Origin of the sequence: Streptomyces sp. NPDC056128 (genome assembly GCF_042263835.1) — a bacterium.
Classification (GTDB): domain Bacteria; phylum Actinomycetota; class Actinomycetes; order Streptomycetales; family Streptomycetaceae; genus Streptomyces.
The window spans coordinates 1-43467 of the sequence record NZ_JBHJVQ010000002.1; the positions used below are offsets into that span (position 1 = coordinate 1).

Sequence of the window (43467 nt, forward strand, 5' to 3'; positions counted from 1 at the left end):
ACCGAAGCCGACCGGCACCCGTCAGCCAAACCCGCCAACTTGGTACCGAAGGCAACTCATGTGGTGCCCGACCGACTCACAACCAGATCACTAGGCGGAGGCGGCAGCCACGAAGAACGGGATGGCGACGAGAAAGCGGCCGGTCTCGGCCCGGTGGCGCTGTTCGGCGAGCCACTCGTCCGCTTGGTCGCGCCCGATGGCGCCGCTCTCGCAGACCGGCTCGGCCAGCCTCACGAGCAGGGACAGCATCGCCGGGTCGGTGAACACGCTGGTGTGCACCTCGACCGTGACATCGTCGAAGCCGCCGTCCAGGAGCAGGCCGCGGTACTGGCGGCCGGCGCGGGGCGTGCTCATCAGGTCGGCGCGGGCCTGGACGATCGTGCGGGTGAGCGCCGCGTCGGCCGAGTCGATCATGATGGCGTCCCAGTCCTGGCCGACCAGAACGATCCTGCCGCCCGGGCAGAGGACCCGCCGGGCCTCGGCCACGGCGTGTCCCGGCTCCGGAAGTACGTGGAAGACCTTGTCGGCGCGGTAGCCGCGCACGCTTCCGTCGGCGAACGGCAGCGCCTCCGCCCCCGCTTCCCGGAACTCGCCCTCCGGCCACCGCTCCCGGGCCGCCGCGAGCATCCACGGGCTGGGGTCCACGCCCACCGCGCGCACGCCGCGTTCGGCCAGCTCGGCCACGGCTCGTCCGGCGCCGCAGCCGACGTCCACGACGGTCGAGTCCGGGACGAGGGACAGCAGTTCGTAGGAGCGGTCCCGCAGCCGCGTGCTGTCGGGCAACCGGTCCGCGGCGTCGAGGACGGCCAGCAGGGCCTCGATGTCCCGGCGCTCACCGTGCTCTTCCATCGCTTCCTGATTCTTGGACATGGACGTAATGCTGCGACTTAATGTCGGCATGAAGTCAAGGGAAGAGGGCCGTGTCGGCACATTGGGCATCGGTGCCCTCGCGGCACGGTTCGGCCTGGCGCCCCACGTGCTGAGGCATTGGGAGGCGATGGGCCTGCTGTACCCCGGACGGGACGCCGGCGGGCGTCGGCGCTACGGCCCGGACGACCTCACCCGCGTGGCGACGATCCTCATCCTGAAGGAGGCCGGCCTCGGCCTGAGCACCATCAGGAGCCTGTCCGCCGCCGTCGACCGCACCGCCCGGCACGAGATCCTCCGCCCCGCGGCCGAGGAACTCCGGGCGAGAATCGCGGCGGCCCAGGCCTCACTGGAGCTCATCGAGGGCGGCCTGGGCTGTGAGTACGAGGACGTCACCCGGTGCCCGAGCTACCGACGGCTCATCGCCGAGGCCGTGGCACCGATCTCGTGAGACGGCGCAGCCGGGCCGTGTCAGTGCCCCCTGTTCACTGTCCTAAAGGTGATATTTGTCGGCAATGGAACGAGCAGAAACGGTCGCCGGCGATTCCGGGCACGTGCGACGGCGAGGCGCGCTGGCTGTGCTGCTCGCCGCCACGTTCATGGGAATCCTCGACGTACTGATCGTCAATGTCGCCGCCCCCTCCATTCAGCGCGATCTGAAGGCGGGGTTCTCCGATCTCCAGCTTGTCATCAGCGGGTATGTGCTGGCGTATGCCGTCGCCTTGACCACCGGAGGGCGACTGGGCGGCACGTACGGGCACAAGCGGGTGTTCGTCACCGGCCTGGTGGCGTTCGTGGTGATGTCGACGGCCTGCGCGGCGGCGCCGACGGTCGAGTCGCTCATCGTGCTGCGCATCGGCCAGGGGCTGGCGGCCGCTCTGATGCTTCCTCAGGTGCTGGCGCTGATCCAGACCGTCTTCTCGCCGCAGGAACGGCCCCGCGCCCTGGCGCTGTACGGCGCGACGTTGGGGATGGGGGCGATCGCCGGGCAGATTCTCGGCGGGCTGCTGCTCAATCTCGACGTCCTCGACCTGGGCTGGCGTTCGGTGTTCCTGGTCAATGTGCCGATCGGCCTGGCCGCTGCGGCGTGTGCCGCCGCCCTGCTCCCCGAGTCGCGGCCCGGGGCCCGCCACGAACTCGACATTCCCGGGCTGCTGTTGACTGCGATTGCCATGACCTTGCTCATCTACCCACTCATCCGGGGCCAGACGGGCGGGTGGCCGCTCTGGATCTGGGCGATGTTCGCCGGGTCGGTGCTGGCGCTGGCCGCGCTGTGGCGCGTGGAGCGGAGAAGCGAGCGGTCCGGCGGATCGCCGCTCGTGCGGCCCTCCCTCCTGCGCAAGCGCGGATTCAGCCTGGGACTGGCCGTCGTCGTCTTCTTCTACAGCGGCAACTACGGGCTGTTCCTGCTGCTCGCCTACGTGTTCCAGGACGGCTTGCGCTTGTCGCCGCTCGGTTCGGGCATCGCGTTCCTGCCGCTCGGCGTCGGGTTCGCCGCCGCGTCGATGATGGGCCGGAAGGCGGTCTCGCGGTACGGGAAGGCCGTGCTCGTCGCCGGTGCCGGGGCCATGGCGGTCGGGTACCTCGTACTCATCGTCACTCTGCTGCCCGGCCCCGCGTCGGACGCGCCCCTCGCCGCGCTCACCATGGCTCCGGCCCTGCTCATCGCCGGCGCGGGCGGGGGACTGGTGGCGGCTCCACTGGTCGGCAGCATCCTCGCCACCGTTCCCGCCGAGGACGCCGGTGCGGGCTCCGCCATCCTGCTCACCGTCAACCAGGCGGCCATCTCGCTGGGCGTGGCCGTCTTCGGCACGCTCTTCGTCGCCCTGCTCGGCGCCGACCCGCAGGACACGGCGGCGTCCCTGTCGGCCACCGACTTCACGCGGGCGCTGATCGACTGCTCGTGGCTCCTGCTGGCCCTGGCGGCGGTCACCGGCCTGCTGATCCGGCGCCTGCCGCGGCGCTAGCCGGAGACGCCCGCGTGCCCCCCCGCTCGCTAGTCCACGGGTGAGACCCGGATCAGGTTGCCGTCCGGGTCCGCGACCACGAAGGTGCGGCCGAAGACCTCGTCGTGGGGTTCCTCGACCACCGTGACGCCCTTGGCCACCCACGCGGCGTGGATCTCGTCGATGGCCGCCGAGGGCCCCGGGACCATCAGGCCGACCTCCGAGGTGCGCGGCGTCCCCGGCGCGACCTGGTCCGCGCGGCCGCTCCAGAGCGCGAACAGCACGCCCGGGGCGACCTCGAACGGAACGTAGCGCGGTGTGGTGATCACCGGCTTGATGTCGAACAGGTCGGAGTAGAACGCGGTCGCGCGCTCGACGTCGTTGACGTAGACGAGGAAGAGATTCGGTGCGGACATGGCTGTCGGGCTCCTTCCGGGCGGGCCGGTTCCGGCCTCGGTGTACAGCCTCGCGTGAGAACATGACAGGGATTGTCGTGTTCCGGAGAGGAAAATCCGGCGGGGTGAGTCCGACGAGGAAGCTGTCGCCATGAGCCGACCCCAGCGCCTGATCGAGCTGCTCGCCGCCTTGCAGGCGCATCCGCGGACCACCGCCGAGGGGCTCGCCGAGGAGCTGGGAGTCTCGACGAGGACGGTGCTGCGCGACGTGCGGGCGCTGGTCGACGCGGGAATCCCCGTCTTCACCGAGCGGGGCAAGTACGGCGGTATCAGCCTGCTCCCCGGCGACCAGGTGGACCTGGCGAAGCTGACCACCGGCGAGGCGGACCTGCTGCGGGCGGTCGGGCTCGATCTCGACCGGGCCCGCCAGCTCGGCGGCGAGGCGGCCGCCCGGTCGGCGCTGCGCAAGCTCACCTCGCGCCGGTCACCGCCGCCCGCCCGGGACGACCTGCCGCTGGCCCTGACGGACGTGATCGCGATCGACAACCGGCCCTGGTTCGAGGACGCCACGCCCCTGCCCGACGTGGCGGGCCTGGTCCGGGACGTGCGTACGGCCAGACGGCTGCGGATCGTCTACCGGCGCAGCGGCGCCACGACCGCGCGGGACCTCGTGGTCGACCCGTACGGGCTCGTGCAGCGGGGCGGGCGCTGGTACCTGGTCGCCGACCGCGACGGGCGGCCCCGCATGTTCGCGCTCTCCCGTCTCCAGCGCTGGACCGTACTCGACAGCGCCCGCCGGCTGCGGCCCGGTGCCGACCTCGTGGGCACGGCGCGGGAGCTGGGCGAGGCCCTGGAGAGCGAGGGACGCGTCGTGGTCACGGCGCGCGTCGACGCCGGCAGCCTCGACCTCGCCCGCCGGATCCTGGGCGCCAGGCTCAGGACGGCGGGTGATCGGGGCGACCGGGACGACCAACGGGGTCAGGGCGACCAGGGCGACCAGGGTGGCGACGGCCGGGTCGAGATCACCGTGGCGTACGACCGGCTCGACGGAGTGCGGCAGCTGCTCCAGTTCAGCGACCACATCGAGGTCGTCGCCCCGGAGGCGGCCCGGGAGCTGATGCGCCGGCTCGCGGTGGGGATCGCGCGCACGCACGCCGGGTGAGCGCCGGTCACGGCGCCATGTCCTCCAGCGTGCGGCCGCTGGTCTCCTCCGCCCAGGCCGCCGCCACCAGCGAGCCCGCGACGGCGACGACCGCCAGGGTCACGAACACCGTGCCCATCGCGCCGCCCGCGTAGATGGCACCCACGACGATCGGGCCGAGGATGACGCCCAGGCGGTTCGCCGCGCCGCCCACGCTGGAGCCCAGCGCCCTGATCCGGGTGGGGAACAGCTCCGGGGTGTACAGGTAGAGGCAGATGTTGGAGCCGAAGAGGAAGACCGCCGCCAGGGACGTCCAGACCAGGACGCTCGACGCCGAGTCGCCGGCCGTCAGGCCCAGGAGCAGCAGGCAGAGGGCCGCGGCCGCCATGCACCAGATCACCGTGTTGCGGCGGCCGACCCGGTCGACCGTGAGGGCGACGACCAGACAGCCGGCCAGGCCCGCGCAGCTCGTCACCGTCGAGTAGAGCAGCGCCGTGGACAGACCGAGGTCGAAGTGGTCCTTGTAGATGGTCGGCAGCCAGGACGTGATGCCGTAGTTCGCGAAGTAGCCCGTGAACCAGAGGGCTCCGATCACGAGGGTGCGCCTGCCGTACCTGCCGCTCAGCAGTTCGCGCAGGCCGCCCTTGCCCGCGGCGGCCGGCCGGACGGGCGACGCGGGTGCGGGGGCGGGCAGCGGGGCGCCGGTGATCTTCTCGACCTTCCGCTCGATCGACGCCATCGTCGCCAGTGCCTCCTCGTGCCGGCCGTGGTCGGCGAGCCAGCGCGGTGACTCCGGAACGCAGCGGGCGAGGACGAGGCACAGCAGGCCGGGTACGGCGGCCAGGCCGAACACCCAGCGCCAGCCGAGCACCGGCACCAGCCAGGCGGCCAGGAGCGCGCCCGCGGTCAGACCGGCCGGGAACACCAGCTCGTACAGGAGGACGAAGCGGCCGCGGTGGTGGGCGCGGGTGATCTCCGCGATGAAGGTGGCCGCGATCGGCACCTCGCCACCGATGGCCATGCCCTGGACGAATCGGAGCGCCATGAACGGCTCGGGCGAGGTGCAGAGCGTGAGCGCCAGGTTGCACAGGCCGGACAGCGCGATGCAGCCGGCGATGACCTTCACCCGGCCGATCCGGTCCGCGAGCCTGCCCGACACCAGGGCGCCGACCAGCATGCCGACCGATCCGACGGTCATCAGAGCGGTGACCTGGGTGGTGCCGAGGTGCCACTCGGCGCGCAGTTCCGGCAGGGCGTAGGCGATCAGAAGCTGGTCGAACGCCTCGAAGAAGGTGACGGCGCCGACGACGAGCCGGACCATCACCTGCCAGCGGCACAGGGGCAGGCGTTCGAAGCGGGCGCCGATGGCGGCCGCGAGCTCGGCCGGGTCGCCATGTCGGCCTGGGGTGTCGCGAGCTGCGTCGATCGTCATGGTGAGGTCTCCGGATCCCGTACGGAGGGGAGGGTACAGGCCCGCACGGAACGGTTCGGGCGGTACGGCACGGCGGAGCGACCGCGTGCCGGCGGCGGTGAGGGCTGGAGAGGTGCGCGCCCTACTTATGTAGGCGCTGAATGTCTCAGCGCTTAAGTTCTACCGGTAGCCAGCCGAGGTTAGGCAAGGCTTACTCCTGACGTCGTCGAAAATTCCCGACGGCGGCCCCTTGCGGGGAAATTATTTAAGCCCTTAGATTTCTAGCACTTAGACACGTCCCACCCGGAGGCCCTTCATGCCGCGTATCCCAGCCGACGAGATACTCATCGCGGGACAGTGGCGACGCGGCGGCGGACGTCCGATCCACACCGTCGACCCGGCCGACGGCCGCGTCCTCACCACCGTCCACGCCGCCTCGGCGGACGACGTGGACGAGGCCGCGGACGCGGCCGCCGCGGCCGCCGCCGCACCCGAGTGGCGCGACCTCCCGCCCCACCGCAGGGCCCGCGTCCTGTACCGGATCGGCGACCTGATCGAGGAACACGCCGACGACCTGTCCGCGCTCCAGACCGCCGACACCGGCAAGACCCTCGGCGAGACCCGCGCCCTCGCGCTGAGCGCCGCCGGCACCTTCCGGTACACGGCCGCCGCCCTGGAGACGGGCGAGGACGCGCTCACCCCCTCGCGTGGCCCCTACCTCACGATGAGCACCTACGAACCGATCGGCGTCGTCGGCGCGATCAACCCGTGGAACTCGCCGATCGCCTCCGACGCGCAGAAGACGGCACCCGCCCTGGCCGGCGGCAACGCCGTCCTGCTCAAGCCCGCCGAGTGGACCCCGCTGGTCTCCCTCGCCTTCGGGCGCCTCGTCCACCGGGTCCTCGCCGAGGCCGGACTGCCGACCGCGCTGCTCGCCGTCCTGCCGGGCAGGGGCAGTGTCGTGGGCGACGCGATCGCCAGGCACCCGCTGGTCGGCAGGATCGGCTTCACCGGCGGCACCACCACCGGACGCGCCATCGCCCACGTGGCCGCCGACAAGCTCGTGCCCGCCTCGCTCGAACTGGGCGGGAAGTCACCGACGATCGTGCGCGAGGACGCCGACGTCGAACAGGCCCTCGCGGGCGTCATGTACGGGATCTTCTCCTCCAGCGGCCAGTCCTGCATCGCCGGTTCACGGCTCTTCGTGCACGCCTCGCGGTACGACTCCTTCGTCACGGAACTCGTCCGGCGGGTGCGCGCGCTGCGCGTCGGACCCGGTACCTCCCCCGACACCCAGGTCGCGCCGCTCGTGCACCACGCGCACCGCGACAGCGTCGCCGCGGCCGTCGAACTCGCCCGCGAGGAGGGCGGCCGGGTGCTGTGCGGCGGCGCCGTACCCGAGGGCGAGCGGTACGCGAAGGGCGCCTACTACCTGCCGACCGTGATCGACTCCCTGCCGAACTCGGCCCGCGTCTGCCAGGAGGAGATCTTCGGCCCGGTGCTCGTCGCCCTGCCCTACGAGGACGAGGACGAGCTGGTCGCGCAGGCCAACGACTCGGTCTTCGGGCTCGCCTGCGGCATCTGGACCCGGGACGCGCGGGCCGCCTGGCGGCTCGGGCGGCGGATCGAGGCCGGGACCGTCTGGATCAACACCTACAAGCAGTTCTCCGTCTCCACCCCCTTCGGCGGGGTGAAGGACTCCGGGCTCGGCATCGAGAAGGGCCGCGACCTGATCCGTGCCTACCAGCGGCAGAAGTCCCTGTACTGGGGCACCGACTCCACGCCCCTGCCCTGGGCCAACTGACCCACACCATGGGAGATCCCGCCATGAACCACCCCCCGATCGGCCGCCTGCGCGCCCTGCGCTCGGTCGAACTGCTCACCCCGAACTTCGCCGAGGCCGTCGACTTCTACGAGGAGGTGTGGGGCCTCCAGGTCGTCGAGGCCGAGCACAGCGCGAGCTGGCTGCGCGGCACCGGCGAGGAGCACCACGCCCTGCGCCTGACCCGCTCCGAGACCATCGGCCTGGGCCGTCTCGTCTTCGCGCTCGGCACCCCGGCCGAGATCGACGAGGCGGCGCACCGGCTCCGGGCCCGCGGCATCGCGCTCGTCACCGAACCCGGCCCGCTCGACCAGGTGGGCGGCGGCTACGGGCTGCGCTTCCACGACCTCGACGGACGGCTGGTCGAACTCTCCGCCGACACCTGGGCGGTCACCGCGCGCGGCCGGGACGTGTCCCTGCCGGTGGGCGTCACCCACGCCGTCCTCAACACCCCCGACATCGACGCCTCCGTCGCCTTCTACCGCGACGTGCTCGGCATGCGCGTGTCGGACTGGTCCGAGCACCAGATGGCGTTCCTGCGCTGCGGCACCGACCACCACTGCGTCGCCTTCAACCAGGCACCGTGGGTCTCCCTCAACCACGTGGCCTACGAGATGACCTCGCTGGACCACTTCATGCGCGGCCTCGGCCGGCTCAGGCACCACGGCATCACCCCCGAGTGGGGCCCCGGCCGGCACGGCCCCGGCAACAACACGTTCTCGTACTTCACCGACCCCACGGGCCTGGTCTGCGAGTACACCACCGAGGTCGCCCAGATCGTCGAGGACACCTGGATCTGCAAGGTGTGGCGGCGCACCCCCGAACTGTCCGACCTGTGGGGGACCGCGGGCCCGCCCTCGCAGCGGATCCGGGCGCACATGGCGGGCACCCCCGACGGCAGCCCCGTCGCCGCACCACCGGTGGACGCCCGTACCGACACCCGTGGCGACACCCATAGCGACGCCCGTACCGACGCCCCCGCCGACGCCGAAGGAGCAGCGGCATGAACAACGCCCCACGCAAGGTCGGCCTCATCGGATGGGGCGCCATCGGACGCGTCGTCGGCGGCGCGCTCGCCGCGGGAGAGGTACCGGGCGCCGAACTGACGGGCATCGTCGACAACCGCCCGCTCGGCGACGCCGTCCCCGCACCCCAGCTGACCGTGGAGCAGGCCCTCGCCTCCTGCGACCTGATCGTCGAGGCGGCCGGACAGGGCGTCGTACGGGAATGGGGCGAGGCGGTCCTCGCGTCCGGCACCGACCTGCTCGTGGCGTCCACCGGAGCCCTCACCGACGAGGAGCTGTGGAAGCGGCTCCTCGCCACCGGGCCCGGCCGGGTCTACTTCACCGGCGGCGCGGTCGGCGGGCTCGACCTGCTGCAGGCCGTACGGGCGATGGGGCCGCTCGGCGAGGTCACCCTGACCACCACCAAGCTGCCCGCCACCCTCGAACAGCCCTGGATGGACGAGGAGTCGCTCGCCCGGCTGCGGTCCGCGACCGGCCCCGTGGAGGTCATGGCCGGCACCGCGCGCGACGTGCCCGCCAAGTTCCCCAAGTCGACCAACGTCGCCGCCTCCGTGGCGCTCGCGGTCGGGGACCTCGACGCGGTACGGGTCAGGGTTGTCGCCGACCCCGCCGTCACGCACACCTCCCATGTGATCGAGGCGAGCGGGGCGCGTGGCTCGTACCGCTTCGAGGTCCGCCACCTCCCCGACGCAGCCAACCCGGCCACCAGCCAGGTCGTCCCGTACGCCGTGCTGCGCTCGCTCGCCGCGCTGGCCGGACGCCGGGGGCAGATCCTGTGACCGCCCCTGACCTCGCCGGGCTGCACCTGGCGGAGACCGGGGACCACGGGCCGCTGGTGCTGTGCCTGCACGGCATCGGCTCCTCGTCCGCCGCCTTCGCGCCGCAGCTGGACGCGCTGGCCGCCGGTCACCGGGTGGTCGCCTGGGACGCGCCCGGATACGGCAGGTCGGCCGACCCGGAGCACGACCTCACCCTCGACGACTTCGCCGACACCGCCGCCGCCGTCATCCGCGCGCGGGACACCGAGGCACACGTCGTCGGTGTCTCCTGGGGCGGCGTGATCGGGCTGCGGCTCGCCACCCGCCACCCGGACCTCGTCGCCTCCCTCACCGTCGCCGACTCCACCCCCGGCTCCGGCACGAGCCCCGAGAAGGCCGCCGCCATGCGCGCCCGGGTCCCGGAGCTGGAGAGCCTCGGCCCGCGCGCCTTCGCCGAGCAGCGCGGCCCCCGCCTCGTCTCCGAGGACGCGCCGCCCGAACTGGTGCGGCGGGTCGTCGACACCATGGCCGACTCGATCCGGCCGCCCGGCTACCGACAGGCGGCCGAGTCGATGGCCCGCACCGACCTGCGCGGCGAACTCGCCCGGGTCGCCGCGCCCACGCTCGTCCTGTGCGGGGAGAAGGACCGGATCACCGGCCCCGACGCCTCACAGGTCCTGGCCGGCGGTCTGCACCGGACCGCCTACGTGATCGTCAAGGACGCCGGTCACCTGGCCAACCAGGAACAGCCCGAGCACTTCAACGCCTGGCTGCTCTCCCACCTGCACATCGTCACCGACTCCCGCACCCGCAACCGCACCCGGAAGGGCTGATCACCATGCCGCTGACCACCGACGACTACGACAACGGCTCGGACCTCGCCAAGTACACCGACTCCCTGATCGCCTCCCGGGCCTCCCGCGAGCCGGACTGGGGCACCCTGTCCTTCCAGGAGAAGGCGGGACCGCAGTACAAGCGGGCGCAGATCCGCTACGTCGGCTCCGGCGCCACCGGCAACCACGACGACGACGGCCGGATCCTCCCCTCCGGCGGCTTCACCTTCTCCAACATGCTGCTGCCGCCCGGCGCCGAGGGCCCGGCCCACACCCACCACGACGTCGAGGAGGCGTTCTTCGTCCTGGAGGGCGAGGTCCGCGTCGGCATCCACCGCGGCCCCGACGAGACCGAGTACCGCACGCTGGGCTACCGCGACATGATCGTGGTGCCGGCCGGGGTGACCCGTTCGCTGAAGAACGAGGGCGACACGGACGCGCTGTTCTGCGTGATCATCGGCACCCGGAAGCCGCAGGTGCCGACGTACCCGGAGTACTCCCCGCTGTACGGCGTCACCCGTGACTGACCCCGCGGCCGGGCGCCGTACGGTCGTCGTGACCGGAGCGGGCCGTGGCCTCGGGGAGGCCATGGCCCGCCGGGCGGCGGCCGACGGGTTCCGGGTCGTCGTCGCCGAGCTGAACGAGGAGTGGGGCGCCCGCACGGCGGCGGCGATCCGGGACGCGGGCGGCACGGCCGAGTCCGTCGCCCTGGACGTCGCCGACCCCGCCTCGGTCGAGGCCCTGGCCGCCCGCGTCGCGGCCGGTGGGCCCGTGTACGGCCTGGTCAACAACGCGGCGCTGGCCAACGGCGTCGGCGGCCGGGAGTTCCAGGACCTCGACGTCGAGACCTGGGACCGGCTGATGACCGTCAACGCGCGCGGCCCGTGGCTCGTCGCCAAGCACCTGCTGCCGCTGATGTCCCGCCCGGGGAGGATCGTCAACATCGCCTCGGACGCGGCCCTCTACGGCTCCCCGCGCCTCGCCCACTACATCGCCTCCAAAGGCGCGGTCCTCGCCCTGACCCGGGCGATGGCCCGGGAACTGGGCGAGCGGGACATCACCGTCAACGCCGTGGCGCCGGGACTGACCGAGGTCGAGGCGACCGAGACCGTACCGGCCGAGCGCCACGCCCTGTACGCGGCGAACCGCGCGATACCCCGGCCGCAGCGGCCGGACGACCTGGTCGGGCTCGTCTCCTTCCTGCTCGGGGAGGAGTCCGGCTACCTCACCGGGCAGGTGGTCGCCGTCAACGGCGGCTTCACCATGCACTGAAACCCACCCCCCCCACGCATCCGTACATCCGTCTGCAAGGAGTACCCATGGACCTCGGCCTCGCCGACCGCACCGTCCTGGTCACCGGCGGCAGCTCCGGCGTCGGCCTGGCCACGGTCCGGGCCCTGCTCGCGGAGGGCGCCCGCGTCGCGACCTGCGGACGCGACGCCGACCGGCTCGCCAAGGCCGTGGCCGGCCTCGGCGCCGGCCCGGACCGGCTCCACACCGGCGTCTGCGACGTCCGGGACGCCGACGCCGTACGGGACTTCACCGAGCGCGCCGCCGCGCACCTCGGCGGGCGCCTCGACGGGCTCGTCAACAACGCGGGCCAGTCCCGGATGAAGGCCCTCGACGAGACGACCGCGGACGACTGGCGCGACGAACTGGAGCTGAAGTTCGCGGGCGTCCTCAACCCCCTCGGCGCCGCCCGCGGCCACCTCCGGGCCTCCGACGCCGCCGCGATCGTCAACGTCAACGCCGTCCTCGCCAAACAGCCCGAGACCCGGCTGATCACGACCAGCGCGGCCCGCGCCGGCATCCTCAACCTCTCCGCCTCCCTGGCCCGCGAACTCGCCCCCGAGGGCATCCGCGTCAACTCCGTCTGCCTCGGCCTGGTCGACACCGGGCAGTGGGCCCGCCGCCACGCGGCGGCCGACAGCGGCCTCACCTACGAGGAGTGGCAGGCGGAGATCGCCGCCGACCGGGGCATCGCGCTGGGACGGCTCGGCCGCGCCGAGGAGGTCGCGTACGCGATCGTCTCGCTGCTCTCGCCGCGCGCCTCCTACATCACCGGAACCAGCATCGACGTCTGCGGCGGAGTCGGCCGCGGCATCCTCTGAGGAGTTCGTATGCGTTACGACCACGGTGGCGGACTCCTGGCCGCCCATCTCAAGTCCCTCGGCGTCGACACCGTGTTCGGCATCGTGTCCGTGCACAACCTGCCGCTCGTGGAGGCCGTCGAGGCCGACCCGGAGCTGCGGTTCGTACCGGTGCGGCACGAGGCGAGCGCCGTCAACGCCGCCGACGCCTACGGCCGGGCCCGCGGCTCCATCGGCTGCGCCCTCACCTCGACCGGCACCGGAGCCGGCAACGCGGCGGGCTCCCTGATCGAGGCCCTGTCCGCCGGGACGTCGGTCCTGCACGTCACCGGGCAGGTCGAGTCGGCGTACCTCGGCAGCGGGCGCGGCTTCATCCACGAGACCAAGGACCAGCTCGGCATGCTCGTCGCGGTCTCCAAGTACGCCGCGACCATCACCTCCGCGCGGGACGCCGGCCGCGTCCTGCGCGAGGCGTCCGCCGCGGCCCGCACCGCGCCGGGCGGGCCCGCGAGCGTGGAGTGGCCGATCGACCTCCAGTACGCGGCCCAGGAGGACGACGGCGAAACCGCGCCCGCTCCCGAGGTGCCGGTGCCGGACGCGTCCCGGCTGGCCGCGGCACGCGACCTGCTGGCCTCCGCCCGACGCCCGCTGATCTGGGCCGGGGGCGGCGCGAACACCGCACGCGCGGAGCTGCTCGCCCTGCTGGAGGCGACCGGCGCCGGACTGCTCACCTCCAACTCCGGGCGCGGCGCCGTGCCCGAGGACCACGACCAGGTCGTCGGCAACTTCGCCACCACCCCCGCCGGACGCGCGCTCCTGTCCGACGCGGACGTGGTCGTCACCGTCGGCACCCACTTCCGCTCCAACGAGACCGCCGACTACGGGCTCCGCATCCCCGAGGCGCACATCCAGATCGACGTCGACGCCGCCGCCCTCGGCCGGGTGTACCCCGCCCGGCACGGTCTCCACGGCGACGCCGCGGCCGTCCTGCCGCGGCTCACCGAGGCCGCCGTACGGGCCGACGCGGACTGGACCGACCGGGTCCGCCGGGTAGGCGACGAGGTGCGGGCCGCCCTGCACGACGGCATCGGCCCCCAGGCCGCGATCTGCGACGCCCTCGCCGCCGCCCTGCCGCGCGGCAGCGTCGTCGCCCGGGACGTCACCATCCCGTCCTCGTCCTGGGGCAACCGCCTGCTGCCCCTGCACGACCCGCGCGCCAACGTCTTCCCGCGCGGCGGCGGCATCGGACAGGGCCTCGGCATGGGCATCGGCGCCGCCCTCGCCCGCCCCGACGAGCCCACCGTGGTGATCGCCGGGGACGGCGGACTCGCCGTCCACCTGGGCGAGCTGCTCACCCTCGCCCAGGAGCGGCCCCGCCTGACCCTGATCGTCTTCAACGACGGCGGGTACGGCGTCCTGCGCAACATGCAGGCCACCTACACCGAACGCCGCTCCGGCGTCGACCTGTTCACGCCCGACTTCGGCGGGCTCGCCGCCGCCTGCGGACTGCCCTACGCGCGGATCGGCGACGCGAGCGAGGCCGCGAAGGTGATCGACGCGGCCGTCGCCTCCGACGGCCCGACCCTCGTCGAGGTCGACCTGGCCGCGCTCGGCCCGATGAAGAACCCGTTCACCCCGCCCGTCAAGATCCCCACCCGGTAGGGAGGCCCGCCGACATGAGCGCCACCGAAGCCGCCGAAGAGCAGGAACTGGACCTCCTCGTCCACCGCACGACCTGGGAGGCGGAGGGAGTCCTCTCCGTCGAGCTGGTCCACCCCGACGGCAAGCCGCTGCCCTCCTGGGCGCCCGGCGCACACCTGGACCTGCACGTGGGCGGCCACGTCCGCCAGTACAGCCTGTGCGGCGACCCGGAGGACAGCGGGGTCTACCGCCTCGGCATCCTCGACGAACCGGCCTCGCGCGGCGGTTCGCGCCACGTGCACACCAAGCTGCGGCCCGGCCAGACTGTGCGGGTGGCCGGGCCGCGCAACCACTTCGCGCTGGAACCCGCCGCCTCCTACGTCTTCGTCGCCGGCGGCATCGGCATCACCCCGATCCTGGCGATGGCGCGCCGGGCACAGCGCGACGGCGTTCCGTACCGGCTCGTCCACGGCGGCCGTTCGCGCGCCTCGATGGCGTTCGGTGGCGAACTCGCGGCGCTCGGCGGCGGCCGGGTGACCCTCGTGCCGCAGGACGAACTCGGACACATCGACGTCGCCGGAACGCTCGCGGACCTGCCCGCCGACGCGCTGGTGTACTGCTGCGGCCCGGAGCCGCTGCTGCGGGCGGTCGAGGAGGCGGCGCCGGAAGGGCAGGTGCGCACCGAGCGCTTCGCCGCACCGGCCGCGGCAGCGCGGGAGGGCGACGACAGCGCCTTCGACGTCGAGTGCCGGGCGTCGGGCGTGACCCTGCGCGTGGAAGGCGGCACCTCGATCCTGGAGGCCGCCGAGAACGCCGGACTGGCCGTCGCCTCGTCCTGCCGCGACGGCATCTGCGGCTCCTGCGAGACCCGCGTCCTGGCCGGCACCCCCGACCACCGCGACTTCCTCCTCAGCGACACCGAGCGCGCCACCGGCGAGACGATGATGATCTGCGTCTCGCGCTGCGCCTCGGACCGCCTCGTCCTGAACCTCTGAACCCCCTGAAACAGCTGACTTCCCTACGGAGAACGACGTGCCCGAGACCTGGCCCTTCCTGGACCCCCATCAGACCCGTGACCACGAGCCCACCCCGTACGAGCTGAAGCTCGCCCGCACGCTCGAGGACATCTTCACCAAGGACGGTCACGAACTGACCGACGTCATCGACGGCCTCAACTCCCGCCAGCTGCGCACCCCCACGGGTGAGCCCTGGACCGAGGACGCCTTCCGCGCCGAGATGCACCGCCTGGGAGCCTGACATGACCCTCTCGACCCACGACACCGCCGACCACATCTACGCCCACGGCCTGCGCAACCAGTGGCACCCCGTCGTGCCCTCCAGCTTCGTCTCGCCCGGAGGCATGCGCAGGGTGACCGCCCTCGGCGAGGACTGGCTGCTCTTCCGCAAGTCCGACGGCGGCCTCTCCATGCTCGCCGACCGCTGCCCCCACCGCGGCGCGCCCCTCTCCCTCGGCAAGCACCTGGGCGACCGCGTCGCCTGCTGGTACCACGGCGTCGAGGTCGACGGCACCGGCACGGTCACCTCGGTGCCCGGCCTGCCCGGCTGCAACCTGGAGGGCAAGACCCTCGTCACCTCGCTGCCCGTCCGGGAGGTCGGCGGCGCGATCCTCGCCTACTTCGGCGACGAGGAGCACCCCGAGCCGGTGGAACTCACCCTGCCCGAACCCCTCGCCGACGAGGAGATCTCCGCGTTCCTCTGCTACGCCGAGTGGAACGTGCCGTGGCGGTTCGCCATGGAGAACCTGCTGGACCCGATGCACGGCGCGTTTCTGCACTCGGAGTCCCACACCATGTTCGCCGGTGACACCACCGCCAAGTTCCGTATCCGGGAGACCGAGCGGGGCTACTTCTTCGAGAAGACCGACCAGCGGGGCGTCAACTTCGACTGGGTCGAGCTGTGCCACACCGGCGTCGACTGGGTGGACCTGTCCATCCCCTACCCGCCGTCGGCGGGCCCCGGGGGGCCCTTCGGCATCGTCGGCATGGCCTGCCCGGTGGACGCCGGACGCACCGGTGTCTTCTTCTGGCGGTACCGCAAGGTGAGCGACTGGCAGCGGGACACCTGGCGGTTCCTCTACAAGTCCCTCATCGAGGAGCGCCACTGGGAGGTCCTGGAGCAGGACCGCGTCATCCTGGAGAGCATGCCCGCGGACGCCGACCAGCGGGAGAACCTCTACCAGCACGACCTGGGCGTGGTCCGGCTGCGCCGCCTCTACCAGGCGCAGGCCGGGCGGCAGTCGAAGGCTCAGCCCGTCTCGGCGCGCTGAGCCGGGGCGTCGTCGGACTCGACGATCGAACGCTCCAACTTCGACAGCAGACGGCCGAGTTGGCGATGCTCGGCGGGCGAGATTCCGCCGAGCATCCGGCGTTCGTTCTCCAGGTGCTCGCTGAACACCTCGTCGACCTTCCGCAGGCCGGCGTCGGTGAGCCGCGAGTACACCACGCGCCGGTCCTCGGCGTCGCGTTCACGCACCAGCAGGCCGTCCTTCTCCAGCCGGTCGAGCCGCAGGGTGACCCCGGCCGACGAGACCAGCCCGGAGGCCGCGAGCTGCCCGGCGGTCAGCCGGTAGGGGGCCCCGGACCGGCGCAGCGCGGTGAGCACGTCGAACCCGGCGACGGACAGCCCGTGCTCGTCGAGCCGCGCGGTCATCCGCGACTGGTACTGGAGATACGACCGGTGCAGCCGGGCGAGCACCTCCAGGGGAGAGGTGTCCAGTTCGGGCCGCTCGCGGGCCCAGTCCCCGACGATCCCCGCCACAGCATCCGGCCGCCTCGCGGCCCTGCCCTGAGCCATGTCTTCCCCTCGCGGCGTAGATATGATGCTGAAATCTTAGCCCTAAGGGATTTACTCCCTCGCTCCGAGCATCGTCAGACCCCCCACGCCACCCGATGCTCCGCCAGGTGCGCCAGCACCGCGTGGTTCGCCTCCCAGCCATCAGGGCTGCATCCATCGGCCGCCTGCGGCGGCGTGCCGGACTCCGTCCGGCGAGCTGGGGGCCGCCAGCCGCCCCTCGGCCGGGCGGGTTCCGGAGAGCCGGTCAGGGGTGCCACGCCACCCGGTGGTCGGCCAGGTGCGCCAGCACGGCGTGATTCGCCTCCCACCCGTCAGGGAACTTCACCAGCGTGCCCAGTTGGACCGGCTCCGTGGACGGGTAGTCGTCCAGGAGTTCGTCGACTCCCTCGCGGCAGACCACGATGCAGGCGTGCCGGTGGCGGGAGGTCAGGACGCAGAGGCGGCCCGTCTCCAGGTGGAACGCCGTGGCGTCGGGGCGGCCGGAGAGGGGGTGCAGGACGACCGTGACGTCGTACTCCCGGCCCTGGAGCCGGTTCGCCGTGTCCACGGTCACGTCGCTCACCCCGAGGTCGGCCAGCGCGGCCCGCACCGCGGCGGCCTGGTCCCGGTGCGCGGTGCCGACGGCGATGCGGGCGGCGGTCAACGGGACCGGATCGGGGGAGCGTTCCGACGTAGCCGCGCCCTCCCGGTCCAGGAGCCGCCGAACCACCGACGCCACCGCCCGCACCGCCTCCGGGTCGGTGCGCGGGGTGTGCCGGGCGGGCAGCTCCAGCAGGCCCCAGCCGGAGACGGCGGCCTCGTCGATCACCCGGTCGGGGCCCGAGCCGTTCGACGGCACCGCGAAGGCCAGGCTCCGGTCGCCGTGGCCGGTGCCGCTGCGGAACGGGGTGTACGGGTAGAACGCGTCCGAGACCAGGCGGGCCGCCGAGGCCGGGAGACGCCAGGAGACCGGAAGGCGGTGCTGGGGGAGGCCGGGGTTGTGGGCGAGGAGGGTCGTCACGGCGGAGGCCGACGGGTCGTACGCCAGGCCCGCCCACTGCTCGCTGCCCACCGTCGCGAACGGGTCCAGCTGGCCGGGGTCGCCCACGAACAGCGCCCGTTCGAAGAGCCCGGCGACCGCCAGCAGGGAGTCCGAGCGCATCTGGTACGCCTCGTCCACGATCGCGTGCCGCCACGGCTCGTCCACCTTGACGTGCGCCCACTTCGCGGCCGTGGACAGGACGACCGCCAGGCCCGCGAGGTCGGCGGCCTTCGCCGAGGTGCGTACGTTCGCCAGGTCGTCCAGCGCCTTGTCGTACGCGTCGGTGTCGCTGCTGTGCAGGCGGCCCACCGGCAGCTCGGGGTTCTTCTCGGCGAGGCGCAGGACCAGGTCGTCGACCTGGGCGTTGGTCTGCGCCACCACCATCAGGGTGCGGCCGGCCTCGGCCAGCTCCAGCGCCGCCCGGACGACCAGCGTGGACTTGCCGGCGCCCGGCGGGGAATCCACGACGACTCCGCGCTCGGTGCCGTGCAGCGTGTCGTGGAGGATCGCCGCGGTGGCGCGCGCGGCCTCGGCGCCCGGGTCGAAGGCCGGGACGCCGGGGGCGGAGACGGCGGTGGTGGCCTCGGCGGTCACAGGACGTCCTCCTCCGTCTGGGCGTCGGCGGCCTCCGGCACGGCGGCCGCCTCACCGGGCGGGCCCCCGTGCGTCCACGGGGTCTCCTCCGGGTCGGGGAGCTTCGCGCCGCCCCGCTGCTCGTGCTCGAAGAGCGTGAAGCAGACCCGGTCGCCCTTCTCCGGCACCGACCCCGCCTCCGGCTCCTTGCCGCGGCCCATCTTGTCCATGATCCGCAGGACCAGCGTCCCGTCGCCGGGATCGCCCGCCGGACCGGCGTACTCCGCCGCCTGCGGCTTGCCGCCCAGCGACCGGTACACCCGCACCCGCTCGCCCAGGTGCGGCCGGTCGTCCGTGCGGACCGTGACCAGCGGGCGCGGACTGGGCCGCTTGCTCTCGCTGTACGCCATCACCACGTCGGTGACCTCGCCCGCGAACGCCTCCCCGGCCAGCCGCCGCCCGGCCATCACCAGCGGATCGTCCAGCGCCTCCTGGGCCTCCAGCCGGGCCTGTTCACGCTCGCGCGTGGCCAGCTTGTTCGCCGCCGTCACCGCGTCGTCGCGGCGCGGCTGCGGGGGCTCACCGGCCAGGACGCGGTCCCGGTGCGAGGTGAACGACCAGCGGTCGCGGGTCCAGCGGTCGTCGACGTGCGCGCCGGCCGGCAGCTCCCGCAGCAGGTCCAGGCCCCGCCACACCGACTCCCAGGTGGGCAGCGTACGGCTCTCGACCAGGGCGCGGATCTCCCGCTCCGCGGCGGTGAGCGCGCCGAGCCGGTCGTCGGCCTCCAGACCGTCCTCGGCGGCGGCGAACGCGGTACGCGCGCGGTCGTAGCGCTCGATGGCGGGGGCCAGCAGCCGGTTGTCGAAGGCCGGGTCGGTCGCCGGGCCGGCGGGCGGGCACAGCAACTGGCCCTCGGCGTCGCGGGCCAGTTCGGCGCGGCGCGCGGCCTCCGCGCCGGTCAGGTCCTCGCCCTCGGGTGCGATCCACGCCAGCAGCGCGCCGAGGTGCTGGTCCTCCAGCGTGGACTGGCCGGTCGCCCAGTGCCGGCCCAGCAGGTCGGTCATGGCCAGGAGCAGGGACGATCCCGGGACCCGGGCCCGCTCGCCGTAGTGCGTGAGCCACCGGCCGAGCAGCGGCACCCTGGGCGGCGCGGGGTGCGGGGTCTGCGGGTCCTGCTCCGCCGTACGACGGAAGCGCATGGAGCGGCCCAGCAGCCGGACGAAGTCGATGCCCGCGCGGCTCGGCACGACCAGCTGCGCGGCGTCCGAGCAGAGATCGACCTCGACCTTGACCCGCTTGCCCGTCTCCGGGTCGGTCTCGGTGCGCTCGGCGGCCTCCACGGCGTCGGCGCACGCCTCGATGTGCGGCAGCACGATGTCCGCCAGCTCGGCCAGGAACGCGAAGCGCAGGTCGCGGTCGCGGGGCTGGTCCACGACCAGCAGGCGCGGCGCGTCCCGGTCGGTGCCGACCAGCGCGCCGAGCGGGGCACCGGCCTCACCGGCGGTGATCAGCGGGACGAAGACCAGCGGACGGTCGGACAGGTGCCGGTGCCGGACCGTGGCGGCGGTCTGTGCGGCGCCGGTGCGCACGGCCTCCAGCCGGGCGAGCGTGGTGATCAGTGACACCCGGCCACCTCGCCGCCCGCGGCACCTGCCGCCACCAGCGCCTCCGCGCGCAGCCGGGCCGCCCGGCGCAGCGCGGCCACCGCCGGGTCGTCCGGGTCGCCGGCCTCCCCGCGGGCCGCGGCCAGCACGTCCTCGACCGTGGCCAGCCCGCCCAGTTCGGCCCGGACCGGGCGGCCCAGGCAGGTCACGGCGCCGTCCTCCCGGGACCGGGCGCGGCAGTGGAAGGCCAGCTCGCAGGCGGAGAGGCACTCGGGCGCGTAGGTCGCGGGGACCGTCTCGACCGCCGCCGTCAGCTCCTCCGCCGGCTGCTCGGGGGAGAAGCAGACGCCCTCGGGGAGTTCGTCGGCGATGTCCTCGATCCGGGTCAGCCGGGCCAGCTGCCGGTCGGTGACCGCACGCTGCTTGCGCACGTCGACCGCGGACGCGGTGGGCAGGTTGGAGAAGTCCTTGGGGCAGACCAGCAGGACGCGGTGGCGCACGCGCGGGGCGGGGTCCAGGTGCGCGGCGACCCGCTCCAGGGCCAGGACGTACACGGCGGCCTGCCGCGCGGCCGCGCCGACCTTCGCCGGGTCGGCGGCGCCGTCCAGCATGGGGAAGGACTTGATCTCCACGACCGTCCAGCTGTCGTCCGGGTGCACCACCACGGCGTCCGGCTCCAGGAAGGCGGGGGAGCCGGCGACCTCCAGGGCGAGCATCGGATGGTCGAGCAGCGTCCAGGCGCCCGGCGTGCCGGTGGCCTCGCGCAGGGCGAGCGACGTCCGGGCCGCGCGTCCCTCGGGGCCGCTCGCGGAGAGGTCGGGCACCCGCGCGCCGGCGGGCGGTTCGGCGCCCCGGTCCAGCTTCTCGTGGACCAGGCGCAGCAGTTCGGCGCCGCCGTCCGCCTTGACCCGCGCCTCGAAGGCGTTGCCCCGCATGAAGGCGAACTGCGACTGTCCGAAGACCGACGGCGAGCCCAGCGCGCTCGCGAGCGCGGCCTTGTCCACCCCGGCGCCGTCGAGGATCGCGCGCCTGCGGCACCCCGGGTTGGCGGCGAGGGCGGCCAGGGCGCGCGCGTCCAGCGCCTTGGCGGGTACGTCGGGCCCGCGCAGCTCAGCGAGCCGGTGCCGGAGTCTCGTCCCCCGCGTCCGAGGGGGCGGGGTCCGGCTCGGCTCCTGCTTCGAACCGCTGCTCGCGCTGGCGTGGGAATCGCTCACCCGCGGAAGTCTGGCATCCGCCACTGACAATCGGGGAACCCGCGCCCTCCGGGACCGGTGCGGCAGGTGTGCCGCCGGAGGCGAAGCGGGCCATGAGCCGGGTCCGCGCCCGGTTGGAGATCCGCAGCACGACGGGCGTCAGCAGCAGGCCCGCGCCCATCACGGCCGCGCCCGCGACCGCGTCGAGGAAGTAGTGGTTCGCGGTGCCCATCACCACGATGGTGGTCACCAGCGGGTAGACGACGCCGAGCACCTTCGTCAGGCGGCTGCCGCCGTAACGCCAGAGGATCACGCCGCACCACAGGGCCCAGCCCACGTGCAGACTCGGCATGGCCGCGTACTGGTTGGTCATCCCGCCCAGTCCGCGCGGCGCGCTGGCCTCGCCGCCCCACCAGCCGTACGAGCTGTACTGGGCCATCGTGTCGACGAAGCCGTGGCTCGCGTCCAGCAGCCGGGGCGGGCAGGTCGGCAGCAGCGTGAAGCCTATGAGGCCGATGAACGTGGACGTCATCAGCCAGGTGCGCGCGGCCCGGTAGCGCACCGCGCGGGAGCGGAAGAGCCAGATCAGGATCGCCGGGGTGACCAGGTAGTGCAGTGACGCGTACCAGAAGTCGGCGGGTATGCCTATCCAGGGCTCGCTGGTGAAGAGCCGGTTGAGAGGGTGCTCCGCGTTGAGGAAGAGCCCCTTCTCTATGCGCAGGATCGCGAGGCCGTGGTCGACGGCGTCGGAGACGTCGCCCCGCACGAGCAGGCGGCCGGCGGAGTAGCAGGCGTACACGAGGACGATGAGCGGCAGCTCGGTCCACCAGCGCAGCCGAGTCGTGGGGGCCGCCTCGCTGCCCGGTATCTCGGTGTGCGGCAATCCGATCGCCCTCCCCCTTCTCTCGTTGCTCGCGCGCCTCGATTGACACGGACGTGCCACTCTACGGCCTCCCTGAGCCCGCCTCGCGGGGCGCCCTCGGACCGGATAGACGCGGGGATCGCCCCCCGGGTTGCCCGCACCCGCCGTGCGGGATGATGGAGAGGTCCCTCAGACATTTCTCCCGGAAAGGCCTCTTCATGGCACCGCGCATCCTGCTGGCCCGGCACGGACAGACGCAGTGGTCGCTGTCCGGCAGACACACCGGCAGGACCGACGTACCGCTGCTCGAGGAGGGCCGGCAGGGCGCCAAGCTGCTCGGCGAGCGGCTGCACCGGGCGCCCCTGGAGGGGCTGCCCGGCGTCGAGGTGCGGACCAGTCCGCTGGCCCGCGCGCGGGAGACCTGCGCACTCGCGGGCTTCGGCGAGCGCGCCCGCGCGTGGGACACGCTGATGGAGTGGGACTACGGGGCGTACGAGGGCCTGACCCCGGACCAGATCCAGGCCGTCCGGCCCGGTTGGCTGATCTGGCGGGACGGGGTGCCCGGCGGGGAGAGCGTGGCGGACGTCACCGCGCGTGCGGACGAGATCGTGGCGTGGGCGCGGGAGGCGGACCGGGATGTGCTGGTCTTCGCCCACGGGCACATTCTGCGGTCGATCGGGGCGCGGTGGCTGGGGCTGCCGCTGGACTTCGCGGCGCGGATACGGCTGAATCCGACGTCGCTGTCGGTCCTGGGGTGGGCCTACGGGGAGCCGGCGCTGGAGAGCTGGAACGACCTGGGGCACCTGGTGGGCTGACGGCCGCGGCGTGCTGGGCGGGGGTGGATTGCCCGCAGCCATCTGCTGGTTCTCAGGCCGGGCGTGGTAGTGCTGTGTGGCGGTCCAGGAACGTTGAGACGCCCGGGTTGCGGCGGTGGGGCAGCAGGACTCGGGCCGTTCCGGCCAGCATCGTGTGGATGCGGGAGGACTGGACCTCGCCCAGCAGGTCCAGGACCCGCAGGCCGGCGTCCGCCGCCTCGTCGGGGTGGCCGCCGCGGGCCAGGTCGTCCGCCAGCTCCGCCGAGTACAGCGCGAGGTTCCGCGTGAAGTGCGGGTCCTGCAGCTCGGCGGCCCGTCGCGCGTGCCGGGCGGCCCGGTGCCAGTCGCCCAGCGCGGACCAGCACTGCGCCTCCAGACCTTCCAGCTCGGCACGGCCGTAGAAACTCATCCACTCGGGGTCGGCGTCCGAGGGGCCCCGCTCGAAGAAGGCCTGCGCGCGGACCAGCGCCTGTTCGCAGCCGACCCGGTCGGCGAGCCCTGCCCAGCCGCCCGCCTCGCGCAGCGCCAGCAGCGACATCAGCCGGTCCGAGCCCAGCGGGCGGGCGGCGCGCTGCGCGGCCTGGGCCGCCCGTACCGCCTCGCGCGGGCGCCCGGCGTCGCGGGCGAGGAACGCCATGTTGCAGAAGGCGTGCGCCTCCAGACCCGCGTCGCCGGTCATCCGGGAGGTGGCCAGGGCCTCCGCGTAGTGGGAGCGCGCGTCGTCGAAGCGCCCGGAGTCGTGCGCCAGCCAGCCCACGGAGATCGCCAGTTCACCGGCGCCCGTGTAGAGCCGGTCCGCCGTCGCCCGGCGGGACGCCCCGGCGTCCAGCAGCGCGTACGCGGTGCGCAGCGGGGCCGCCGCGCGCCGGTAGAGGCCGTCCGCGCCGTGCCGGTCGTCCAGCAGCCGGATCCGGCGGACCGCTTCTTCGAGGGCGCCGGCCTCGCCGGATCCCGCGCGGCGCACGGGACGTCCGGCCGCCGCGGCGTCGAGGGCGAGCCCCAGGGGGCCCAGTGAGGCGGCGGCCACGGTGGCCCCGCTCGTCATGAATGCGCGACGCAGCACGTCGCTCTCCTCATTGTTGTCGTGCTTTTCGTACGGGTCCTGCGTGTCATGCGTCTCATACGGTTCACCCGCCCCCCGCGTCTCACTCGGGGCGCGTTCGGACGGGCGGGTGTGCGCCGGGAGCGCGTCCTCGTCGGTACGCACCCGGCGTCCGCGTACCGACGAGCGGGGCGCGAACCCCAGGTCGGTGAGCGTGCGACCGGGGAACATGTGCAGGAACACCCGCTCGTACGCGTAGTTGGGACAGCGGATCTCGCCCGCCTCGACCCGGCCGACGTAGCGCGCGTCACAGCTCACCCGCTCGCCGATCTCGCGCGCGGCCCGGCGGACCGCCGCCGCGAACTCGGCCGGCGAGCGCTTGCCGCGCAACCGCCGGAAGGCGAGGTTCGGCCGCGACGGCCGTTCGGGCTGGGCGGAGGTCACCGTTGACGACGCCATGGCCGGGTCCTCTCGTGCGAACCGTCGAACCATGCCGGAAAAGAGATGAGTTGCGGAAATCATCCGCCTGCCACCATGTGGCATCCCTGTTTCCGGCGAGCAAGAACGTACCGGCTGTGACGGAGCCGCCACGCACTGTTTGGCTACAAACCGGATATCTCACCCGCGATCTGCCATGAAGTGCCATCCTTTGCGGCGGACTTGTGCCGTAGCCGTTGACGGCCCGCCGCGTTGGACAGGGTGACCGGGAGGCCCTCGACTCCCGACCCGCTCGTCCGAGGAGGACTTCCGTGGTGGAGGCCGGGATGGATACCAGCAGGATCAGCGATCCGCCCTGCGACGCCTGCGACGTCGTCACCGTGCCGACCCGGCAGGGTCTGGAGGCGGTCGACATCCTCAGGCGGGGAGCCGGCGAGGCGGTGGGTCCCGTGATCCACGACGACGGCTGCGACACCCTGGGGTTCCTGGTGCCGCCGGGCACCGCCGCCGCCTGGGACGTGCCGGGCAGCACCTGTACGGAGACGGACGGCCGCGGGCTGAGCCTCGACCTGCCGCCCGAGCCGCCCGTGGAGGGCTCCGACTGGCTGCTGCCGCCCGGCGAGGCGGACCTCGCGACCGACCCCGCGGTGCTGCGCGAGGCGCTGGGCGAGGCGGCCCGGCTGATCAGAGCGGCCGACAGCTGCCGCTGAGCCGTCCCGGCCACGCGCCAGCCGTCCGACCGCGCGCTGCCGGAGCTCGCCGTGCGCGGATAATGGCCCGATGGGAAAGTCCAGGAACGCCCGCCGCGGGCGCGCTGCCGCCGAGACGGTCGTCGAGGACGTCGACGGCGGACGCGCCGAGCTGATCCCCGACCGGGACCGGACCCGGGCCTGGACCCTGCTGATCGACGGCGCCCCGCAGTCGCACGTCGACCTCGACGACCCGACCCACCTGTCCTTCGAGTACCAGCGTCGTCTCGGGCACGTCATCGACCTCGCCGCCCCGCCGGGCAGACCCGTCCAGGCCGTGCACCTCGGCGGCGGCGCCCTCACCCTCGCCCGCTACCTGGCCGCCACCCGTCCCCGTTCCACCCAGCAGGTCGTCGAGCGGGACGCCGCCCTCGTCCAACTGGTCCGTCGGGAGCTGCCCCTGGACCCCGGCGCGCGGATACGGGTGCGCTCCACCGACGCCCGCGCCGGACTGGCCAAGGTGCCCGACGGCTGGGCCGACCTGATCGTCGCGGACGTCTTCAGCGGCGCCCGCACCCCGGCCCACCTGACGTCCGCCGAGTTCCTGGACGAGGTCCGGCGCGCGCTCGCGCCCGGCGGGGTCTACGCCGCCAACCTCGCCGACGGCCCGCCCCTCGCCCACCTGCGCGGCCAGATCGCCACCGCCGCCGCCCGGTTCGCGGAACTCGCCCTCGTCGCCGACCCCGCCGTGCTGCGCGGCAAGCGCTTCGGCAACGCCGTCCTCGTCGCCTCCGACCGCCCGTTGCCGGTCGCCGAACTCACCCGCCGCGCCGCCTCCGACCCGCAGCCCGCCCGGGTGGAACACGGCCGCGCGCTGGCCGACTTCACGGGCGGCGCGGTACCGGTGACGGACGCGGCGGCGGTGGACTCGCCCGCGCCGCCGCCCTCCGTCTTCCGCTGACCCGTGGCAGGGGGCCGAGGTACGGCGCGGCGGCGGCTCAGTAGGTGCCGATCTCCACGCGCGGCGGCCCGTCGTGCCAGGTGCAGAACACGGACACCCGGTCCGCCCCCGAGCTGAACTCCACCCGGATCCACGACTCCGTCTTCCACACCTGCATCGACCAGCCCGCCCCCGGCGTCGCCGACACCAGGGACGCCGACGACTTGCCGAGGTCGAAGACCGCGCGGCCGCCGTCGGTGTCGTAGCTCCTGACCTCGCCGGAGGTGGCGGGGGAGGGGTTCGCCGGGCGCTCGGGCGTGGTGGACGGGGCGGTCCGCGACGGGGTGGGGTCCGGCTCGGGGCGGGTCTCGCTCGGCGACGGCGACGGACTGCCCGACGGCGACGGACGGCTGGTGGACGACGCCCGCGAACCCGCTTCCTCGGAGGCGTCGTGCGAGTCCCGTACCGACGCGTCGGCCGCGGTGATGGGCAGCGCGCGAGGCGCGTCGTAGGCCGTGCCCGTCATCACCGTGTGGACGCCCCACCACGACAGCGTGACCGCCGCGCCGGTGGCGAGCAGCCAGGCAAGTACGTGGACGAGTCCTCTGCGCATCGCGGCCATACTGCCTCACCCGCCCCACCCGTGTCGCCCGAACGGAGTGTGACGGTGGCCCCCGGCGGGGTTGTGCACAGGCCCCCGCCGGAGTTGTCCACAGGCCCGCACCGGTTTGGTCCGCATGGCGTACGGTGCCGCCCATGGCAAGTGTGCTCGTGGTCGAGGACGACCAGTTCGTACGCTCGGCGCTCATCCGGCAGCTGACCGACGCCTCGCACACCGTGCGCAGCGTCGGTACGGCGCTGGAGGCGCTGCGCGAGGTCGCCCATTTCCGTTTCGACGTGGTGATCCTCGACCTCGGACTGCCCGACCTGGACGGCTCCGAGGCGCTGAAGATGCTGCGCGGCATCACCGACGTACCCGTGATCGTCGCCACCGCCCGGGACGACGAGGCGGAGGTCGTGCGGCTGTTGAACGCGGGCGCGGACGACTACCTCACCAAGCCGTTCTCCGTGGAGCACCTGTCCGCCCGCATGGCCGCCGTCCTGCGCCGGGCCCGGACCGGCCCCGCTGAGGCGGCGCCCTCGCCCGTCATCCGGGTCGGCGGCCTCACCGTCGACCCGCTGCGCCGCCAGGCCGACCTGGACGGCGTCCGTCTCGACCTGACCCGCCGCGAGTTCGACCTGCTCGCCTTCCTGGCCGGCCGGCCGGGCGTCGTCGTCCCCCGCAAGGAACTGCTCGCCGAGGTCTGGCAGCAGTCCTACGGCGACGACCAGACCATCGACGTCCACCTGTCCTGGCTGCGGCGCAAGCTGGGCGAGACCGCGGCGCGGCCGCGCTACCTGCACACCCTGCGCGGTGTCGGCGTGAAGCTGGAGCCTCCCCTGGAGCAGGGCCCGGAGCAGGGCCCGGCGCAGGACCGAGGGCTGCCCGGAGCGGAGCCGCCGCGATGAGGTGGGCCCTGGTCAAGGTGTCGCTGGCGGTCACCGCGATGGTCGTCGTCGCCTTCGCCGTCCCCCTGGGACTCGTCATCCGGGAGATGGCCCGGGACCGCGCCTTCTCCAACGCCGAACGGGAGGCGGCCGCCGTCGCCCCCGCGCTGTCCATCACCACCGACCGCGACCAGTTGGAGCGCGTCGTCGCCTCCGCCGGCTCGGACGCCGGAATGGCCGTGCACATACCGGCGTCCGGCGAGCCGGCCGACCGCACCGACGGCGCGGGGCAGCGGGCCGCCGACATCGGCCGGCAGCGCGCCACCGACGAGGACATCGCCGCCGTACGCGAGATGGGCCGCGCCTCCACCACCGAGGTGGACGGCGGTTCCACGCTGCTCCAGCCGGTCGCGCTCAGCTCCGGCGAGATCGCCGTGGTCGAGGTGTACGTCCCCGAGTCCGAGGTCACCAACGGGGTCGCCACGGCCTGGGCGGTGCTCGCCGCGGTCGGCGCCGCCCTGATCGTCGGCTCCGTCGCGGTCGCCGACCGGCTGGGCGTGCGGATGGTGCGGCCCGCGCAGCGCCTGGTCGAGGGCGCGCACCAACTCGGGGAGGGCCGGCTGGGCTCGCGGGTGCCCGTGGAGGGGCCGAACGAACTGCGGCTCGCGGCCGTCGCGTTCAACTCCATGGCCGACCAGGTGGTCCAGCTCCTGGCCAACGAACGCGAGCTGGCCGCCGACCTGTCCCACCGGCTCCGCACCCCGCTGACCGTGCTGCGGCTCAACGCGGCCTCGCTCGGCGACGGGCCGGCCGCCGAGCAGACCCGGTCCGCCGTCGAGCAGTTGGAGCGCGAGGTCGACACCATCATCCGCACCGCCCGGGACGCCAAGCCGCAGACGGCCGCCGCCGGACCGGGCGCCGGGTGCGACGCGGCCGAGGTGGTGCGCGAGCGGATGGGGTTCTGGTCCGCGCTCGCCGAGGACGAGGGCCGCAAGTGGCGGGTGGCCGGCGCCGACCGCCCGGTGCGCATACCCGTGGCCCGCGCCGACCTGGCCGCCTCCCTCGACGCCCTGCTCGGCAACGTCTTCCGGCACACCGCCGAGGGCACCGCCTTCGCCGTCGACCTGCACAACGGCGAGGACGCGGTGATCGTGCTCGTGTCGGACGCGGGCGCCGGCATACCCGACCCCGAGGCGGCGATGGCCCGCGGCCGGGGTTCGGGCAGCGACGGGTCGACCGGGCTGGGCCTGGACATCGTGCGCCGCATGGCCGAGTCGACGGGCGGCGACGTCCGCATCGGCTCCTCCGTGCTGGGCGGCACCGAGGTGCGCATCTGGGTGCAGCTCGACGGGCGGACGGCGCCCGAGCGGCGCGGCCACCGGGGAGCCGTGCGGCGCCGCAGGCAGCCCCGGCAGACGGCCACCATTAATCGGCCCCGATCTCTTCCTTAAGCGCACCCTAAGATCGCCGACCCCCGCCCGGATCAGGCTCTTTGCCCGTTTCCGGCTCGCTAGCGTGCTGCCGCACCCCCACCCCCGGACGTTCCCCGCCGGGGGCACCGTGAACAGCGAAGGCAGGCACATGACGCGCACGCACCGACGCAGGGTCAGTGGCAGGAACAAGGCGATCGGCACCGTCGTCGCGGCGGCCGTGGCCGGTGGTGGCGCGCTGCTGTTCACCAGTACCGCCCAGGCGGCCCCGGTGGGCGCCGTCTACACGAAGACCAGCGAGTGGTCGGACGGCTACACCGCCCAGTACGTCGTCACCAACGGCAGCGGCGGGGCGAAGACGGACTGGACGCTGGAGTTCGACCTGCCCGGCGGGACGAAGCTGGGCTCGCTGTGGAACGCCGAGTCGAAGGTGAGCGGACAGCACGTCACCGTGACCCCGCCGAAGTGGGACACGGACGGCCTGAAGGCCGGCGAGTCCGTCACCGTAGGCTTCGTCGTCAAGGGCACGGACGAGCCGACCGGTTGCCTCGTCGACGACGCCGAGTGCTCGGCGGACGACGGCGCCACCCCCGAGCCCAGCGGCCGCCCCACCGAAGCCCCGGCCCCCACCTCCACCCCGGCCCCCACGGCCACCGACTCCGCCGAGCCGGACCCGACCGGCACCGCCACCACCCCGGCGCCCACCTCGACACCCGGCAACGGCACCGCCGCCGGCGTCGGCTTCGCGCCGTACGTCGACACCTCCCTCTACCCCGCCTACGACCTCCTCGCCAACGCCGAGGCCACCGGCGTGAAGGACTACACCCTCGCCTTCGTCACCGACGGCGGCGGCTGCACCCCCAAGTGGGGCGGCGTCACCGACCTCGCGAGCGACGCCGTGGCCAAGCAGATAGGCGCCCTGCGCGCCGAGGGCGGCGACGTCCGCGTCTCCTTCGGCGGCGCCTCCGGCTCCGAACTGGGCACCACCTGCACGTCCGTGGACGCGCTGGCGGCGGCGTACGGCAAGGTCGTCGACGCCTACGACCTCACCAAGGTCGACTTCGACGTCGAGGGCGGCGCGCTGCCCGACACCGCGGCCAACAGCCGCCGCGCCCAGGCCATCGCCGCGCTCCAGAAGGAACACCCCGGCCTGGACGTCTCCTTCACCCTCCCCGTCATGCCCGAGGGCCTGACCCAGGCGGGCGTCGACCTCCTCGCCGACGCGAAGGAGAACGGCGTGGACATCGGCACCGTCAACATCATGGCGATGGACTACGGGCCCGCGTACAGCGACGACATGGGCACCTACGCCGAGCAGGCCGCCACCGCCACCCAGGCGCAGGTCAAGGGCGTCCTCGGCCGCTCCGACGACGAGGCCTGGAAGACGGTCGCCGTCACCCCGATGATCGGCGTCAACGACGTCGTCTCCGAGGTCTTCACCGTCGAGGACGCCGGCCAGCTCGTGAAGTTCGCCGAGTCCAAGGGCCTGGGCGGACTGTCCATGTGGTCCGCGACCCGCGACAAGGCGTGCCCCGGCGGCCCGAAGCCCGCGGCCGACGCGACGTGCAGCTCGATCGACCAGGAGGCGAACGCCTTCGCGAAGGCCTTCGCCGCCTTCAAGTAGGGCCGGGCTTCCCCCCCCCACACCGGCCCCACGAGCGGGGCGCGGCACCCACGTAGGGTGCCGCGCCCCGCATCGGTCGTGCCGCCCCCGGGAGGCGCCTACTCGGCGGAGTCCACCGGCGGCAGCGCACCCGTACGGGCCGCCCGGCCGTACCACAGGGCGCTCGACTTGGGGGTGCGCTGCTGGGAGACGTAGTCGACGTAGACCGCGCCGAACCGCTTCTCGTAGCCGTAGGCCCACTCGAAGTTGTCCATCAGGGACCACAGGTAGTAACCGCGGACGTCGGCACCGTCGGTGATGGCCCGGCGCACCGCCGCGAGGTGGCCGTGCAGGTAGGCGACGCGCTCCGGGTCGTGCACCGTGCCGTCGGCGCCGGGCTTGTCGTCGTAGGCGGCACCGTTCTCGCTGATGTACAGCGGCAGGCCGGGAGCCTCGCGGTGGTAGCGCATGATCAGCTCGTGCAGGCCGGTCGGGTCGACGCTCCAGCCCATCTCCGTGCGCTCGCCCGGCGGCTGGTGGAAGGCCACGTCGTCGGCGGCCGGCCACGGCGAGTGGTCGCTCGCGCCGTGACCGTCGGCGCGCGGCGCCCGGGAGTCGGCGTCCGCCGCCGACACCACGGTGGGCGTGTAGTAGTTGAGGCAGATCGCGTCGATCGGCTGGCGGATCTGCCCCAGGTCGCCGTCCTGGACGTACGACCAGTCGGTCACCGGCGCCGTCGCCTCCAGCAGGGACTGCGGGTAGGCGCCGTGCAGGATCGGGCCGTGGAAGATCCCGCCGGACAGGTCGTCGATCCTGCGGGCCGCCGCCAGGTCCCCGGAGTTCTGCGACAGCGGGCGGACGACCGAGGTGTTGAGGCTGATCGCCACCGAGTTGCGGGCCGGCATCACCGACCGCAGGGCCACCGTGCTCAGACCGTGCGCCAGGTTCAGGTGGTGCGCGGCACGCAGCGAGGTCGCCGGGTCGGTGCGCCCGGGCGCGTGCACCCCGGAGGCGTAGCCCAGGAAGGCCGCGCACCAGGGCTCGTTGAGCGTGATCCACTGCTCCACGCGGTCGCCGAGCGCCTCACCCACGATCTGCGCGTACTCCGCGAACCGGTACGCGGTGTCCCGCTCCGGCCAGCCGCCCGCGTCCTCCAGCTCCTGCGGCAGGTCCCAGTGGTAGAGGGTGACGGCCGGTTTGATCCCCGCGGCCAGCAGCTCGTCCACCAGGCGGCGGTAGAAGTCCAGGCCGCGCTGGACGGCGGGGCCGCGGCCGGTCGGCTGCACCCGGGGCCAGGAGACGGAGAAGCGGTACGCGCCGAGCCCCAGGTCCTTCATCAGCGCCACGTCGTCGCGGTAGCGGTGGTAGTGGTCGACAGCGATGTCACCGGTGTCCCCGCCGGCCGTCTTCCCGGGGGTGTGGCTGAAGGTGTCCCAGATCGAGGGCGTGCGGCCGTCCTCGCGCACCGCGCCCTCGATCTGGTACGCCGAGGTCGCGGCGCCCCAGAGGAAGGCAGGGGGGAAGGTCACCGGGGTCACCGGCGTTGCGGACTCAAGCATGGAAGCGCTCCCATAGCGGGTCGTGTGACGACCGGCGCGTAGTAAGGACGAGGGGGGAATGCGGGCCGGGGCGGCGGCGACCCGGCCCACCGGGTGAGGTGTCGGCCCTTGGTGTCTGCCCTTCTCGGCAGCCTGTCAGCCCTTGACGGCTCCCTGCATGATGCCGCCCACGATCTGCTTGCCGAAGATCGCGAAGACGAGCAGCAGCGGCAGCGTGCCCAGCAGCGCGCCGGCCATGATCAGGGCCTGGTCCGGGGTGAAGCCGCGGCCGAGGCCCGCCACCGCGACCTGCACGGTCGGGTTGCCGTTCTGCGTCAGCACCAGGAACGGCCACAGGAAGTCGTTCCACACCTGGACGAACATCAGCATGCCCAGCACGGCCATCGCGGGCCGCGCCGTCGGGAACACCACGTGCCAGATGACGCGCCAGCTGCTCGCGCCGTCCACCCGGGCGGCCTCGATGATCTCGTCGGGCAGCGCCTGGAGCAGGTACTGCCGCATGAAGAACACGCCGAACGCGCTGACCAGGGACGGGAAGATGACGGCCTGGAGCTGGTCGGTCCAGTCGAGCTTGGCGACCATCATGTACAGCGGGATGACGCTGAGCTGCGGCGGCACCATCATCGTGCCGACGACGATCAGCATCAGGGCGTTGCGCCCCTTGAACCTCAGCTTGGCGAACGCGAAGCCGGCGACCGTCGACATGAGGACGATGGTGATCGAGGAGATGCCCGCCACGATCGTGGTGTTGAGCATCGCCTCGCCGAGGTTGGCGTCCTTCCAGGCGATCTCCAGTTTGTCGAAGAGGTTGGCGCCGAACCAGAAGGGCGGCGGCGTCTGGGCCAGGCGCTGATTGTCGCGGGAGGCGGCGATCGCCGTCCAGACCAGCGGGAAGAGCGAGCCGATGGTGAACAGGGCGAGGATGATGTACGCGATCGGACCGGCGTGCATCTGTCCGCCGGCCCGGGACGCCTTGGACCGGCGCCCGCGCCGGGGCGGCTCGGGGACCCGGTCGGCCGGGGGTTTCGTCAGGGTCGTCGTCACGGCCGGTTCTCCTTAACTACTGGCGCGCAGCCGGCGCGAGATGACGTAGTTGACGATCCCGATCACGATGAGGATCAGGAACATCGTCCAGGCGATCGCGGAGGCGCGGCCCAGGTGCTGGTTGACCCAGCCCTGCTCGTACAGGTACAGGCCGAGCGTCTGGAACTGGTGCTGGGAGCCGCCCGAGGCGCCCTTGTTGGCGTCGAACAGCAGCGGCTCGCCGAACAGCTGCGAGGCGCCGATGGTCGACACGACGACCGTGAACAGGATCGTCGGACGCAGCTGGGGCAGCGTGACGTGGATGAACTGGCGCCAGCGGCTGGCACCGTCCAGCGCCGCCGACTCGTACAGCTCCTGCGGGATCGCCTGCATCGCCGCCAGGTAGATCAGCGCGTTGTACCCGGTCCAGCGCCAGATGACGATGGAGGAGACGGCGAACTGGGACGACCAGGTGCCGTTCTGCCAGTCGATCTTGTCCAGGCCGACCAGGTCGAGAGCCCAGTTGATCATGCCGTAGTCACGGCCGAAGAGCAGGACGAAGACCAGCGACGCGGCGGCGATCGAGGTGGCGTACGGCGCCAGCATCACCACGCGGTAGAAGGTGGAGGCGCGCAGCTTGTAGTTGAGGATGTGCGCCAGGCCCATCGCCATCAGCAGCTGCGGCACCGTGGAGATGATGCCGATGGTCAGGGTGTTCTGCGCGGCGTTCCAGAAGAAGTCGTCGTCGAAGATCCTGGTGTAGTTGTCCAGGCCCGCCCACGCCATGTCGGTGGGCGCGGTCAGCTCCACCGTGTGCAGCGAGGCCCAGCCGGTGTAGATCAGCGGGAACAGGCCGAACGCGGCGAAGAACACGAAGAAGGGGGTGACGAACGCGTACGGACTCCAGCGCATGTCCCGCTGCCAGCGGCGGGAGAGCCGGGCCCGCTTCCTCGCCACCTCGGGGGGCACCGCGTCGGCGGGCGGTCGGCCCGGGGCCGCGCCCCCCTTGGAGGGGGACGCGGCGGTGGTGGCGTTACTGGGTGAGGTTCCGGTCACCTGATGACTCCGAGTGAGCGTCGGCCGTGAGACCGGAGGCCGGGCGCCGTCCACACGATCGGGTGAACGGGGCGCGATGCGTTGCGGGAACCAAGCATGCGGATGGATCCTTGGTGTCGTAGTAGCCCGGGCTGGTTCCAACCCGGCTGGTGTTGATCGCGTAGGACTCGATCGCTTGCTGAGCGGGCGAGCAGCGTGAGCCAGGAATCCCTCTGCTCCGGCTGGGGGAGGGTTCAATTCTCCAGGTTGTTGTCGATCGTCTTGGTGGCGTTGGACCAAGCCTCCTCAGGGGACTTGCCCTGCGTCACCAAGATGACGCCGTTGTCCGTCAGACCCTGCTGGATGATCTGGTCCTTCGGGCCGATCACCTGCGCCGGGATCGCCTCGGCGGCCTTGGCGAACAGCTCACCGATCGGCGCGTCACCGGTCATGTCGTTCTTGGCGCCGGTCACCTCGGCCGACTTGTAGGCGGCCGGGGCGCTCGGGAAGCTGCCCTGCACGGCGAAGAGCTTGGCCTGCTGCTCGGGCGCGGTCAGCCAGGCGACCAGCTTCTGCGCGGCTTCCACGTTCTTGCCGCTCTTGGGCACGCCCAGGAAGGTGCCGCCCCAGTTGCCGGACTTCGGCGCCGCGGCCACGTCCCACTTGCCGGCCGCCTCGGGCTGGGACTTGCCCTTGATGTAGCCGAGCATCCACGGCGGGCAGGCGACGGTGGCGAACTTGTTGTTGGCGATGGTCTGGTCCCAGGCGGGCTGGAACTGGGTCTGCGACTGGACCAGGCCCTCCTCGGCGGCCTTCGCGGTCAGGTCGAAGGCGTCCTTGACGGCCGGGTTGGTCTTGTAGATCACCTCGCCGGCGGCGTCGTAGAACTTCTCCTCCTCACCGCTGAGGACGGCGTTGATCAGTCCGCCGGGGGAGTCCATGAAGTAGGTGTCCTTGCCGGCACCCTTCTTGTACTTCTCGCCGGTCTCGATGAACTTGTTCCAGTCACCGGCCCACAGCTTGCCGACCTCCTCGCGGTCGGTCGGCAGGCCCGCCTTCTCGAAGAGGTCCTTGCGGTAGCAGATGGCCATCGGGCCGATGTCGGTGCCGAGTCCGACCGCCTTGCCGTCCTTGGTGACGGCCTGCTTCCACTTCCAGTCCAGCCAGCTGCTCGGCTGCACGCCCTCGGCCTTGGACATGTCCACGAACTTGTCGGCCTGGGTGCCGACGACCTCGGCGATGTTGCCGACCTCGATGGCCTGGACGTCCTGGAGGCCGCTCTCGGTGGTGAGGTGGTTGACCAGAGCGGGGTAGTAGTTCTCGTTCCGCTCGGTGACGTTCTCCTCGATGTTGATGTCCGGGTTGAGCTTCTCGTACTCCTCGTAGAGGCCCGCCTCCTTGAAGCCCATCGTGCCGAACAGACCGAGGGTGATCGTGGTCTTGCCGCCGCCGTCGCCCGACGACGAGCCGTCCTCGTCCTTCCCGTCATCGGCACAGCCGGCCAGCAGCCCGGCGCCCAGCGACGCGATGGCCGCGATGACCACCACCTTGCGGGCGGATCGAGTACGTGCTCGCATTGCGTCCTCCTGTTGCCCTGACGTGCCGACCCCCCGGCCAACTACATGGTTGGGCCCGCTGCTTCATGTCGTTCGTTCGTCGCTGCGGCTCGGGCGGGGAACGTGCGGGATGTGTATGTGCCAGGTAGTGTGGGAGCGCTCCCACAAGTGATGTGTTGAAGAGTCGTCGGTCCGGGCGGGGGTGTCAAGGGAGCGGACGCGACGAAACGCGTTCAGTTATCGGCCTGTTAACTGGGGGCGACGAGCGCTACGGAGACACCTCCGCCACGGCGGGAGCGGAACCGGAGCCGGTCATTACACCCGACCGGCCTGTTAAATTCCAGGCCAGCCGCAGAGTGCGGGGGTGTCGACGGGAGGCGGAGCCGATGGCAAGCCACGGAGCGCGTGGTCGGAGCGGTGGCCGGCCCACCCTCGAAGAGGTGGCGGCACGGGCGGGCGTCGGCCGCGGCACGGTGTCCCGGGTGATCAACGGTTCGCCCCGGGTCAGCGACGCCACCCGGGCGGCCGTCGAGGCGGCGGTCGCGGAACTCGGCTATGTCCCGAACACGGCGGCCCGCGCGCTGGCGGCCAACCGCACCGACGCGATCGCGCTGGTGGTACCCGAACCGGAGACCCGGTTCTTCGCGGAACCGTACTTCTCGGACATGCTGAAGGGTGTCGGCTCCGAACTCTCCGACACCGAGATGCAACTGCTCCTGATCTTCGCGGGCAGCGACCGGGAGCGCGAGCGGCTCGCCCAGTACCTGGCCGCGCACCGTGTGGACGGCGTCCTGCTGGTCTCGGTGCACGCCGACGACCCGCTGCCCGACCTGCTGACCCAGCTGGAGATCCCGGCCGTGATCAGCGGCCCGCGCTCGGCCACGGAGTCGCTGGCCTCGGTGGACTCGGACAACTACGGCGGGGCCCGCTCGGCCGTCGAGCACCTGCTGACCCGGGGCTGCCGCCGCATCGCCCACATCACCGGCCGCCTCGACGTCTACGGCGCCCAGCGCCGCGTCGACGGCTACCGCGACGCCCTGCGCGACGCGGGCCACGCGGTGGACGAGGGGCTGATCGAGGCCGGTGACTTCACCGAGGACGGCGGGCGCCGCGCGATGGAGGAGCTGCTGCGCCGCAGTCCCGACGTGGACGCGGTCTTCGCCGCCTCGGACGTCACCGCCGCGGGCGCCCGCCAGGCGCTGCGCGAGGCGGGGCGGCGCATCCCGGACGACGTGGCGCTGGTCGGCTACGACGACTCGGCGATAGCCCGCCACATGGAGCCGCCCCTGACCAGCGTCCGCCAGCCCATCGAGGAGATGGGCCGCGCGATGATCGACCTGCTCCTGACCGAGATCGCGGACCGCCGTCCGGCGGCTTCGCGGGGGCTGGAGCGGCACCAGGTGGTGCTGGCGACGGAGTTGGTGGAACGTACGTCGTCCTGAGCGGGTGCCGCGGTGACGCCGACGGGCGTCCGGGCCCTGGCCCCGGCGTGGGCGTCGGCGCACGCCCGGCCATCACCCGCGGCGGCCCGGTGGGCGGTCGGTGGTGGTGCGGCCAGTGTGCGGCCCCACCCGCTGCCGGTCGCGTCCGGGCGGGCGGCGGCGCCGGGCGGGGCCGGTGAACCGGAGTCCGTCCGGTCGGCGGGGCGGAGACGGGCCGTGTGGTCCCCCTCGCCGCGGGCGCATCAGGCTGGGGCGCGCTGTGTCGGTCGGTGGTGCGGGGTGGGCGCCGGTGGAGGGTGGCCCGTCGGGCCGGTGGACGGGGGATGCGTCCCGGACGTGTGGTCTCACTCGCCGCGGGCGCATCAGGCTGGGCCGCGCCGTGTCGGCCGGTGGCGCCGGGTGGGCGCCGGTGGAACGTGGCCCGCCCGGACGGCGGCCGGGAGGCGCGGCCCCCCGGCCCTCCGGTCCTCCGGCACTCCGGCCCCCCCGGTCCCCCGGTCCCCCGGCCCCCCGGTCCTCCCGGCCCCCCGGTCACCCCGAAGCAGGCTCCCCGCGCTCCAGGACCGTGGCCTCGGTGCCCCAGCCGAGGGGGACGACGTGGGTGACGTGCCAGCCCGTGCGGGCGGCGAGGGCGGCGATCGCGGTGGCGTCGCGCAGTGGGGCGCCGGTCGCGGCGTAGGCGTGCAGGGCCGCCTCGGCAGCGTGCGGGCTCAGGCCGTCGGGGCGGGAGGCCTCGACGAGGACCGCCGTCGGGACCCAGCCGGCCAGCCGCTCCAGCAGCGCCGCGGCCTCGTCGTCGGTCCGGTGGGCGAGGGCCTTCGCGGCCACGGCGACGTCGGCGGGGCCGCCCGTCCAGTCGATCCGTTCCGGCGCCGTGACGCGGCCGCGCAGGACCGCCGCGGGGACGTCGTCCTCCGCGACGCGCAGCCCCGGCCGGTGCCCCGCGTCGTCCAGGGCGGCGACGACGGACGCGGTGCCGGGGCCGGTGAGCAGGCACTTCCCGACGCCGGTCCACAGCGGGTCGGCGGTCAGGCCGGAGAGCAGGAAGACCAACTGCTCGCACTCCTCGACCAGTTCGCCGTACCGTTCCGCGTCCCGGATTACCGTGTCGTGCAGGGTGGTGCCCGACGCCCGCTGCCAGGGGGAGACGCCGTCCCGCAGCGCGGGCGCGAGTTCCGTGAGCGCGAGCAGCAGCTCCGCCTCCTGGCCGACGTACTCCTCGCGCTTGTGGTCGTCGAGCAGTTCCTCGGCCGCCGCGCCGAGCCGCAGGCCGTCCTCGTCCCCGGCGACCACGCCGTGCGCGGTGAGCAGGGGCAGCAGTACGCCGATCCCCGCCGCCGGCACGCCCACGCGCGCCGCGAGCGTCCCGAGCGGGATGCCCGGCGCGTCGGCGACCGCGTCGATCACACCGAGCTGCAGCGCCGCCCGCGCCACCAGCCACGGCACCGGCGACGGCACGCGTCCGTGCTCCGGGGCGGGCGAGCCCTCCGCCTGCGCCGGGACCGTCTCCTCGCGGTGCCAGTAGCCCGTGATGTTCAGCCGGTCCTTCGGGAGCCCCCGCTCGCGCCGCAGATACCGGCGTACCGGCAGCAGCGCCCGGCTCTCCGCCGCCGCCCACGCGTACCCCTCACCGTGAGGCGCGGGCAGCTCGCGCACCGCGGCCTCCAGCGCGGCCGCGTCACCGGGCTCCGCGACGACCCAGGTCACGGTGTCGCCGTCGCGCAACGCCAGTTCCTGGCGGGCGGAGTCGTCGGGCACGGTGACCAGGACGTGGGCGGGGGCGTCGACCGGACGCTCGTCCAGGAAGCGGCCGATCGCGGGCAGCGCGGTCTCGTCGCCGACGAGGAGGATCCAGTCCAGCCGTTCCGGCAGCCGCAGCGACGACTTGGGGCCGACGAACCACAGCTCGTCGCCCTCCCGGGCCGACGCCGCCCAAGTCGCCGCCGGTCCGTCGCCGTGCACGACGAAGTCGAGGTCGATTTCGCCGGCCGCGGCGTCCACCCGGCGGGGCGTGTAGTCGCGGGTCAGCCGGTTCTCGGCCGGGGTCCACTCGATGCCGTGCGGCAACTGGGCGGGCAGCGCGGCCCGGACGTCGCCGTCCGAGGCGAGGATCACCTTGACGTGGTCGTCGAACCCGGGCGCGGCGAAGCCGGGGTGGTCGGTCCCGTCCCGGGTGAACGGCGCGAGCTGGTCGCCGCCGAGGACGACGCGCCGCATCCGCGGGGTCACCTCGATGACGCGGCGCACCGTGACCCGGCGCAGGACGAGCGGATGCGTCGTGTACGCGCGTTGGGCGGCCATCAGGCGAACTGCTCCTCGATGATGTCCAGCAGGGCCATCGCCTCGTCGTAGTCGCCGCGCAGCACCCAGTACGGCAGGTCGTAGGCGTGCCCCGACTTGAAGGCGGGCAGGGCGCCGTACACCGGGTTCTTCTTGAGGGTGGCGACGTCGGTGGTGTCGGCGTTGAAGCCCATCACGAACACCGACGGCTGGGTGATCGTCTGCCCGGCCTTCTCCGTCGACAGCTCGAACATGTCGCCGCCCCCGCCGTACACCTTGAAGCCGCCCTTGGCGAAGACGGGCGCCGGTTCGATGCCGACCTTCTTGAACTCGGTCGGCAGGCCCACGCTCTCCACCAGCCCGTAGGCGGTGCCGTCACCGGTCATGGCCAGGAAGGAGACCGGGCCGGGCGGGGGCGTGATGGCCTTCTTCACCTCGGTGACGCGCTTGTCGTAGGCGGCGAGGTGCTGGGCGTAGACGTCCTTCTTGCCGAAGACGTCGTCGGCGAGGAAGGAGAACTGGCCGCGCCAGTCGCCGAGCTTCTTGCCGACCAGCACCGTCGGGGCGATGTCCGACAGGTCGTCGTACACCTTCTCCGCCTGGAACAGCGGGAAGCCGATGCCGCCGCCCACGATGAGGTCGGGTTCGAGTTCGAGGATCGCCTCCAGGTCGAAGCCGTCGACGCTCCACGGCAGGAAGGTCGTCTTGTCCTTCTTCGCCTCGTCGGCCCAGTAGGGGGAGAACTCGCCCTTGCCGTCGGCGTCCTCGGGGATGGTCGCGGTCACCGGGACGTCGAGGTCGTAGAGGTATCCGGCGAGCGCGTGGTTCAGCACGACGACGCGCTTCGGCTCGGCGGGCACCTTCACCTCGCCGTAGTCGGTCGCGACCGTACGGGACTTCGCGGCGGACGCCTTGTCGCCGTCGCCCGGGGAGTCGTCGGCCGCGCAGCCGGTGAGGGCCAGCGCGGCGACGAGCGCGACGGCGAGCAGGCGGGCAGGAGCAGGCATGGGACCTCACGTGGCTGGACGGGATCGTACGTTCGACCCGTTGGTAAGGTGAGGCTAACCTCGCTGGTTCCGTGGCGTCGATCCGCGTACGACATCGCCGGTGACGGAGACGACACATCGCAGGTACGGGAGGCAGGCTTGCCGGTGACATCCCTCGGCACCGTGGTCGCCGAGAACGCCATCCGCTTTCTCGGTCACGACACGCACCAGCACGACGAGCCGCACCTCATCCACATCGTGACCGGCTCCGCCCTCCTGCTCGCCGACGGCGAGGAGTGGCGGCTCGGCCGGCAGGAGTCCGTGTGGCTCGCGCCCCAAGTGCCGCACGCGCTGCGGATCGAGCCCGGCGGCATGGCGCTCGGCCCCACCCTCACCCCCGACGACCTGCCCCGACGCCGGGTCCAGCCGCTCGGCGTGGTGCCCGCGATCACCGAGGTGATGACCACCGCGCTGGGCGCGGCACCGGGCACCACGGCCGAGGTCCGGCCGTTCCGCCAGGCGCTCGGCCGGGTGCTGCGGGGCATCTCCCGGCAGTACTTCCCGGTGGTGCTCCCCACCCATCCGGCGGTGCGCGCGCTCGCCCGCGAGGCCCTGCGCACCCACTCCGTGACGCTGGAGCTGCTCGCCGCCCAGCACCGGATGAGCCCGCGTCAGGTGCAGCGGGTCTTCCTCGACGAGACCGGACTGCCCTTCACACGGTGGCGGAGCCGGGCCAGGATGAACGCCGCCGTCGAGCACATCCTCGGCGGCGGCGAACTGACGGCGGCGGCCAGGGCGGCCGGCTACGCCACCCGGGCCGGACTGCTGCGCGCGCTCAGCCGCGAGTCCGGCATCCCGGTGGGCGTGCTCACGGCGGACGCGGTGGGTGCGCTCGGCGGACGGTGAGGCGCACTCCAGCAGTACGGCAGCACGGCAGTACGGCAGTACCGAAGTTCGGCAGTTCGGCCCCGCCGGTCGGCGTGGGCTCTTCGAGGAGGATGGATGGCACAGGCGCTGGCGACGACGGCCGCGCGCCCACCGACCCGCGCGTCGCGTCCCACGGGGCGCCGGCTGATCGGCCTCGGTGCCGCCGTCGCCGTACTGCTCGCGGCGGTGGTGCTCAGCATCGCGCTCGGCTCGGCGATGCTCCCGCTGGACGTGGTGTGGCGGGCCCTCACCACGTCCGACGGTTCCGCGACCCACGCCACGGTCGCCGACGCCCGCGTCGACCGCACCGTTCTCGGCCTGCTGGTCGGCGCGTCGCTCGGCGTGGCCGGGGCCCTCATCCAGGCGCTCACCCGCAACCCGCTCGCCGACCCCGGGGTCCTCGGCGTCAACGCCGGCGCCGGTTTCGCCGTCACCCTGGGGGTGGCCGTGTTCGGCGTCACGCGCATCGAGCAGTACCTGCCGTTCGCGTTCGCGGGGGCGATCGCCGGGACGGCCGTGGTGTTCCTCGCCGCGAGCGGCGGCCGGGGTGGCGGGGGCGGGCCCTCGCCCCTGCGGCTCACCCTCGTCGGGGTCGCGTTCACGGCGGTGCTCTCCGGTGTCTCCGAGACCCTCGCGCTGATCGACACGGAGACCTTCGACCGCATGCGCTTCTGGGGGGCGGGCACCGTCACCGACCGCCCCGGGGGCACCGTCGCGGCGATCGCCCCCTTCGTCGTGGCCGGGCTCCTCGTCGCCGTCTGCTGTGCGCGCCCGCTCAACGCGATCGCGCTCGGCGACGACGCGGCGCGCGCCGTCGGCCTGCGGGTCGGGGCGACCCGGTCCGGCGTGGTGGTCGCGGTGACACTGCTGTGCGGCGCGGCGACGGCCGCCGCGGGCCCGCTGCTGTTCGTCGGCCTCATGGTGCCGCACGCCGTACGGTGGCTCACCGGCCCCGACTGGCGCTGGATCCTCGCCTACTCCGCCGTGCTGGCACCGGCGATCGTGCTGGTCGCCGACGTACTGGGCCGGCTGATCGTGATCCCCGCCGAGCTGCCGGTCGGAGTGATGATGCCGCTCATCGGCGCGCCGGTGCTGATCTGGCTGGTGCGCGGACGACGGGCGCGTGCGCTGTGAGCGGGGTGTTTGTCCTGAGGGCGGGACCGCTGAGCCTGCGCGTGACCCGCCGCGCGGTCGTCGTCTGCGGGGTGCTGTGGCTGGTGCTGGTCGCGCTGGCCCTGTGGGCCTTCACCCTGGGCAGCTATCCGCTGAGCCCGGGCGACCTGACCGACGTACTCACCGGGTCAGCGAGCAGAAGTGTGCGCAAGGTGGTGCTGGAGTGGCGGGCGCCGCGCATCGTCGCCGCCGTCCTGTTCGGCGCCGCCCTCGCGGTGGGCGGTGCCGTCTTCCAGTCCCTCACCCGCAACCCGCTCGGCAGCCCCGACGTGATCGGCTTCACCACCGGCTCGTACACCGGCGTCGTCCTGACGCTGCTGGCGGGGGCGACCGGCTACTCGGCCCTCGCGGCGGGCGCGCTCGCCGGGGGCCTGCTCACCGCGTTCGGTGTGTACCTGCTGGCCTTCAGGCGGGGCGTGCAGGGCTTCCGGCTGATCATCGTGGGCATCGCGGTGGGCGCGCTGCTCTCCTCGGCCAACACCTGGTTCTCGGTGAAGGCCGACGTGGACAACGCGCTGCGGGTCGCGGTGTGGGGCGCCGGTTCGCTGGCCACCGTGGACTGGCCCACCATCGGGACGGCCGCCGTCGTACTGGCGGGGGTGGCGGCCGTGGCCCCGGTGGCCCAGCGCAGGATGCGGCGGCTCGAACTCGGCGACGACACGGCGGCGATGCTGGGCGTGCCGGTCGAGCGGACCAAGCTGCTGCTGGTCGTCCTCGGGGTGGTCGCGACGGCCGTGGTGACCGCCGCGGCCGGTCCGATCGCCTTCGTCGCGCTGGCGGCCCCGCAGATCGCCCGCCGGCTCACCGGTCACGGCACCTCCGTCGACCTCGCCGGTTCGGCGCTGGTCGGCGCGGTCCTGCTGCTCGGCGCCGACCTCGCGGCACAGCACACGATCCCGGGCGTGCTCCTGCCGACCGGCGCGGTCACGGTGTGCGTCGGGGGCGTGTATCTGCTGGTGCTGCTGGCGCGGGAGAGCCGGCGCGGGCTGTGAGGGCGGTCCGGGGGAGGGCCCGGAACGCCGTCGGCCGGTGACCTTCGCGAAGG

At 73.2% G+C, this 43467-nt stretch carries 40 protein-coding genes; 24 read left to right on the forward strand and 16 right to left on the reverse strand.

All coding sequences use genetic code 11. The annotated features are described in order from the left end of the window. Positions 1–90: 90 nt before the first annotated feature. The gene (locus ACFC1X_RS03955) at positions 91–870 is read right to left on the reverse strand and encodes a methyltransferase domain-containing protein (protein WP_376348556.1); all 780 of its coding nucleotides are present in this window, start codon (positions 868–870) and stop codon (positions 91–93) included. A 28-nt stretch (positions 871–898) separates the two neighbouring features. On the opposite strand from ACFC1X_RS03955, the gene ACFC1X_RS03960 reads away from it, so the two are divergent. Beyond that, complete coding sequence (locus ACFC1X_RS03960; protein ID WP_376348557.1) at positions 899–1318, forward strand: MerR family transcriptional regulator; 420 nt, start codon at positions 899–901, stop codon at positions 1316–1318. A 64-nt stretch (positions 1319–1382) separates the two neighbouring features. After that, complete coding sequence (locus ACFC1X_RS03965; protein ID WP_376348559.1) at positions 1383–2834, forward strand: MFS transporter; 1452 nt, start codon at positions 1383–1385, stop codon at positions 2832–2834. Positions 2835–2863: 29 nt separating this feature from the next. On the opposite strand, the gene ACFC1X_RS03970 is transcribed toward ACFC1X_RS03965, so the two are convergent. Next, on the reverse strand, positions 2864–3229 hold the full coding sequence (locus tag ACFC1X_RS03970) for a VOC family protein (protein WP_376348560.1): 366 nt from the start codon (positions 3227–3229) through the stop codon (positions 2864–2866). Positions 3230–3359: 130 nt separating this feature from the next. Here ACFC1X_RS03970 and ACFC1X_RS03975 point away from each other — a divergent pair, with 130 nt between their 5' ends. Next, positions 3360–4370 (forward strand): helix-turn-helix transcriptional regulator, encoded by a 1011-nt coding sequence (locus ACFC1X_RS03975; protein ID WP_376348562.1) that lies wholly within the window; start codon positions 3360–3362, stop codon positions 4368–4370. A gap of 7 nt (positions 4371–4377) precedes the next feature. On the opposite strand, the gene ACFC1X_RS03980 is transcribed toward ACFC1X_RS03975, so the two are convergent. After that, positions 4378–5781 (reverse strand): MFS transporter, encoded by a 1404-nt coding sequence (locus tag ACFC1X_RS03980; protein ID WP_376348564.1) that lies wholly within the window; start codon positions 5779–5781, stop codon positions 4378–4380. 295 nt (positions 5782–6076) lie between these two features. On the opposite strand from ACFC1X_RS03980, the gene ACFC1X_RS03985 reads away from it, so the two are divergent. The 11 genes from ACFC1X_RS03985 to ACFC1X_RS04035 are packed head-to-tail and all read left to right on the forward strand — an operon-like array spanning position 6077 to position 16216. Beyond that, positions 6077–7564: an aldehyde dehydrogenase family protein gene (locus ACFC1X_RS03985; protein ID WP_376348565.1), complete on the forward strand. Its 1488-nt coding sequence runs from the start codon at positions 6077–6079 to the stop codon at positions 7562–7564. 23 nt (positions 7565–7587) lie between these two features. Then, on the forward strand, positions 7588–8589 hold the full coding sequence (locus ACFC1X_RS03990; RefSeq protein WP_376348567.1) for a VOC family protein: 1002 nt from the start codon (positions 7588–7590) through the stop codon (positions 8587–8589). Beyond that, complete coding sequence (locus ACFC1X_RS03995; protein ID WP_376348568.1) at positions 8586–9386, forward strand: aspartate dehydrogenase domain-containing protein; 801 nt, start codon at positions 8586–8588, stop codon at positions 9384–9386. Before ACFC1X_RS03990 ends, ACFC1X_RS03995 begins: the two co-directional genes overlap by 4 nt. Continuing rightward, entirely contained in the window at positions 9383–10198 is an 816-nt protein-coding gene (locus ACFC1X_RS04000) for an alpha/beta fold hydrolase (protein ID WP_376348570.1), read from the forward strand. Before ACFC1X_RS03995 ends, ACFC1X_RS04000 begins: the two co-directional genes overlap by 4 nt. Positions 10199–10203: 5 nt before the next feature. Next, a complete protein-coding gene (locus tag ACFC1X_RS04005; protein WP_376348572.1) occupies positions 10204–10725 on the forward strand; it encodes a cupin domain-containing protein in 522 nt (173 codons plus the stop codon). After that, the gene (locus ACFC1X_RS04010; RefSeq protein WP_376348573.1) at positions 10718–11470 is read left to right on the forward strand and encodes a 3-oxoacyl-ACP reductase family protein; all 753 of its coding nucleotides are present in this window, start codon (positions 10718–10720) and stop codon (positions 11468–11470) included. The genes ACFC1X_RS04005 and ACFC1X_RS04010 overlap by 8 nt, the downstream gene beginning before the upstream one ends. Before the next feature lie 47 nt (positions 11471–11517). Continuing rightward, the gene (locus ACFC1X_RS04015) at positions 11518–12309 is read left to right on the forward strand and encodes an SDR family oxidoreductase (RefSeq protein ID WP_376348575.1); all 792 of its coding nucleotides are present in this window, start codon (positions 11518–11520) and stop codon (positions 12307–12309) included. 9 nt (positions 12310–12318) lie between these two features. Beyond that, entirely contained in the window at positions 12319–13950 is a 1632-nt protein-coding gene (locus ACFC1X_RS04020; protein WP_376348576.1) for a thiamine pyrophosphate-binding protein, read from the forward strand. 14 nt (positions 13951–13964) lie between these two features. Further along, the gene (locus ACFC1X_RS04025) at positions 13965–14924 is read left to right on the forward strand and encodes a PDR/VanB family oxidoreductase (RefSeq protein WP_376348578.1); all 960 of its coding nucleotides are present in this window, start codon (positions 13965–13967) and stop codon (positions 14922–14924) included. Between the two features lie 37 nt (positions 14925–14961). Further along, positions 14962–15186, forward strand: coding sequence for a recombinase-like helix-turn-helix domain-containing protein (locus ACFC1X_RS04030; RefSeq protein ID WP_376348579.1), 225 nt, complete (start codon positions 14962–14964; stop codon positions 15184–15186). Position 15187: 1 nt separating this feature from the next. Continuing rightward, complete coding sequence (locus ACFC1X_RS04035; RefSeq protein ID WP_376348580.1) at positions 15188–16216, forward strand: Rieske 2Fe-2S domain-containing protein; 1029 nt, start codon at positions 15188–15190, stop codon at positions 16214–16216. Here the strand turns inward: ACFC1X_RS04035 and ACFC1X_RS04040 are convergent. The 5 genes from ACFC1X_RS04040 to ACFC1X_RS04060 all read right to left on the reverse strand — a co-directional run bounded on the left by ACFC1X_RS04040 (position 16195) and on the right by ACFC1X_RS04060 (position 22017). Beyond that, positions 16195–16743 (reverse strand): MarR family winged helix-turn-helix transcriptional regulator, encoded by a 549-nt coding sequence (locus ACFC1X_RS04040; RefSeq protein WP_376348582.1) that lies wholly within the window; start codon positions 16741–16743, stop codon positions 16195–16197. The two genes, ACFC1X_RS04035 and ACFC1X_RS04040, sit on opposite strands and share 22 nt — an antisense overlap. 244 nt (positions 16744–16987) lie before the next feature. Next, on the reverse strand, positions 16988–18358 hold the full coding sequence (locus tag ACFC1X_RS04045) for an AAA domain-containing protein (protein ID WP_376348584.1): 1371 nt from the start codon (positions 18356–18358) through the stop codon (positions 16988–16990). Next, positions 18355–19962, reverse strand: coding sequence for a hypothetical protein (locus tag ACFC1X_RS04050; RefSeq protein ID WP_376348586.1), 1608 nt, complete (start codon positions 19960–19962; stop codon positions 18355–18357). Before ACFC1X_RS04050 ends, ACFC1X_RS04045 begins: the two co-directional genes overlap by 4 nt. Then, a complete protein-coding gene (locus ACFC1X_RS04055; protein WP_376348588.1) occupies positions 19953–21155 on the reverse strand; it encodes a hypothetical protein in 1203 nt (400 codons plus the stop codon). The genes ACFC1X_RS04050 and ACFC1X_RS04055 overlap by 10 nt, the downstream gene beginning before the upstream one ends. After that, the gene (locus tag ACFC1X_RS04060; RefSeq protein WP_376348590.1) at positions 21052–22017 is read right to left on the reverse strand and encodes a phosphatase PAP2 family protein; all 966 of its coding nucleotides are present in this window, start codon (positions 22015–22017) and stop codon (positions 21052–21054) included. Before ACFC1X_RS04060 ends, ACFC1X_RS04055 begins: the two co-directional genes overlap by 104 nt. Positions 22018–22214: 197 nt before the next feature. Between ACFC1X_RS04060 and ACFC1X_RS04065 the strand changes: the two genes are divergently transcribed. Then, the gene (locus tag ACFC1X_RS04065) at positions 22215–22811 is read left to right on the forward strand and encodes a histidine phosphatase family protein (protein WP_376348591.1); all 597 of its coding nucleotides are present in this window, start codon (positions 22215–22217) and stop codon (positions 22809–22811) included. A gap of 52 nt (positions 22812–22863) precedes the next feature. Here the strand turns inward: ACFC1X_RS04065 and ACFC1X_RS04070 are convergent, their stop codons facing one another. Further along, positions 22864–24312 carry a hypothetical protein gene (locus ACFC1X_RS04070; protein ID WP_376348593.1) on the reverse strand — a complete coding sequence of 483 codons (1449 nt, stop codon included), beginning with the start codon at positions 24310–24312 and terminating at the stop codon, positions 22864–22866. A 290-nt stretch (positions 24313–24602) separates the two neighbouring features. On the opposite strand from ACFC1X_RS04070, the gene ACFC1X_RS04075 reads away from it, so the two are divergent. After that, complete coding sequence (locus ACFC1X_RS04075; RefSeq protein WP_161330063.1) at positions 24603–25001, forward strand: hypothetical protein; 399 nt, start codon at positions 24603–24605, stop codon at positions 24999–25001. A gap of 70 nt (positions 25002–25071) precedes the next feature. Further along, entirely contained in the window at positions 25072–25941 is an 870-nt protein-coding gene (locus ACFC1X_RS04080) for a spermidine synthase (protein ID WP_376348595.1), read from the forward strand. Between the two features lie 37 nt (positions 25942–25978). Here ACFC1X_RS04080 and ACFC1X_RS04085 read toward each other — a convergent pair whose 3' ends face one another. Next, positions 25979–26533 (reverse strand): hypothetical protein, encoded by a 555-nt coding sequence (locus ACFC1X_RS04085; RefSeq protein WP_376348597.1) that lies wholly within the window; start codon positions 26531–26533, stop codon positions 25979–25981. 143 nt (positions 26534–26676) lie between these two features. On the opposite strand from ACFC1X_RS04085, the gene ACFC1X_RS04090 reads away from it, so the two are divergent. The 3 genes from ACFC1X_RS04090 to ACFC1X_RS04100 all read left to right on the forward strand — a co-directional run bounded on the left by ACFC1X_RS04090 (position 26677) and on the right by ACFC1X_RS04100 (position 30462). Then, positions 26677–27429, forward strand: coding sequence for a response regulator transcription factor (locus tag ACFC1X_RS04090; RefSeq protein ID WP_376348599.1), 753 nt, complete (start codon positions 26677–26679; stop codon positions 27427–27429). Beyond that, positions 27426–28859, forward strand: coding sequence for a sensor histidine kinase (locus ACFC1X_RS04095; protein ID WP_376348600.1), 1434 nt, complete (start codon positions 27426–27428; stop codon positions 28857–28859). The genes ACFC1X_RS04090 and ACFC1X_RS04095 overlap by 4 nt, the downstream gene beginning before the upstream one ends. Positions 28860–28989: 130 nt before the next feature. Beyond that, positions 28990–30462 (forward strand): cellulose binding domain-containing protein, encoded by a 1473-nt coding sequence (locus ACFC1X_RS04100; protein WP_376348602.1) that lies wholly within the window; start codon positions 28990–28992, stop codon positions 30460–30462. Between the two features lie 98 nt (positions 30463–30560). On the opposite strand, the gene ACFC1X_RS04105 is transcribed toward ACFC1X_RS04100, so the two are convergent. From ACFC1X_RS04105 to ACFC1X_RS04120, 4 genes are all read right to left on the reverse strand, one after another. Beyond that, on the reverse strand, positions 30561–32000 hold the full coding sequence (locus tag ACFC1X_RS04105; RefSeq protein WP_376348604.1) for a GH1 family beta-glucosidase: 1440 nt from the start codon (positions 31998–32000) through the stop codon (positions 30561–30563). Positions 32001–32135: 135 nt separating this feature from the next. Further along, positions 32136–33044, reverse strand: a complete 909-nt coding sequence (locus ACFC1X_RS04110; RefSeq protein WP_376348605.1) for a carbohydrate ABC transporter permease — start codon at positions 33042–33044, stop codon at positions 32136–32138. A gap of 12 nt (positions 33045–33056) precedes the next feature. After that, positions 33057–34079: a carbohydrate ABC transporter permease gene (locus ACFC1X_RS04115; protein WP_376348607.1), complete on the reverse strand. Its 1023-nt coding sequence runs from the start codon at positions 34077–34079 to the stop codon at positions 33057–33059. A gap of 233 nt (positions 34080–34312) precedes the next feature. Then, positions 34313–35635 (reverse strand): extracellular solute-binding protein, encoded by a 1323-nt coding sequence (locus ACFC1X_RS04120; RefSeq protein WP_376348609.1) that lies wholly within the window; start codon positions 35633–35635, stop codon positions 34313–34315. Positions 35636–36000: 365 nt separating this feature from the next. Between ACFC1X_RS04120 and ACFC1X_RS04125 the strand changes: the two genes are divergently transcribed. Then, a complete protein-coding gene (locus ACFC1X_RS04125) occupies positions 36001–37056 on the forward strand; it encodes a LacI family DNA-binding transcriptional regulator (RefSeq protein WP_376348611.1) in 1056 nt (351 codons plus the stop codon). 531 nt (positions 37057–37587) lie between these two features. Here the strand turns inward: ACFC1X_RS04125 and ACFC1X_RS04130 are convergent. Together ACFC1X_RS04130 and ACFC1X_RS04135 are read right to left on the reverse strand one after the other, a co-directional pair. Continuing rightward, positions 37588–39357 carry a siderophore-interacting protein gene (locus tag ACFC1X_RS04130; protein ID WP_376348612.1) on the reverse strand — a complete coding sequence of 590 codons (1770 nt, stop codon included), beginning with the start codon at positions 39355–39357 and terminating at the stop codon, positions 37588–37590. Beyond that, positions 39357–40343 carry an ABC transporter substrate-binding protein gene (locus ACFC1X_RS04135; protein WP_376348614.1) on the reverse strand — a complete coding sequence of 329 codons (987 nt, stop codon included), beginning with the start codon at positions 40341–40343 and terminating at the stop codon, positions 39357–39359. Before ACFC1X_RS04135 ends, ACFC1X_RS04130 begins: the two co-directional genes overlap by 1 nt. Positions 40344–40481: 138 nt before the next feature. Here ACFC1X_RS04135 and ACFC1X_RS04140 point away from each other — a divergent pair, with 138 nt between their 5' ends. From ACFC1X_RS04140 to ACFC1X_RS04150, 3 genes are all read left to right on the forward strand, one after another. Then, complete coding sequence (locus tag ACFC1X_RS04140) at positions 40482–41228, forward strand: helix-turn-helix domain-containing protein (RefSeq protein ID WP_376348615.1); 747 nt, start codon at positions 40482–40484, stop codon at positions 41226–41228. 96 nt (positions 41229–41324) lie between these two features. Continuing rightward, positions 41325–42383, forward strand: a complete 1059-nt coding sequence (locus tag ACFC1X_RS04145; protein WP_376348617.1) for an iron chelate uptake ABC transporter family permease subunit — start codon at positions 41325–41327, stop codon at positions 42381–42383. Then, positions 42380–43414 carry a FecCD family ABC transporter permease gene (locus ACFC1X_RS04150; protein ID WP_376348619.1) on the forward strand — a complete coding sequence of 345 codons (1035 nt, stop codon included), beginning with the start codon at positions 42380–42382 and terminating at the stop codon, positions 43412–43414. Before ACFC1X_RS04145 ends, ACFC1X_RS04150 begins: the two co-directional genes overlap by 4 nt. The last annotated feature ends 53 nt before the right edge of the window (positions 43415–43467 follow it).

Excerpts from the sequence above, each read along its gene's own strand:
- ACFC1X_RS03955 (WP_376348556.1), bottom strand. The coding sequence starts at position 870 with ATGTCCAAGAATCAGGAAGCGATGGAAGAGCACGGTGAGCGCCGGGAC.
- ACFC1X_RS03960 (WP_376348557.1), top strand. The coding sequence starts at position 899 with ATGAAGTCAAGGGAAGAGGGCCGTGTCGGCACATTGGGCATCGGTGCC.
- ACFC1X_RS03965 (WP_376348559.1), top strand. The coding sequence starts at position 1,383 with ATGGAACGAGCAGAAACGGTCGCCGGCGATTCCGGGCACGTGCGACGG.
- ACFC1X_RS03970 (WP_376348560.1), bottom strand. The coding sequence starts at position 3,229 with ATGTCCGCACCGAATCTCTTCCTCGTCTACGTCAACGACGTCGAGCGC.
- ACFC1X_RS03975 (WP_376348562.1), top strand. The coding sequence starts at position 3,360 with ATGAGCCGACCCCAGCGCCTGATCGAGCTGCTCGCCGCCTTGCAGGCG.
- ACFC1X_RS03980 (WP_376348564.1), bottom strand. The coding sequence starts at position 5,781 with ATGACGATCGACGCAGCTCGCGACACCCCAGGCCGACATGGCGACCCG.
- ACFC1X_RS03985 (WP_376348565.1), top strand. The coding sequence starts at position 6,077 with ATGCCGCGTATCCCAGCCGACGAGATACTCATCGCGGGACAGTGGCGA.
- ACFC1X_RS03990 (WP_376348567.1), top strand. The coding sequence starts at position 7,588 with ATGAACCACCCCCCGATCGGCCGCCTGCGCGCCCTGCGCTCGGTCGAA.
- ACFC1X_RS03995 (WP_376348568.1), top strand. The coding sequence starts at position 8,586 with ATGAACAACGCCCCACGCAAGGTCGGCCTCATCGGATGGGGCGCCATC.
- ACFC1X_RS04005 (WP_376348572.1), top strand. The coding sequence starts at position 10,204 with ATGCCGCTGACCACCGACGACTACGACAACGGCTCGGACCTCGCCAAG.
- ACFC1X_RS04015 (WP_376348575.1), top strand. The coding sequence starts at position 11,518 with ATGGACCTCGGCCTCGCCGACCGCACCGTCCTGGTCACCGGCGGCAGC.
- ACFC1X_RS04020 (WP_376348576.1), top strand. The coding sequence starts at position 12,319 with ATGCGTTACGACCACGGTGGCGGACTCCTGGCCGCCCATCTCAAGTCC.
- ACFC1X_RS04025 (WP_376348578.1), top strand. The coding sequence starts at position 13,965 with ATGAGCGCCACCGAAGCCGCCGAAGAGCAGGAACTGGACCTCCTCGTC.
- ACFC1X_RS04035 (WP_376348580.1), top strand. The coding sequence starts at position 15,188 with ATGACCCTCTCGACCCACGACACCGCCGACCACATCTACGCCCACGGC.
- ACFC1X_RS04040 (WP_376348582.1), bottom strand. The coding sequence starts at position 16,743 with ATGGCTCAGGGCAGGGCCGCGAGGCGGCCGGATGCTGTGGCGGGGATC.
- ACFC1X_RS04065 (WP_376348591.1), top strand. The coding sequence starts at position 22,215 with ATGGCACCGCGCATCCTGCTGGCCCGGCACGGACAGACGCAGTGGTCG.
- ACFC1X_RS04070 (WP_376348593.1), bottom strand. The coding sequence starts at position 24,312 with ATGGCGTCGTCAACGGTGACCTCCGCCCAGCCCGAACGGCCGTCGCGG.
- ACFC1X_RS04080 (WP_376348595.1), top strand. The coding sequence starts at position 25,072 with ATGGGAAAGTCCAGGAACGCCCGCCGCGGGCGCGCTGCCGCCGAGACG.
- ACFC1X_RS04085 (WP_376348597.1), bottom strand. The coding sequence starts at position 26,533 with ATGCGCAGAGGACTCGTCCACGTACTTGCCTGGCTGCTCGCCACCGGC.
- ACFC1X_RS04090 (WP_376348599.1), top strand. The coding sequence starts at position 26,677 with ATGGCAAGTGTGCTCGTGGTCGAGGACGACCAGTTCGTACGCTCGGCG.
- ACFC1X_RS04095 (WP_376348600.1), top strand. The coding sequence starts at position 27,426 with ATGAGGTGGGCCCTGGTCAAGGTGTCGCTGGCGGTCACCGCGATGGTC.
- ACFC1X_RS04100 (WP_376348602.1), top strand. The coding sequence starts at position 28,990 with ATGACGCGCACGCACCGACGCAGGGTCAGTGGCAGGAACAAGGCGATC.
- ACFC1X_RS04105 (WP_376348604.1), bottom strand. The coding sequence starts at position 32,000 with ATGCTTGAGTCCGCAACGCCGGTGACCCCGGTGACCTTCCCCCCTGCC.
- ACFC1X_RS04120 (WP_376348609.1), bottom strand. The coding sequence starts at position 35,635 with ATGCGAGCACGTACTCGATCCGCCCGCAAGGTGGTGGTCATCGCGGCC.
- ACFC1X_RS04125 (WP_376348611.1), top strand. The coding sequence starts at position 36,001 with ATGGCAAGCCACGGAGCGCGTGGTCGGAGCGGTGGCCGGCCCACCCTC.
- ACFC1X_RS04130 (WP_376348612.1), bottom strand. The coding sequence starts at position 39,357 with ATGGCCGCCCAACGCGCGTACACGACGCATCCGCTCGTCCTGCGCCGG.
- ACFC1X_RS04135 (WP_376348614.1), bottom strand. The coding sequence starts at position 40,343 with ATGCCTGCTCCTGCCCGCCTGCTCGCCGTCGCGCTCGTCGCCGCGCTG.
- ACFC1X_RS04145 (WP_376348617.1), top strand. The coding sequence starts at position 41,325 with ATGGCACAGGCGCTGGCGACGACGGCCGCGCGCCCACCGACCCGCGCG.